The following is a 54630-nucleotide window of genomic DNA, read 5'->3' as shown; positions in this document are numbered from 1 at the left end:
TCCATGTGGACTTCGAGATCCCGTTCCAAAAGCGACAGGCCGGACAGGCAAGGCCGATCATAATTGCGCCGCCGGATGCACCGCGGCCAGACCGAGACCTCATCAACCTCGTCGCTGATGCGATACGGTGGTCAGCTGAACTTCTTGACGGCACGTCCGGCACCATCCGCCAGATCGAAAACCGCGAAGGGCTCCGAAGTGGATCGGTCAGTCGCGCCCTGCCACTGGCCTGGCTAGCACCGGATATCTCAACTGCCATTCTCGAAGGCCGTCAGCCAGAACATCTCACAGCAAAGAAATTGCGTAGTCTTCCGGAGCTACCGCTTGACTGGTATGAACAGCGGAGGATTCTGGGCTTTCCGCATCAATAGAGCATCTGGGCTTGCCCCAAGACCTCAAGCGCGAATGCCCCAGTGAGACTTCTGTCGAAATCGAGCCAAAATGGACCGGATCAGAGGCAATAAGTGAGGACTCGATCGTCACCGTCCATCGTAACTCACGGAAATATAGACACTATCCGGGAGGCGCGCGTATGCTAAGGTTTTGTGGAGACTAAGTGGTGGGCGACCCTGGAATCGAACCAGGCGTGCGTCTCCGCGAGGGAGTTACAGTCCCCTACCACGTCAGGCGAAAATCTTGAAAAGAAACCCTTTTTTCATTTCGCGGAAATCAGGACCACAGGATATTTCCCGAATTACGGATTTATTGCACCTTTCGCCGCAAGCATTGCTTCTCGTTCGGCGCGCGCTTCAAGGCGCCTGCGATATGCGCGCATTCGGCATTTGGTGCTGCAATACTTCTGTTTCGGCGTGGTGTGGGGAATGGTCGATCCACATTCAACGCAGTCTCTGACCACGCTGAGGGGCAAGCCAGCTTTCATCCGGTTGCGGCCATTTCGCCAACAATTATAGCTGCACGTGAGAACCCGGTTTGCCTTTCGGTGCAGCTTTATCCCTTCGGCGGTGCGCCGTGTGTGAAACGGAATATCGGTGCGCCACATGAAACCAGGATAACGCGGCAACAGCGACAGCATTTCAGAGGGGCCGTCCTTCGCAATCATTTGGCCACAGACCACGCACGGCTCATCTTTACTGCGCAGTCTGCGGCATCGTCGCTTTCTTTGCTTCTTTGGCTCAGAGGTCAAAGGCGCTTTCCTGCCGATCGCACCAGGCGCGCATACCCGCAATCATCGCCCTTTGTTCATTGGTGTCTGCCGCGAAAAAAGAAGGGCCTGCCATCGCCGCGCACCTGTCATTCCGATCGGGGTCATATTGGAAACCAACAACAGTAGCGCCGGTTTGAATGCTGTGCGCGAGAACAACAGCGCTGACATTGTGTTCCGCATCTGTTTCCATCGCATCATGCTGCGCCATGAAGTGTTCATTCATCGGCGGCGGCCTTTTTGCGGGATGCGTTCAGCCATTTGGTAAAGCGGGCTTCGGCCTTGCCCCCGACCTTGGCGTATCCGTTCAGATAGTTCCAAAGCCCCTGGCGTGAGAGGCCTTGCTCTTTCGCGGCGTCTGCATTGCTCAGCCCGCGCCGGGCCATTTCCTCGCGCACGTGATCAATCAAGGTTGGGTCAGGCATGTTTTCAGCTGTGCCCATCTTGATTGTGGCTTGTTCGATCAGCTTTTGCGCTTCGGTCAGCATCCTGACGCTTTCGCGCAGTTTCTGGGCGGTCAGTCCGTCCCAGGTTTCGGGGTTCGCAATCTGTTCCATTAAAGTCCCAATCACGGCAATTCTGATTTTCAGCGTCTCAATCGGAAACGCGGCGTCATCGGGATCGGTGCTGTGCTTTTTCATGTCGCATTGGCTACCACGTGAACCGTGTACCGTACAACATACAACATCACTTGCGTTGATCCCGCCTTGATACACAACATATAAACGTACATAGCGCGTACAAGGGGTTTTTACGCGAGGTCCTTGCAATCAATGTACAGTGTACACACAATATATGATATATGAACAGGGGCCCAACCAACCCCGCAAGCGAAAGGAACCGAATATGAAATTCCCAACTGAAATTGGCCTGATAAAACCGGGGGGCCTTGTAGACCCGAAGCACATGAAGGTGATGACCCGCTTTCCCGATCATGAGGGTGTGTGCCACCACGGGGCCCTGGCGATCTGCCTGAACCTGCCCGGCTCAAAATGGGTCATTGCCGAATGCGCGAATGGCTTCACCAACGCCCCATACCTGCATTCGTGGGTGAAACATAACGGGGCCGCATTGACCGGGGGCCGCCTGAATGCCGATGGCCTGATTGGCTATTACCCCGACGCGACGGGGCTCTATCAAATGCTTGAGCCATCCAACCCTGCGGCGCTATCCAAAGTGGAATGCAAGCGCCTGATGCGGGCAAGCTCGGGCAGCCTGATGAAAGCCGTGATAAAGCACATGCTGACAACGGGATCTATTGAACAGAACGGGGTGGCGGCCTGACCGCCGCCGCACAACAAACCGCGAAAGGAACAAAGCAATGATCTGCAAAGACTGTGGAACCGAAATTGGCTGGCTGAACAGCAACAATGGATACTGCAAAAACTGCCACATCAAGCAAATGGGCCTGCAAGCCCGTGGCGAAACCGCACAACACGCTGAAAAGCGCCGGATTGAACAGAAAGCCCATAACGATGCTGTTGATGCCGTGATGGTCACAACAGAAACCGCGCACAATTTGCCGGTATCGGAACGGCTGGGCATCGTGGCGGGCGAAACCGTTCTTGGCCTGAACGCCTTCAAAGACCTGGCTGCTGATCTGCGCGGCCTGGTCGGGGGTAACTCAGCAACAATACAGAAGGCGATGCGAGACGCACGCGAAGAGGCAATCCAAGAGCTGAAAGCCCAGGCCCACAAACTGAACGCGGACGCCGTGGTTGGTATCAACATCGATTACCATGACATCGGCAGCACCGCCAAAATGATGATGGTGGCTGCTACTGGCACCGCCGTGAAACTGGAAGGAACAGCGTAAGGGGCCGGCCAGACAACCCCCAACCAGCCAACCGAAAGGAACAACACATGACAATTCCGCTGGAATGGACCGCATACGCCACACAGGCCACGACCACAAAGTCCGTACTTTGTGTTCGTGAAGGCACGACCATCGCAGGGCAATCCCTGCACCTGCGCGTCCAAACAGGTGAACAAAGGGGGCATGAAACGTTCATTAAATTGCCCGTTGAAACGCTATTGGAAGCGGCTGCGCAAATCTTGGAAAAGGATGACTGCCCGATTGCTGCCGGAGCTGCCCGCAGCCTTTGTGACGTGGTGCGCCTGCGCAATGAGGCCCGTCTTGCCGATGCGGAAGCCTTTGTCAAAGCTAGTCGCGCCGCCAGGGATGCGTCCAAGTCTGAACGGGATGAGACAGGCCGATGACCGTTGGCGATAATATCGTTCAGCTGTTGGTCATTGGCCTGGTGCTCGCGCTGTATGTGCTGCCGTTCACGATGGCTATTGCCCGCCGCCGCAGCGTGATCATATGGGGATGCGTGACAATCTTCCTTTCCCCCTTCGCGGCAATCATCCTTTTGTTGATCCTGGGTGATGCGCCTGGAAGTTTCGCGAAAGGAACAAGGCGATAACGATGCGCAGATTTAAACTAGACTCCACCGCCGCCAATCTTGGTTTGCCCGGCAATATCTGTGCTGGCCTCGCCTGGCTTGGGTTCTGTTGGTCCTGATCATGGCCTTGTCACAGGGAAGCTCATAGACAGAGTTTCGCCGCCCGGGGCGTTCGGTTCCTTTCCGAGCGGGTGGCAGGGCGTGATCGGGGGTGGTTTCCCGAGACGCGCCCAGGCCCCGAATGCGTTGAAATGCGTGTTCGGGGCTTTTTCTTTTCGCGGTGCCCAACCAAATGACCCGCGAAGGCACCAAACACCCCGAAAACAGCTTGCTGAGGCCGCCGAATGGATGTGCGCAGGGGGGTTCGGGCAGGGGGGTAAACGTCGCTGTACGGGGCAAAAAATCGGGTACGCCCATTTTACGATCTATTTTTGGTCAAAGGTGCCTTTGTGCATTCAGATCCTCATGCCGCGTGCTTGCGATCCCGGCCTGACATGCGTTTGACGTTTGTTCCTGGTGGAAGGGTCCAGTTCTGGGCGGCCCGCTGTTGGGCCCAGCTCCGCAGACGGCGCCAATCAATCCCGGCAAGGGTGGCCACCTCAACCATTCCCAGCGAATGCAACAGCCACCATTGCGCAGCTTCCTGGGTGTGTGAGCGCTCAGCTGGGCGGATGTTGCCAAGATCGATACCACAGGCAAGCTTGATCTGGGTCAGCAAGACCGATGACCACAGGCGATGCTCAGGGGTTCCCATCATGACCAACCTGCCTTTCGGTTTGCGCGAGGCGTGAGGCCATACGGGTTTTTCATCCCTTCGCGCACCAGGGCGTCAGATCCGTGCTTGCGGCCATACTCTGCCAATGGCGCCCCCGAGTTCACAGGGCGGGCACGGGCGGCCTGGTTCGCATATTCGGTGATCGCAGCTGCCAGCTCAGCGCGTTCTGTGCCCCTGAGGGTACGCAACCGGCGCTTGGCGGCCATCCATTCGGCATGTGTGGTGATTTCGGGCATGGACAGGGCCTTTCGCGTTACGTGGTGTGCAGTATTCGTCGGAAAACGGGCGTTTTGGGGGGTAGTTAACAAAGCAACAAACTGGCTGTAACTGTGCTGAAAACATTGAAATATTGCCTGGGTAGTGAGGGTTTATCGCTTGTTTTTCTGGCGTTACGATAACCAAAAGTTTTCAAAAGTTGGTCAGATAATAGGAAAACTGATGAAATTTGACCCATTTCCGAGCCAGCGCCACTGCTCCAGCGTCCGCGGCGACATGTGCCTCCGCTCCGCCAACTGATCTTGTGTCAACTTGGTCATATCAACCTCAATTGCTCACTGCGGCACGAGGAAGTTCGGTCCGATTCTGTTGAATAAAGTGAGGATTCGGATCTCAGAAATCTGTGGCCACCGCCAATAAAGGCGTGACACATGCCAGGGCTAAATCATTGATATTATGAGATTTTAATCAGAAAGATGTGACCCATCCGCAAAATGCGTGACCTTGCCATCCAAATCGCTGGGAATCAGCGGCTGCAAATGACCTGAAAGCTGACGTTAATCAAAAATGCTTGGAAGACGGCTTCGAGCCCAAACCCATCAAGTTGCTGCGAAGCTGCGAAAGTCAGGTATCCGATGTTGGACCCGGTTATGAGAGATGGCTTTGGTGAAGATGTGCTGCCGTACCTGCAATCGACTTCGGCGGCTCACCAAGTGTTTGCGCAGCATCGGATTTAGGCGGCCCGCAGCTACTGGAGCCGCCCTGATTGTTAGACTCAAGCCGGGTGGTATAGCCGACGCGTAAACACACCGCTTTGCTTGCTGTCACGAAGAAGCTTCGCGCCAGCCAACACTGCCAGGTCAGCAATGGGTTCAACCAGAACCACCAACAGGTAAGCTGCGCCGAAGCTTCCAACGGCGGCCATGTTCTCGGCTCCGAAGCCTTGGCCATAAAACGCCCAGAATGCCACCCAAGCAATCACACCACCTTGGTAAGCAAGTGAAAGCTTGAATACTTCGCCGTAGCTACAATCGACGTAGGCTTTTTGCTCAGGGATGATGCGTTTTGCCAAGGCGTCGATGAGGAACAGCGGGAACAACAGCGTTGTCACGTTCACGAAGTACATGGGCATGTCGCTCGGCGCAAACAAAGCACCTTGGACAAAAAGCCCACCCGCAAGACCAATTGCTGCGGGTCCCGCACCAAGCAGCAGCAGTATCGTGGTTCCCAATATGAAGTGCACCTCAGAGATGCCAACCGCAAAGTGCGGGAACACCTCGAAGAACAAAAACACCGTAGCCACAGCCAGCACACTGCGTACCCCGAATGAAATCACCGAGTGCGACTTCAAATCGTCGGCCACCAGCTTGAGGGAATAACCAGCGGCGGCGGCGGCCGTTCCGTAGGCAAACACCATTTTCGCGCCGTCTACGACGCCCGGTTCAATATGCATATTCAGTCTCCTTGCCGTCCTTCCTGACGACATTTGATGCCGAGAAACTCGGCGGTTGCTCTAGCGGCAGGTCTCCTGGCTTGCGACTCAACGCGCTCCCGAGCCTTCCCAACACAGTGTGTCAGTGGTGCAATTCCGGGTTTGCTCACCGCTTACAGTTGCAGGGGCAGCCGAGGATTCTCACCTCGTTCCCTTTTCAGTCGGAACGAACCATCCCGACCACCGCATCGCATCCTATTCACGCGCTTTCCCGACGAGTCAATCAAAACGCTGACGCCTGACAAAACAATATCCTTGCTCTGGCTCAATTTGGCGTCAGGAGTTTCATTCCGTTAGGCACTAACCTGTTGATGGAGCTTGCTATCACGCCGCTCCGCCAGAGCTTGGCGCACGATTTGTACAGATGATGACAAAAACAAACCCGCCATGATCGTCGCTACGATTAGGTCAGGCCATCCTGTGGCTGTGCCCCAAACGCCGAGAGCGGCAAACATCACTGCCACGTTCCCGATGGCATCATTGCGGGAACAAAGCCAGACGGAGCGGACATTCGCGTCTCCATCTTTGTACCTGACGAGCAGAAGAACACTGGCAAGGTTTGTAAGCAGTGCAAGGAACCCCACCATTCCCATGATTTCAGCCTCAGGAACGCCGACGTAGAACACCCGATATACGGTCGACCCGAATACCCATGAACCCATCAGAAAAAGGCTGAGGCCTTTGGCTAGGGCAGCATTTGTTCGCGCTCGGATTGAAGCGCCTATTACAGCCAGAGAAATGCCATAGGTGAGGGCATCCCCCAAGAAGTCGAGTGCGTCGGCCTGTAGTGCCTGAGACTTCGCATAATGCCCGGCGGTCATCTCGACCACAAACATCGTGGCATTGAGTGCAATGACGATCCACAATCGCCTTTTGTAATCATCTGAAACGCCGTCAAACTTCGCGTCGTGTCCGCAACATCCTGACATAAGGAAACCTCTTTGAATCTGTCTTTAGCATAGTGTAGTTTCTCTAGTGGCTAGAGGTTCAAGAGGTAATTTGATGTTTTCGATTGGTGACCTGTCCAAGCGCACAGCGGTCAAGATTCCGACCATCCGCTATTACGAAGAGATGGGCCTGCTTTCCGCACCAGAACGCACTGAAGGCAACCAACGGCGCTATGATGCGGCTGGGTTGGAACGCCTTAGCTTCATCAAGCATGCGCGTGACCTTGGCTTCTCGATTGAGGCGATTTCGGAACTGATCGAGCTTCAATGCCACCCAGATCGTTCATGCCAAGCCGCGACGGATATCGCCATCTCACAGCTTTCCGAAGTCAGGGCCAAGATCAAACGGCTAAGGTCACTTGAAAAAGAGCTGGTTCGGATTTCCAAGGGTTGTGACGGCGATGGCGTGTCGGAAGACTGCTATGTTCTGGCTTCTCTAGCGGATCACAAGCTTTGCAATCACGAGCATTAACCCGAAATCAGACTTTGGCGTTGACGTAGCGAATTGGAGCTTTGCCCGCCCCGCAGACCTTGATGAGTCATGCGGCGAAGGTCCTGAGCGAGCCCAGAGTGCTTAAATGCTGCGTTCACTCCAACGTCCGGTTTTCCAGCGTGTGAATTTTTGGTGTAGTCCAATGGCAAAATAAACAGTTTGCAGCTGACTTCGCATGAACGAACTGCGTTGACGCTTAAGCATCTCACCGTCAGTCTGCACTTGTTTTTAAATTACGGTGGTGATGTGGAATTAATCGAAATTCTTGCTTTGATCGCTGGCCTTGTCGGCGAACCTCAAATTCCGGATCGTTTTGCGGCATACACGAACGGCGGCAATAACTCAGACTACCCAGTCACGGTCGCAAAATGCCCGACGCCGCTGGGGCGGAATGAAATCGAGGGCGAGACAATCGTCTGCGGCACAGTGAATGTGCCTGAACGCCATGACGCTCCAAGCGGTCAGAGGATCGACCTGTTTTTTACAGTGATGCGGGCGCAGTCGACCTATCCTGAACCCGATCCCGTGCTACATCTGCACGGCGGGCCCGGAGGCGGCATCGTATCCCGCATCGAGATGTTCGCCGAGATTTTCGAGCCGATACGGCAAACTCGCGATGTCGTCATGTTCGACCAGCGCGCTTCGGTTCTGTCAGCGACATCGACAACCTGCAGGGGCGCGCTAGACCGGTCCTTGGGTGACGTCATTGCGGGTACGTTCTCGTTCACTGAGACATCACCAGAAGGCGACCGAACGACGCCAGCGGCGCTGTTACGCGATTGCGTTGCGGAAATGGAGGCAGCAGGGACCGACCTTGCAGCTTACAATACCGAAGAGAATGCCAACGATACCGCCGCACTGATGGAAGCGCTGGGTTATGACAGCTACAACATCCATGGCATTTCCTATGGCACACGCTTGGCTTTGGAAATCCTGCGGTCCCATCCAGAAAACGTCCGCTCTGCCGTTATCGACGGTGTGGCCCCTCTGCAGGTTCCGCTTTATGATACGCTGGCGGTTCCCGGTTCGGAGGTCATCGAGATAACGCTGGCGGAGTGCGCCGCGGACGCAGCGTGCAATGCCGCCTTCCCGGATTTTCGGGACGTGTTGCGCGACACGCTGGACCGCGCCACGGCGGGCGAGCTTTTGAGCAATTCGGGCGACCCGCTGCCGGTCATTGCCGTTTTGACACCATTTCTTGCGCGCAACGGGACTTACGCGGACCCAAGCGCCGCGACTGCCCTCATCCCTGCGTTTGTCTATGAGATTGCGCGGATGGCGGATGGCGAACCCACGCCTATCGTCGACAAAATCATCGCAACCGATGGATACCCCCGCCGAACGTCGCCCTTGGAAGGCGTGCGCGAAGGACTATTGGATGTCGAAATCGCGGCACTGGATGAAGCGCAGAGCAGCGCCGAGGTCGCCGTGCAATCGGATGACGCTCTCGACGGCGCGATTGACGCCCTACGCGAACGACTGCTTGAAACCGAAGTGCCCTTGGCACGCGTTTTTGATGATGAAATGGTCCGTGGCGCCGGAGATATATTGGAAAACGATGATCGTCGCCGCGCCGCCCTTCTCGGGTATGCGCAACTTCGTGAAGGTGAACCCGATCCGGAGGCTTTGCGGAACTACGTGCGGGATACTTTCCCTGAAGAAAGCCAGCGCCGTCTTCTGGCCTTAATAGATGCGATGTCGGATGCCGAAGTCGATGCCATTTTTGCCAACGTCCAGCGCGGCGTCAGCCGGACTTTGAAGGAAACTGCGGGAAACCTGCACACCTGGATTTACGCCTGTCAGGAGAGCATCCCATTCAATAGCCTTGAGGGGTTCCGCGAGACATCGGCCGCGCTGCCATGGCCCGAAGTCGGGCTGATTTACGAGCCGGTTGCAACGGAATTTTTTGCTGCGTGTAGCGCGTTCACTCCGGTAGAGCGGCCCGGATTTCACGATCCGGTTGTTTCGGATATTCCGGTACTGTCTATCGGCGGGACATGGGACATGCAGACTGCTCCAAGTTGGCCTGCCCTTGCTGCAAAAACGTTGCCCAACGCGCAAACCTTTCTAATCCCCGAAGCAGGCCATGGCGCGATAGCCTATCAAGACTGCGTCGTCGACATGACACAAGCGTTCCTGACAAACCCCATGCGGACTTTGCCGGACACCTGCATTGAGCAAACGCGGCCAAGTTTTCACATTCCCTGAGGGCAAACAGCACACCGATTAGGTCGCCTGACCTTTTTGGAACAAGACGGGCAAATCGACAAAGCGGTCATTGGGAATGATTTTTTTACGGCGGCTTCGTCCGCAAAGCGGATGCTCGGCAGGTCGGATTGAACGACAGCTTCGAGCCCAAAGCAGACCTCAATCTCACTCACGGCATTCTAAGGTAAACAGTTTCTGGACATTTTCTTTATGTGCGTACTCTCATGGTGCCAACGTAAGAAGCTAACAGTTTGGCAATCATAATTGCTCGGCCTTTTTTGTGCCGCTGCTAGGCAGAAATGAGGATATTGCAGAAACTGATCGCTTACTGTGTATTAGTATTTTCAGAATTGGGCAGCCTATATGAGTTTCACCAAAACAAAGGACCGCATATTTCTCGCCTATGAAACGTTTTCCGGCTGGCTTGCCCGACGTTCCAGACCTGTCAGAAAGCTCTTCTATGCCGTTGTCGGTTGGGTTCTTAGATTGATCTACGTGCTTCCGGGAAATCATGTCCGATATACCGCAATCGCACTATCGGCGCATGTGGACCACCCCTCACCTAGGCGATTGTTTAAGGAATACGTGCGGAAGCTTTTGCTGGGTTTTGATCGTGCAGAAAGGATACGGCATGGCTTCGGTGAAGAAATCGACGAAACTTTAATTGTCGAGGATCGTGAAAGATTTGAACGGCTCTTTGAGAATGGGAGTTTTATCCTCGTCTTACCTCACGCCCACGGCGCGATACCGATGGCCCGATGCCTATCGAACTCGTACCCCATATTATCGATTGTTCGGGTGTCAAAAGACAAAAACCGTGCCGAAGCTCAACATAGACTTTATCATAGCGTTGGATGCGAGTTTGTAGATGTGCGGGAAACGGATCCAACTTCCGTTGCAAGGATCATTTTGAGAACATTAAAACGAGGTGGGATCGTGGTCGCGATGGTTGATCGCATTGATGAGCCGCCCACGCAAGTCTTGAGCCCAGCACGTGATCTCGCCGCTGTGTCGGCGTTCGGTGAGATCGTTGGTGTTCAAACCTGGCCAGCAAGATATGCCCACAAGGCAGGGGTCCCGATACTACCTGCGACTGTAGTACAGACCGAAACGGAATTGCATTTGGTTTTGGGCCAAAGTGTTATGGCTGGAGGGGATCTAGTATCCACAACTCAAAACTGGGTTAGTGAACTTGAACATCTCCTGCGACTATATCCTCAGGAGTGGATATTCTGGCTAGACAAACACTGGTCGCGTGTTTTGCGCCGCAATCCACCTGTATCCAGAAAGCTATAGGTTTTATGATGCCTATGAATAAACGATCGAGTACGCGCATGCAAAGTTAAGAGATAGGAAAAAACATGTCATAAGTTAGGAGATTGACTCTGACCAAAGGCTGCGATGACTGCGTCGCGGTCGTGGCTGAATTCTAACGCAGTGTCCGCAATCGAGCGAAGATGTTATTCACGGCGGAAAGATCGGCTTCACATTACAAAGTACAGCTCAGCGGCACTTACAGGACATCTAAGAAAATTGGTAAGATGGCCGAATTGAACTCAAAGTAGAGGCTAAAACCCAAATATCTGCTACTTCAAAATTTAGTTTACTAACGTCGCTGCTATCATAATGCTGGAATGAAAAACGGCGGTATCTACTGGCATAAAGCTCATTGCTCCAGTCACAAAACTGTCATATGCATGACGAAATCGCAAATCGATGAGATGAGTGATGCTGGAACTTATTGATAAGCCTGTGATAGCCAAAGGCAATCGTCAGCATGTCTATGCGCACCCCTACGACTCAACTCTTCTGGTCAAAGTGCCGCAGCCGGGCACATTTGACGCTCGAGGCCATCTCCCAAACACAGGTTGGATCGAACGAAAAATTCGTCGAGCGACCATGTACAGTGGCTTCCTGAGAGAGTTCCGCGAGTACCTTGAACTGAAAGCTCGGCTACAAGAACCTGGAGCACTTTTACCGATCTGCGAAGTGCATGGTACGACGCCAACTGATCTGGGTTTAGGGCTGGTTTATGGTCGTATTTCTGATTCCGACGGCAATTTACCACCAACACTTCATGAAATGATCCAATCAGGCCGTCTGGAACCTCTGCACTTGAAATTGCTGAATGAGTTTTTCGATACGTTGATCAAAAACCATGTCGTGCTTAGTAACAAGAACCTAAGCAATATAGTGTTCCAAAAGCAAAAAGATGGCTTTGGTAGATTTGTTTGGATAGACAGTTTTGGCTGCAAACAGCTTGTACCTCTGCGCAAATGGTCGAAATGGTTGAACACCCGCGGATTGAACAAAGTGCGGAAGCAAGTAGTCGGTCATGCGGAACGAGCTTTGACAAAAAGGCCATAAAGAAGGTGGATCGGCGGACTCATAATGACTTCGGCTTGCATCCGCTCACGACGCCTAGGATGTCTTCAATATTTGTGACCTGCTCCCCTTGGAGCCCGCGTTGCTTAGTTAGCACTGTTCAGTGTTTGGTCCTCTCTTGACCGTTGGTGATACTCCCTCGGTGTGAGCCCGTCGAGGCTCAAGTGTGGGCGGTGGTGATTGTAGTCGGCGCGCCATGCCGCAATTGTGCGGCAGGCATGGCGCAATGACAGGAACAGGTGTTCGTTGAGGCATTCCTCGCGCATCCGTCTGTTGAAGTTCTCGACCAGACCGTTTTGCATGGGTTTGCCTTGTGCGATGTAGTGCCAATCGACTTTGCGCTCCTCTTGCCACTTGAGCATCGCGTTACTGGTCAGTTCGGTCCCGTTGTCGCTGACGACGAGGCAGGGGTATGGGCCTTTCAACATATCTCGTGCGTCATTCAGCAAGGGCAGGGCCTTTCGCTGTTGCGCTGTCATCCGTTTGGTCATGTGTCTTTGCTTTCGTCCATAGTGTGTACCGTGTACATATAAAGGCGCGAAATGAAAACCACAAGGAACGCCACAGGATGACGCAGACTTTTACGGATAAACGCGGATTTTTGCGGACAGTGGGCATCCCCGGTCAGCTCGGATGAGAGGAAACTGCCCAGACCGAAAAAATGTGTGATTTCAGTGTGTTGGGGGAATGGTGGGCGACCCTGGAATCGAACCAGGCGTGCGTCTCCGCGAGGGAGTTACAGTCCCCTGCCACACCTTGCGGCCTGTCGCCCACTGTCAGGCGTTGCACCTGACGTGGACGCGTGATTACAAGCGTGTCTAAGGAGCGTCAACAGGAAAATACGACCTTGGCGCAGAAACGTATTCCACGGCCCGGAGGCCCATGAAATGAAGAAACCCAAGTGGGTTGTCGCAAAGGAACAGGCGCGCAAGGCTGCCGCCTCGGAAACGGTTTGGCTGTTTGGCCTTCATGCGGTCCGTGACGCGCTGATGAACCCAAAACGACACAAAATCCGACTGATCGTGACCCGCAACGCCAAAGACAAGTTGGACGAAGCCATTGCGACAGCCGGGATCGAGGCGGAAATCGTTGATCCGCGGAAGTTCAACGCGCCAATTGATCCAAGCTCTGTGCACCAGGGTGCTGCGCTTGAAGTCAAACCACTGGAATGGGGAGGTCTGGCGGAAAACTGCATTGGTCAGGAAAGTCCGCGTGTGTTGATGCTGGACCGCGTCACCGACCCGCATAACGTGGGTGCAATTCTGCGTTCAGCCGAAGTGTTGGGCGCCAGTGCTGTGATTGGCACACGCCACAACTCGGCCCCAGAAACCGGCGCTTTGGCAAAGACCGCCAGCGGTGCGTTGGAGCGGCAACCCTATCTCCGCGTTCGAAATCTTGCGGACGCCATTGTCGAGTTACAAAACATGGGCTTTGTGGTTCTTGGACTCGATGGCGAGGCGGAGGAGACAATTGAAACCGCCCTGCAAGGCCGGTTGGACAGACCGGTTGCACTGGTTCTGGGGGCCGAGGGGCCAGGGCTGCGGCAGAAAACCAAAGAAACGGTGGATCAATTGGTGAAAATTGATGCTGCAGGTGGGTTTGGATCGCTCAACGTCTCAAATGCTGCCGCAATTGCCCTATATGCATCACAACAAAGATGACAGGAGGCTAACATTTCAATTCCATCCAAAATTGCCACCTGCTGCTATTGCGGGACGCGCGCCGCATTGGTGCTGAAGGGCAAAGAGCAGCATGAACTCAGCTGTTCCAGTTGTGGCGCGCCCTTGCACAATCTCAAGATGGTGCCGAAAGAAAAGCTGAAGAAAAAACCCGAGAAGTTACAGAAATACGGTGGAAATCCGAACGTGAAGCGCAAGAAAAAGAAGAAAAGCATGTTTTCACGGTTCATCGATGAGGCCTGGGATATCGTCGAGGACGTGTTTGACTGACAGCCGGAAACATTGGTTCACATCCCTGTCAACAGGGTTTCTAATGGTGATATAAACATGCATGTTTGGGCCCTCAAACCGAAACACTGCTGAATCGCCCATGTTGACACGACGTTCATTTCTGACCGGCCTCTCTTGTTCTGTCTTCGTGACAGCTGCGCAAGCACGCACTGCGCCGTTGTATTTCTCTGCAGATGGTGCAGCCCTGACCGGGTATGACGCCGTGTCCTATTTCCAATTGGGCAGGCCGCAAATCGGCCGTGAGGACATTTCACTGAGGTGGAAAGAGGCAACCTGGCGTTTTGCATCGGTTGAAAACCGCGACCGTTTCGAGCGTAACCCACGCGCGTTTGCCCCGGCATTTGGCGGTTACTGCGCCTATGCCATGGTCACCGGTCAGCTAAGCGCCACAGACCCTCTGGCATGGCAGATCGTTGAAGGAAGCCTGTATCTGACAAGCAGCCTTGAGATTGAAAAAGTCTGGCGGCAGAACACGAAGGTGAACATTATCAGAGCAGAGCGCTACTGGCCCAAGGTGCTCTACGGATAACCATCCGATTCCACGTTTTTGTGAGCTGTCATCACAAAAAAGCGCGCCGCCTCTTTTTTTTCGAAAATCCATGCCTAAATGTCACAGTGACCGCGGAACGGAACTGCCGCGGGTCATTTCACTGTCCCTCGTTCCAACAACTGGCGCTCAGGTAAGACCTGGGCGCTTTTTTCTTTTGCAGACTATGACTAGGGTGTGGGCATGGCAGACTACACCGACACGTACCTGAAAAGCATCCTGCAGCGGACCAAGACAGTTGCCGTCGTCGGCGTATCAATGAACCCGGTGCGGCCCAGCTATTACGTCGCGCGGTATTTGTCGCTGAAAGGCTATACGGTGATACCGGTCAATCCGGGCCATGCTGGCAAGGATCTGTTTGGCCAGACAGTGCGGGGCGCATTGGACGAGATTTCTGAGCCGGTAGACATGGTCGACATCTTCCGCAGGTCAGAAGCCGTGCCACCGATTGTCGATGCAGCGTTAGCGGCCTTTCCGGATCTGGCCACGATCTGGATGCAGATCGGTGTGGAACATGCCCAAGCTGCGGCCAAAGCCGAAGCCCAAGGTGTGGACGTCGTGATGAACCGCTGTCCCAAGATCGAATATCAACGCTTGTTCGGAGAACTGCGTATGGGTGGTTTTTCAACCGGAATCATTTCGTCCAAGCTTTAGTTGCCTTTGGTCGATAACCTTGCAGCCTGGTCTTGCTGCCGCTTTTCCAGAACGATCTCGCGCGGCACCCAGTCATAGCGCGTGTCGTCTTGCAAAGGGGCCCAAAACAATACGCCGCCATAGCGCCAGGGGTCCAGAACCACACCGTCTTGCATCGGCGCGCCGCGTCGGCTGATGATAGCGGTGCTGTGGTCGATCCTGAACCGGTTATCTGCGTTGGCGATGGCACGGTGCAGGTCCAGAGTTTGGAAGTTTTCCTGTGCCAGTCGACGTTCAATATCTTCAGCCCAGTGCCAGCACAGTCCGCGCGGACGCAGGCCCGCGTTGACCTTGGCGTTGTGGATCAAGGGCGGGTCTGTGATCTGATAGTCCTGCACCAGTTGCGCAGTATAGGAATAGGTAACCTGAGCGGCGCGTTGTGCCTCTTCCGGGTCGATATCGGGGCCGAGGCTTTGGATTTGGGTTGCAAGGCGCTGAACCTCATCGCCTGTCTGCGGTGGTGCCGAGGCGCAGGCGGCCAAAACGCCCAACGCAGCTGCAAACAGCAATGCTCTGATCATGCAGGTGTCCCAAATCCGAAGTCCAATAGCTTTGAAGTATATCGGGCAGGGCGCTTGGGTGGAAGTCAGGCTTACCCTTTGGGTCGCGCGGCCTTTTCCGCGATGCCGCTGGTGCCCTGACGGCGGGCCAACTCGGTCAGCACATCCTCGAACGCCACATCACGCGCGGCCAGCATAACCAGCAGGTGATAGAGCACATCTGCCGCTTCAGCCGTCAACCCGGGTTTGTCGCCTTTGACAGCTTCGATGATTGCTTCAACAGCCTCTTCGCCAAATTTCTCGGCACATTTCTCGGGGCCTTTCGCCAACAGCTTGGCTGTCCAACTGCTGTCGGGATCAGCGCTTTTGCGCGCCTCGATCGTTGCGGCGAGGTCTTGCAGAATGTTCATGTCAGCCTCATCGGTATGCCGGCAGCGGCCATGTGCTCTTTGGCCTCGCGAATGGTGTATTCGCCGAAATGAAAGATCGAGGCCGCCAGCACGGCGCTGGCACCGCCCTTGGTCACGCCTTCGACCAGGTGATCCAGATTTCCGACCCCTCCGCTGGCGATCACCGGCACGTCTACCGCGTCGCTGATCGCGCGGGTCAGGGGCAGGTTGAAGCCCGCTTTGGTGCCGTCACGATCCATCGAGGTTAACAGGATCTCACCGGCGCCTTTGGCCACGACGGTTTTGGCGAAGTCCACCGCATCAATCCCGGTCGGTTTGCGCCCGCCATGAGTAAAAATCTCCCATTTGCCAGGGCTCACGGTTTTGGCGTCTATGGCACAAACGATGCATTGGCTGCCGAACTGATCTGCGGCGTCGGAGATCACGTCCGGGTTGGCCACTGCGGCAGAGTTGAAACTGACCTTGTCTGCCCCCGCCAACAGCAATGCGCGCACGTCATCCTTGGTGCGAACACCGCCACCGACGGTCAGGGGGACAAAGCACTGTTCAGCCGTGCGCTGAACCACATCGAACATGGTGCCGCGATTTTCATGGGTGGCGTGAATGTCCAGAAAGCAAATCTCATCCGCCCCTGCTGCATCATAGGCCTTGGCCGATTCCACCGGGTCACCCGCATCTCGCAGGCCAACGAAGTTTACCCCTTTGACCACACGGCCATCAGCGACGTCCAGACAGGGTATGATGCGGGTTTTCAGCATAGACTTTCCTTTGTTGCCCGCACCTCTACCGGCAAAGCCCTGCCGATGCCAGACTTGTGATTGTCACGCCTCTCAAACCTGTGAAAACTGGTCTTAAATTCAAAAGGAGATCAATGTTATGCGAAACTTCATTCTCACCACCACATTCCTATTGGCAGGAGCAGGGGCTGCAATGGCAGACGAAATCATCAAAGTGGAAACCAACAAATCGGTGGCTGAAGCGCTGGACGCGCTCGAAGCCGCCGTGGGCAATGCGGGCGCGACCGTCTTTGCCCGCGTCGATCACGCCGCAGGGGCCGAGAAGGTTGGAACGCCCATCCCGCCCAATCAGGTTTTGATCTTCGGCAACCCCGCTCTGGGTACACCGGCGATGCAGATCGACGCGCGGGCCGGTCTGTTCCTGCCGCTGAAGGTGCAGGCCTATGAGGACGCAAACGGGCAGGTCTGGCTGGCCTATGAAGACCCCAAGGAAACGATGGACGATCTTGACGATGTCGAAAACGCGCCGGTCATCGAAAAAATGCGCGGCGCTTTGGCAAAACTGACCGCCGCGGCTGCGCAATAACTCAACTCAGGGCGCGAATGGCCTCTGCCAGGTCAATCGCGCCGTCATAAAGGGCCCGACCAGAGATGGCGCCGTTCAAGGACACCCCGCAATCGCGCAATGCGATAAGGTCGTCCAGTGAGCTAACGCCGCCCGAAGCAATCACCGGGATCGACACAGCACGGGCCAGATCTGCCGTCGCCTCGATATTCGGCCCCTGCATCGCACCATCGCGGTTGATGTCGGTATAGATGATGGCGGCCACACCGGCATCCTCGAAGCTGCGTGCCAGATCGGTGACCTGAACGTCAGTCTCTTCGGCCCAGCCCTTTGTCGCAACCATGCCGTTGCGCGCGTCGATGCCGACGGCGACCTTGCCGGGGAAAGCTTTGGCCGCTTCGCGCACCAGATCCGGGTTTTCGACGGCGACAGTGCCCAGAATCACGCGCGCGAGACCCTTTTCGACCCATGTTTCGATGGTGGCCATGTCTCGGATGCCACCGCCAAGCTGGGCCGGTACCTTGCATTCGCGCAGAATCGCCTCGACCGGGGCGGCATTCACAGGCTCGCCCGCAAAAGCTCCGTTCAAATCGACCAGATGCAACCACGCACAGCCTGCTTCGACAAAAGCTCGGGCCTGTGCGGCAGGATCCTCATTGAAAACGGTGGCCTTGTCCATTTCACCGCGCAGCAGGCGAACGGCGTTACCGTCTTTCAGATCAATGGCGGGGTAGAGGATCATGTCGAGAGGCCCTATATCACTGTTACACGCGGGGCGTATGGCACAGGCAGGGCAGGGGATCAACGCGACGCTAAGTCAATCTTGCCGGATCGATCATCACCGGTAAGACTCGGGCACAAATAGGGAGAAAAAGATGAGAAAAGCACTTTTGACGGCAGGTTTTGCGGTGTTCGCAACGTCAGCACTTGCTGAGGATTCGGTTGACGGCCTTTGGAAGACTGAGCCAGGCGAAACCGGCGGATACTTGCACGTTTCGATTTCGGAATGTGGCAGTGCGATTTGTGGGACGATCGACAGCGCTTTCAGCGCCGACGGAAACCAGAATTTGGAATATGCGAACCTTGGCAAGCAAATCATCTGGGATATGGTGCCCGAAGGCGACGGCAGCTACGACAGCGGCAAGATCTGGGATCCGGAAAGTGACAAGACCTATAAGTCGAAAATGTCGCTGGACGGCCAGAATGAGCTGACCGTCAAAGGATGCGTTGCAGGCGGGCTTGTGTGTCGCGGCCAGACCTGGACCCGTATCGAGTAAGCCTCAGGGCGCCCAGGTCAGAAAATTTCCAATCATGCGCAGTCCGACATCCTGACTTTTCTCAGGGTGAAACTGCATCCCAACCATAGTGTCGCGGCCAATCACGGCCGTGACCTCCTGCCCATAGTCGACATAGGCCAGACGTTGTGCCGGATCGGCCACCCGAAAGTGGTAGGAATGCACGAAATAGGCGTGATCACCCGCGCTGACTCCGTCAAAGACCGGGTGCTCACTTTCCAGAACCAGATCGTTCCACCCCATATGCGGCACTTTCAAAGCGCCGTCTGAAGGTTCGATCTTGACAACATCACCCGCAACCCAGCCCAAACCTTCCGTGTCGGTGTATTCGTGGCCTGTGGTCGCCATCAGCTGCATCCCCACACAGATACCCAGGAAGGGGCGGCCTTTCTGCTCAACCGCTTCAACCATGGCCTGATAGATGCCCTTATGCCCGCGCAGCTCTGCCGCGCAGGCAGGGAAGGCACCGTCGCCGGGTAATACTAACCTGTCGGCGCGCGCGACAACATCCGCGTCCGAGGTCACAACAACGTCACCCGCATCCACCTCACGCGCCATGCGCTGAAACGCCTTTTCCGCCGAGTGCAGATTGCCCGATTCATAATCAATGATCGCAGTCAGCATAGCGCAGTTCCACTCTTCTTCTTGTTCCAATTACGGCGGGGTGAATTGGCCGAAGGCCAAGAGGGGCAGCGCCCCTTATACCGATTGCCTATAGCGCGCCTTTGGTGGACGGAATCGCATCCGCCTTCCGCGGGTCGGTTTCAACCGCCTGCCGCAGTGCGCGCGCGACAGCCTTAAAGGCGGCCTCGGCGATGTGGTGGCTGTTGAACCCGTGGATCTGATCGATATGCAGCGTGATACCGCCATGGGTGCTGAACGCCTGAAAGAATTCGCGCACCAACTCGGTATCGAAAGTGCCGATCTTTGGTGTCGGCAGACCCACATTCCAGATCAGAAAGGGGCGGGCTGACAGATCCAGCGCGCAGCGCACCTGAGCGTCATCCATGGGCAGATGACACTCGCCATACCGACGGATGCCTTTCTTGTCGCCCAGAGCCTGCGTCAATGCCTGACCCAGCGCAATGCCGGTATCCTCGACCGTGTGATGGTCGTCGATGTGATAATCGCCCTTCGCCCGAACGGTCATGTCGATCAGCGAATGGCGCGCCAGTTGATCCAGCATATGATCGAAGAACCCGACACCTGTCTGGTTGTCATACTGGCCTGTCCCGTCAAGATTGACCTCAACCGAGATCTCGGTCTCGGCGGTCTGACGGCTGATCTGAGCGCTGCGCATGGGCGACTTCCTTTTGCTACAGGGCGCTTATAGACGCGGTCCCCCGGGTATATCCAGAGGTCTTGGTGCCTTCGACGCAAACTGTTGCAGGGGATTGCACCCCGGCGCGACCCGTGCCAGCGTGCAGGCAATTCAAACCGACGGGGTCAGATCATGTCCACCTGCGTTTTCATCCAGATCCGCTGCAAACCCGGCACCACCTATCTGGTCGCCGAAGATATCGCGCTGCGCGAAATACACTCCGAGCTGTTTTCCACGAGCGGAGAGTATGATTTGCTGCTCAAGCTCTACATTCCGCAAGATCAGGATGTGGGTCACTTCATCAATGAAAACCTGCTGGATATTCCGAATATCGAGCGGTCGCTGACCACCATGACCTTCAAGGCGTTCTAGCCCAGCTCGAACGTTGTCACACCGAAGATACGGCTCAGATCGATGTCCGGCTCATGATCGGAATACATCCGCGCCGTTTCAAACACCTTGTCCAGCCCCAGTTTTTCAGCCAGTGCAAAGGCCGATTCATTCGGCTGCGGCATGTCCACAAAGATCTCATGTGCATTGTGGTCCTCTGGGACCGAGGTCAAAAGTGCTGCCAGCAACGCTTCGGCGATGTCGGGCGTATCTGCAAATAGCGGCCCCACCTTATATCCGGTCAGGCAGGGTCGCAGGGTAGCGTATCCTCTGATCTCGCCGTCTTGGACATAGGCTTTGGACACATGGTGCTGCGCGCTCAGCCAACTATTCAAGAACAGATCACGCGGTGCCGGGAACAGGTCGCGATCATAGTCTTTCAAAGCGTCCGAGGCCTGCGTCAGGTCAACAATGGCGGCGTTTGAACCGGCGTCCAACTTGCCCAGCATTCTACTTTTCGTTCCTGCAAAACGGTAATTATTGTAGGCAAAGGTAAAGCCGGATTTGCGATAGTTGTCCTGCTGTTCAACCACGCCATCCAGCCCCATATTGCGCTCCTTGCAATGGGCCAGCGCGTGTTGGGCAATCTCAAGCCCATGGCCATGATGCCGGAACTCGGGTTTCACGATGTAAAAGCCCAGAAAGGCGAAACTGTCATCGTAATTCACGGCCGAGACCGAGGCGATCATCTCGCCATCCAGAAACCCGCCCAAAAACCCATCGGGGTCGGTTGGGCGAAAGCACTCTGCATCATGAACACCTGGGTTCCACCCCTCGCGCCCGGCCCAATCCACGGCATGTTGCACTTCATCGGCGGTAAGGGGGCGGATCTCATAATCAGACATAAGCAACGGTCCTGCGTTTCGTAATGCGGCCAGAATGGCGCATCGCTTGCGAAAGGACCAGTATGATCGAAAGGCTTGGTATCTGGAGCGGGCGAGGCGATTCGAACGCCCGACCCTAACCTTGGCAAGGTTATGCTCTACCCCTGAGCTACGCCCGCATCAGATACATATGTGGTCCAAAGACCTCTCAATGGAGCGGGCGAGGCGATTCGAACGCCCGACCCTAACCTTGGCAAGGTTATGCTCTACCCCTGAGCTACGCCCGCGCCGTTGAGTGAGGAGGGATGTATAAAGTCCCACGCAAGCCTGCAAGCGGAAAAGCACAAAAAAATGCAAAAATCTTTCGACGGAAAGATGCTCTGTGCCCGTTGAAGACAGGATGCAGCAACGTGACAAGACTGTGGAGGGGGACCTTATTGTGCGCATGCAAGACCTGAAACTGATTTTGCTGGCGGCAATGATCTCGTTGGCCGTCGCGGTGGCATGGCTTGAAGAGCGGTCTCAGGCATTGGCGCAGCCGGATCTGCTGTCTGCCCCACACATTTTCCCATCACCTTCGCAAATCCGAGACGTCGAACGGGCTTAAAGATTTTGCCAGATTGTCGCTTAACCGCAGAACAATTCGAAGAAAGCGGGCTGTATTGTCGACCTATTACCCCTTTGTTTACGGGTTTTTTGCCCAAGTTTTGCCTCTTTGACAAGATATCTATGCATTAACCTGAATTCGTCTGCTCAACCTGGTGCCCTTTGCCGTTCCAGTGAAAAAAGGAAGACAAAAAATGAAACGTTTTTCCCGCATTCTCGCCACATCATTGATGCTTGCCGGCACGGTCGGTTTTGTCGCTGTTCTGGCCGCTCCAGATGTCGCCATCGCCAAAAACGGCAACGGCGGCGGTAATGGCAACGGCGGCGGTAACGGTGGAGGAAACGGCGGCGATGGTGGCAAAGGCGGCGGAAAAGGCAACGGAAATAGCGGTGATAAGTCCGGTGGATCCAAAGCAAGTGGCAACAGCGGTGCCGACAAGAAATCTGCCTCGAAGGGGCGCGGGCTTTTTGGAAATCTGGGGAAAAAGAAAGCCGAGAAAAAGAACACCACCACGACCGCCAATTCAGGCAAGAAGAAGCCTGGCTTGATTGCGTCGCTCGAAAACCTGGTAAACGGTAAAAAGAAATCGAAAAAAGTTGCAGCAACGGCAGTGGTCGCACCCGCAATTGTCGAGGAAGAGCCGGTACATCCCAACAAGCACGGAAAGATCTCGTCCGAGTTGAAAGGGCTGAACGCGGCCCATGCCAACCCGAATGCTTTGAAAAACGCATCTCCGAACAGTATGCCGGGCAAGCTTTACTCGTACCAGCAGAGCATCCTGGATTACTCTGAAGCTTCAATGGATCTGAAAGACAAAGAGCAGGAATTGTCAGATCTTTTGGGCCTGACTGATGAGGAAATCGAAGACACGTTTGCGCCGACTGAGGAAGAGCTTGCCGAAGACCCGGATCTGACAGCACAAGACAAGTATGATGCTGCGCTGAAAGATGCCGAAGAGGCGGTGATCGAAGCGGAAATGGCGTTGGATGAATCCAACCCCGAAGAAGCGCTGGACACTCTGACCGGTGGGCGTGACCTGTCTGAAGACGCTCTGAACGAACTGCACGATCTTCTGGATTTGCCTGCACCCAAAGATTACGAGGCGTCCATTGACGACAGCGTCGAGCCCTTGGACGAAGACGAGACCGAAGAACTTGCCGAGGATGAAGATGGTACGCCTGTCGAGGAAGAACTGGAGGAGCTTGCCGAAGGGTAAGCCTCATCCAGGGCCCGACACCTCAGATCGCCAGTATCAAATTCGCGATTGCGGCCAGAATTATGGCCGCGAAAGTAAGTAACATACCGATCTGACGCAGTATGACGATTTGGGGTGTGCGACCAAAGCCATAAGCATGTGATAGCCGTCCCGCGAGCAACGCCAATCCCAACAGGTTCACAAGCAGCCCCCCGGCGCCCTGCAGTTCGACCATAGCGATCAACAACAGCCCGAAAGGCGCATATTCGGCGCAGTTCGAATGGGTGCGCATGGCCTTTCGTACCGCTTTGTTGTCGCCATCGCCGACCGAGACTTTCTCAGCCCGTCGACACTTGATCACATTGATGCTGAGCCAGACATAGGGCAATGCAATCAGCGCGGCGTATATCGGTGTGATGGTAAGCATTTGAACCTCTGGCAAAAAAGAAGGGCCACATGCTTTCGCACCCGGCCCCACGAAGTCTAATCAGATTTGGTTGCTATTCCAACTCGACCAGCAGGTCCTTGGCGTCGATCTGCCCGCCCGGTTGTACGTGAACGGCTTTGACAACTGCGTCGCGCTCGGCATGGATGCCGGTTTCCATCTTCATCGCTTCGATGGTCAGAAGCAAATCGCCTTCTTTGACCTCTTGCCCGACTGTAACCGCGACCGTGGCCACAACACCAGGCATCGGCGCTCCGATATGGTTGGGATTGCCCACCTCGGCTTTGGGGCGCTGTGCGGTGGCAGCGGTCACCATGCGGTTCGGAACACGGATCACACGCGGTTGACCGTTGAGTTCGAAGAAGACTTTGACCTCACCCTTTTCGTCGGTCTCACCGATGGCCTGACAGCGGATTTCCAGCGTCTTGCCCGGATCGATCTCGGCGGTGATCTCTTCGCCCGGTTCCATCCCGTAAAAGAAGGTGCGTGTCGGCAGGGTGCGGACAGGGCCATAGAGGCGGTGGCGGCCCATGTAATCCAAGAACACCTTGGGATACATCAGATATCCGTTCAGGTCCTCGTCATCGACCTCCATCCCTTCAAGTTGTGCGGACAGTTCGGCACGCGTGGCCTCAAGGTCGACGGCTGGAACGTCCTTGCCCGGACGCTCGGTGTTGGGGGTTTCATCCTTCAACACTTTATGAACGATAGTATCGGGGAACCCGCCCGGAGGCTGGCCCAGATTGCCGCGCATCATGTCGATGACCGAATCCGGGAAGGCGACCTCGGTTGACGGGTTTTCAACATCATCGCGTGTCAGGCCCTGGCTGACCATCATCAGCGCCATATCGCCCACCACTTTGGACGAGGGCGTTACTTTGACGATATCGCCAAACATCTGGTTCACATCCGCATACATCTGCGCCACTTCGTGCCAACGCTCCTCAAGCCCCAAGCTGCGAGCCTGTGCCTTGAGGTTGGTGAACTGACCCCCTGGCATTTCATGCAGATAGACCTCGGATGCCGGGGCCTGGAGGCTGGATTCAAAGGCGGCATACTGGCCGCGCACTGCCTCGAAATAGTCGCTGATCTCACGGATGGCCTTGATATCGAGCCCGGTGTCACGCTCGGTATGGCGCAGGGCCTCGACCACGGTGCCCAGCGTCGCTTGCGAGGTGTTGCCCGAGAAGCTGTCCATCGCGCAATCCACGGCGTCGACGCCTGCTTCAGAGGCCGCCAGAATGGTGGCGCTTGCGATACCGGCAGTGTCGTGCGTGTGGAAGTGGATCGGCAGGCCGACCTCTTCTTTCAGTGCGCGGATCAGGATCTTGGCCGAGGCTGGTTTCAACAGGCCCGCCATGTCTTTGAGGCCCAGAATATGCGCACCGGCATCGCGCAGTTCTTTCGCCATGCCGACGTAGTATTTCAGGTCATATTTGGCACGATCCGGGTCAAGGATGTCACCGGTGTAGCAAACCGTGCCTTCACAGATCTTGCCGCTTTCGACCACGGCATCCATGGCAACGCGCATGTTCTCGACCCAGTTGAGCGAGTCGAACACGCGGAACACATCGATATTCTGCGCGGCCTGACGCACAAATTCCTGCACCACGTTGTCAGGATAGTTGGTATAGCCAACCCCGTTTGCGCCGCGCAGCAGCATTTGCGTCATCAGGTTCGGCATCGCCTCGCGCAGGTCACGCAAACGCTGCCACGGGCATTCCTGCAAGAACCGATAAGCCACGTCAAAAGTGGCGCCGCCCCAGCATTCGACGCTGAAGAGTTGCGGCAGGTTGGCCGCATAGGTGGGTGCCACCTTGATCATGTCGATCGACCGCATCCTTGTGGCCAGCAGCGACTGATGCCCGTCGCGCATGGTGGTGTCGGTGATCAACAGCTGGCGCTGGGCCTTCATCCAGTCGGCAACAGCCTGCGGGCCTTTCTGCTCCAACAAGTTGCGCGTGCCCATTTGCGGCTCGGCCTTCAGCGCGGGCGGGCGGGCTTCTTTCAGATCGGGGCGGGGCGTCGGGCGGTCTTTGGTCTCGGGATGCCCGTTCACCGTGATGTCGGCGATATAGTTCAGAACCTTGGTGCCCCGGTCGCGGCGCTTTTTGAAATGGAACAGGTCCGGAGTCTCGTCGATGAACTTGGTGGTATATTCGTTCGACAGGAAGGTCGGGTGTTTCAGCAGGTTCTCGACAAAGGCAATATTGGTCGAAACACCGCGCACGCGGAATTCGCGCAAGGCGCGGTCCATCCGCGCGATAGCCTTTTCCGGTGTGGGCGCCCAGGCCGTGACCTTGGTCAGCAGCGAGTCGTAGTAGCGTGTGATTACGCCGCCCGCATAGGCGGTGCCGCCATCCAGACGAATGCCCATGCCGGTGGCCGAGCGATAGGCGGTGATCCGGCCATAATCGGGGATGAAGTTGTTCAGCGGATCTTCGGTTGTCACGCGGGTTTGCAGCGCATGACCGTTCAAACGGATCTCATCCTGGTTGGCTTTGCCCGTGGCTTCGGCCAGGGTTTTGCCTTCGGCAATCAGGATCTGGGCCTGCACGATGTCAATGCCAGTGACTTCCTCAGTCACCGTATGTTCGACCTGCACCCGCGGGTTCACTTCGATGAAGTAGAACTTGCTGGTGTTCATATCCATCAGGAACTCAACGGTGCCCGCGCATTCATAATTCACATGCGCGCAGATGCGGCGACCCAATTCGCACAGCTCAGCGCGTTGGTCTTCGGTCAGATAGGGGGCCGGTGCGCGTTCGACCACTTTCTGGTTGCGGCGCTGGACCGAGCAATCACGTTCATAAAGGTGATAGATCTCGCCATGCTTGTCGCCCAGAATCTGCACCTCGACATGGCGGGCGCGTGTGATCATCTTTTCAAGATAACCCTCACCATTGCCGAAAGCGGCTTCGGCTTCGCGGCGGCCTTCCAGCACTTTTTCTTCCAGCTCATCTTCGGACAGGATCGGACGCATGCCGCGCCCGCCACCGCCCCAGCTTGCCTTGAGCATCAGCGGGTAACCGATTTCGGCCGCCTCCGCCTTGATCGCCGTCATGTCATCGCCCAGCACTTCGGTTGCAGGGATGACTGGCACGTCGGCGGCAATAGCCACCTTTCGGGCGCTGGCCTTGTCGCCCAGGGCGCGCATGGTCTCGGCCTTAGGGCCAATGAAGGTGATACCATTCTGCACGCAGGCATCGACAAAATCCGGGTTCTCGGACAGAAGACCATAGCCGGGGTGGATCGCATCAGCGCCGCATTCTTTGGCCACGCGGATGATTTCGTCGATCGACAAATAGGCCGCAACCGGACCCAAGCCTTCACCTATGCGATAGGCTTCATCAGCTTTGAACCGGTGCAAGCCCAGCTTGTCCTCCTCGGCAAAGACCGCAACGGTGCGCTTGCCCATTTCGTTGGCGGCACGCATGACGCGGATGGCAATCTCGCCGCGATTGGCGATCAGAATTTTCTTGAAGTCGGTCATGTCTGGTCCCGGTCTTTTTTACGTTTGGCCGTTGCTCTAGCGCGTGAATACGCGCTGACATATCCGTTCTTTTGGGTAGAACCGGCATGTTAACGCTCGCAAACGCCAAGTGTTGGTGTCGACCTTTTACCCATGCGGCGGTGCAGCATCAACGTTTTGTAACGTTTTATTCCTATTTTTATGATTATTCCGGGCAATTGCCGATTGAAGCCGTCGAAAACTCGGGACCTTGGCGGTTATTTGACTGCGCAGCACCGTTTTCCTTTGGCGCGCCATGCGATGTTGACGGGCGCAAATACTGTTGAACAGCAAAGGCGCCAAGCCCGAATTTGTGGATCAAACGTTTCCCCGGCTCCGGATCATGCCGCAGATGCCGCGGGCGGCGATTTGATCTGTTTTGGGTTCTTGTCCTTTTGAGATGTCTCTTTTGAGCCAGCGACCTGAACCTGATTCCGCCCCTTATCCTTGGCCTGATAGAGCGCGTCATCCGCTGCGCGCATTAGATCTTGCGGCATGGTTCCGTGCGCAGGGTAATGGGAAACACCGACCGAGATCGTGATGCGCGGCAACGCCTTTTCACCATAGCGGACGGTCACCGCCTCGACCGCTTGGCGCAGCTGTTCGGCGCGCGATACTGCATCTTCAGGGCTGTTGTCCGGCAGGATCAGCATGAACTCTTCTCCACCGATCCGGCAGGCGACCTCATCCCGTTCGCAGCCTTGCTCCAAAGCGGCGCCGACGGCCCGCAGAACCATGTCACCGGCATCATGGCCATGGGTGTCGTTGAACTTTTTGAAATGGTCCACATCGACTGCGATCAGGCTGAGATATGCGCCGGTTTGCTGGCTGCGGCTGATCGATTTGCGCAGCGTTTCGGTCATGTGGCGGCGGTTGAACAAGCCAGTCAGAGGATCCCGCACCGATTGGTCATGCAATTGGTCGCGCATCCGTACATTGGCGATGGCCATGCTGATCTGTTCGGCGCAAAGCTGCGCCAGTTTGCGGCTGTCACGAAAACCTTCTTTCTGCCCCTCGATGGCACGCAAATGCAGCAGGCCGACCGTTTCGCCATGAGCCAAAATGGGAAAGCAGAAATAAGGTCGCCCGTCATGCGGTTCTGCATGTTCACAGACAAAATCAATCTCTGAGGCACCAAATTGATAGGTGCGTCCGCGGCGCAGGCCCCAGCAGCCTTCGGGGTGAATATGCGCCTTATGTGCCCCACCGTTCCAACTGGCACAGCCATCCAGCACGTCGCGCGAATTGGAATAGACATAAACGCTGCCTTCTGCCTGCGGCAGAATATGGGTCATGAACCGGCCAACCATATCGAACAGTTCATCCAAGCTGCGGCTCGATTGCAGCCGTTCGTTCAACTCGCCCAAAAACTGCACTTCTCGCGCCAGCTTAAGCTGATCGTCCAGTAGTTTGCGTTCAGCCCGAGACCGGTTGCGCATCGCGCGCAATTGCAGCCGGTTTCCGCGATACGACATGAAGAACACGATCGAAACTGCCGAAACCACAAGCGCGCCGATCAGCGCAAGCAGAGGCCGGACCTGCACCATGAAAGCGCGCCTGAGTTCTGTAACATCTGTAAAGAACTCCAAAGCGCCCAAATAGGCACCACCGTTGGTCACCGCGCTAACCACTTCGGCCACATCGCGCATCTGGTCGGACGCGTTGAGGTTCTCTGTCTCGCGATAGAGCACTTCAAGCGCAGATCTTTGCGACAAGGCATAATACATATCACCCAAAACAGTCGCATTGCGCCGCTCGGGCATAAGTGGGGCGGAGTGACTGTGCGGCCCCGCCGATGACCAGATCATCATGCCAGTCGCATCATATATCTGAAGGCGGTAGATTTCGGACGCGCCCAGCACACGGCGCAGCAACGCCGCGTCGGGGTGCGCGATCTGGCCTTCGCCGAAAGCTGTTTGAAGGTCAGGAATGAACGTCATGATCTGTTCGCTCCAGGCCTCGGATCGATACCGGACATCGGCTTCGACCATGCGGTTCACGATCGGGATGGCGCCATACATGGCGATCCAGCCAGCAAGGCCGATGGCACAAATGAGGCTGATGATAATCGCAGTCTGCGCCAGCAGGCCTCCTTTTCGGCCTGCAGTATGCTTGTGCTCCATCTTTGCCTCCTGCACTTCGACAAGGGCAGTTTTCAACTCAGCGACTTGACAGAGGGTTAACGCCCGCGCGGCGTGTTGGAAGAATAAGCGTCAAATTTTTTCGGACTGGGTGTGAACAAGCCGTGAACAAACTCTTTACCCTTGGCGCGTATCCAGCGTAGTTTGGAGCCATGAGCAGTTTTGACGATATGGACGCCTTTGAAGGCGCATCTTTGTCCGCGCAGGCGATGGCCGGAATAAGGCCGGTGAGTGAATACCTTGATGATTTAAATCCTGCGCAACACGCCGCGGTGATGCGATTGCAAGGGCCCGTTTTGATACTTGCTGGTGCCGGCACAGGAAAGACCAAGACGCTGATGGCGCGCGTAGCACATCTAATTTTGTCGGGAGCTGCGCGACCAAACCAAGTCCTAGCAGTAACTTTTACGAACAAGGCCGCAAAAGATATGAAAAGGCGGTTGGCGTTAAATCCATATCTTGTTCCCAATCCTATTCCTTGGATGGGTACTTTTCATTCGATAAGCGCTCACCTTTTGCGCCGCCACTCCGAGCTCGTGGATCTGAAGGCCAATTTTACAATTCTCGATAGCGATGACCAGTTACGCTTGCTCAAGCAATTGGTTCAGGCGGCTAATATTGACGAAAAGCGATGGCCGCCTCGGATGCTGGCCGGAATTATCGACGACTGGAAGAACCGAGCAATTACACCCGACAAAGTGCCCTCCGCTGATGCGGGCGCATACAATCACAAAGGCGTTGAGCTTTATGCCCAATACCAGACCCGTTTGCGTGAGCTGAATGCAGTAGACTTTGGTGATCTGTTGCTGCACATGATCACAATCTTTCGGAAACACCAAGATTTGCAAAAGCAGTATCAACGCTGGTTTAGGTATATCGTTGTAGACGAGTATCAAGATACCAATGTGGCTCAGTATCTTTGGCTCCGCCTCTTGATTAATGAGGATAGAAACATCTGCGTAGTTGGTGACGATGACCAATCGATTTATGGTTGGCGAGGAGCCGAAGTCGATAACATCCTGCGCTTTGAGAAGGATTTCCCCGGTGCCTTTGTCGTGCGTTTGGAGCAGAACTACCGCTCGACCCCGCATATTCTGGCCGCAGCCTCGAATGTGATCCGGGGCAATGAGAACCGATTGGGCAAAGAGCTTTGGACAGACGCCGAAGAGGGGCACAAAGTTCGGCTGATCGGCCATTGGGATGGCGAGGAAGAGGCGCGCTGGATCGGTGAAGAGATCGACGCGATGCAGGGCGGCACGCGCGGCATTCGTCCGATGAACCTGGATGAAATGGCCATCCTTGTGCGCGCATCACATCAGATGCGGGCCTTTGAGGATCGGTTCCTGACCATCGGGTTGCCCTATAAGGTGATCGGTGGCCCTCGGTTCTATGAGCGGATGGAGATTCGCGACGCCATGGCCTATTTCCGGCTGGTGGTCAGCCCCGAGGATGATCTGGCCTTTGAGCGGATCGTGAATACACCCAAACGTGGCCTTGGAGACAAGGCGCAGCAGACGATTCAGGTGGTGGCGCGCGAAAACGGAGTGTCTTTGGTCGACGGCGCGCGGATTGCGGTCGAAAACGGGTTGATCAAGGGCAAGGGCGGCAAGGCCCTGCGCGAGCTGATCGACGGGTTGGCGCGGTGGAATGCGATGACACGCGGGCCTCGGATCGAGGTTGACGATGATACGGTCATTGATGATGGGGTATCCCCCATCCGCTATGGCGCTCCTGAACATAACCATATCGAGTTGGCGCAGATTGTCCTGGACGAATCCGGCTATACCGCCCATTGGCAAAACGACAAAACCCCCGAAGCGCCGGGGCGGCTGGAAAACCTCAAGGAGTTGGTCAACCAGTTGGACAATTTCGAGAACCTGCAAGGGTTTTTGGAACATGTCAGCCTGGTCATGGACAATGAACAGGACGGGGACGGCGCGAAGGTTTCGATCATGACGTTGCACGCGGCCAAGGGGCTGGAGTTTCCCGTGGTCTTTCTACCCGGCTGGGAGGATGGGCTGTTCCCGTCACAACGCTCGATGGATGAGAGCGGGATCAAGGGGCTCGAGGAAGAGCGGCGTCTGGCTTATGTGGGGATTACGCGGGCCGAGGAGGTCTGTACCATCTCGTTTGCCGGTAATCGGCGGGTGTTCGGGCAGTGGCAGAATTCCATGCCGTCGCGGTTCATTGACGAGTTGCCCGAAGAGCATGTGGAGATTCTGACACCTCCGGGGCTTTATGGCGGTGGCCAGCAAGGTGCCGGGATCGAAACCCGCGCGGCCGAAGCCAATGTGTATAACTCTCCGGGCTGGAAACGGATGCAGGCGCGGCAAGGGCAATATGGCATGTCGCAGCCGCGCGAAAGCCGCAATACGGTGATTGATGCAACCGCTGTGGCCAGCTTTACGCTGGGTGAGCGCGTGTTTCACCAGAAATTCGGCTATGGCGCGGTGATCGGGATTGAAGGCGACAAGGTCGAGGTCGATTTTGACAAGGCCGGTGTCAAAAAGGTGGTCTCTCGCTTTCTGACCAATAAGGACGATGTTCCGTTCTGACGCTTACAGTCCTTCGACCAGTACCAGATTGGCAGTCGCCGTTTCCTGCCTGATTTTGGCGAGCTCAACATAGTCTGGATCATCTTTCCACGCCCGGGCCGAGGCGATGTCGGGGAACTCCATCAATACGATGCCGTCTTCAGCCCAGCTACCTTCAATGACTTCGACAGGCTTTGAGGAAACCGTCAGCAGGCGCCCACCATGCCGGTCGAAGATTGGCATGAAGCCTTCAAGATAACTCTGGTACCCGTCGGGGTCGTGAATGGAAATCTGGGCGATGAAATAGGCGGCCATGGCGTACTCCTGAAACGCGTTCACGACCCCAACGTACATCATGCTGTGACAAAACAAAAACGGCGGTTCCCAGGGAGGAGGAAGGGAACCGCCGTTCTTTTCAACTCCGAGGCAGGGAGGAGGAGAGCCCCGAAGTATCCTTTTCCGGGTTTGAGCCCGGTACGTGACAGACGCGGTGACGTCAGGGAGGAGGTAGACGTCACCGCGCACTTTCAACATCGAGACAGGGAGGAGGAGAGTCCCGATGTATCAGTTTCCGACATCTGAGGCCGGTATATGGTGCGGCAACGTCAGGGAGGAGGAGAGACGTTGCCGCTTAAGTACAGGCCCAAGGGAGGAGGATGGACCTGATCTCGTAATTCTCTGTGCGCTTACTTCGCGCAGTATTCTTCCGCGGCCTGCAGCGCCAAACGCCGGATCATGCTGCGGTTCAGACCCAGATCCGCCAGTTCGCGGTTCGACAGGGCGGCCAGAGCGTTATATGTCTGGCGGAAAGTCCGGTACCGGTTGAAACGCAGTTTCAGCCCGCCCAGAACAGTGTTCAGCCCGCTCGAAGATGCGCTTTTCAGCGATGTAGGATGTGTTGCGATTGCCATTTTGGTTACCCGCTTTTTCCGTATGACCGGAACTGTCCGGCCCTTGCTTGAGATTGAAGATAGGCAAATGCTGCGTTTGCACAATAGGGCGCAGGGGCAATGCTGCTATGCAGCAAGTGCATAGATTAAATGAAGATTTCCTGAAACGAAGAAAAGCGCCTTTAAAATATGGGTTTTTCGAGGCCGGGCTTTGCGGTACGATTTTTTGGGCGCTAACATCAGCTGTGAAACTGCCGCCTGATTGATCGGATTTGGCTGAAATTTGTGCGGAAAGAAATCGCGTGACCGCGATTCACCGCGCGAACGCACCTGCATGGGAAACCATGGGCGAGATGCGTTTTCACCCGGATCTGGCGCTGAACTGTGGGTGTTTGATTCGATCCATCTGGGCCAGTTTGGTGGGTTTCAGCGCCATTTTTCACATTTAATGAGAAAAAATTGGGAAATCGTGGGAAGCGCCAACTTGCTGCGTTGGCACTATATGTAGTGGCGTCTTTGTCTTGTATGTCAATTTAGGGTGTGTTTCGGCGCGCGTTCGTCGTTGCTGTCCTGCTGCAAACGGTAGCTGGGGCCATGTCGTGGTGTAATTTCCTATTGATTTCCATGAAATCCCGTGGCATCCCTTATTCATCCGATGAGGACGAGGCACATGGGGCGCTAAACGACCCCGAACCAAGAATACAAAATTAGGTTTCATACAGGCATCTCGCTTTCATCAGTCAACAGATCCGGCGCGCGAGCGAGCAGACATCCCCCCAGGTGGCGCGCGCAGCTGGACATCCCGCACAGCGGGTCAATGCGGCGGGTTGATCAGTGGCAGCAGATCAACCCGCCGTTTTTCTTGAAGGGGGGAGCGTTTTGAAGTGAGGCGCAAGCGAAAGGGACAGTCGTCTTGGCGCGCAGGTTTAGAGGTGAAAGCCACCATAAGGTGGACACGAAGGGCAGGGTCTCGATCCCGGCCCTGTTTCGCCGTGTGCTTGAGGCCTCTGATCCCAACTGGCAACCTGGCGGCAGCCCCGAGCTTGTGATTGTCTACGGCGGCCCCAACCGAAAATTCCTTGAATGCTATTCCATGGAGGCGATTGACGAGGTCGACGCCAAGATCGATGCATTGCCGCGCGGCTCGACTCAGCGAAAGATGTTGCAACGCATGTTCCATGGTCAGTCCTTCCCGACAACCGTGGATGAAACCGGGCGATTGGTTTTGCCGGCAAAGCTGCGCGACAAGATCGGGCTTGAGAAAGAGGCATTCTTTATCGCGGCAGGCGATACCTTCCAGATCTGGAAGCCCGAAGTCTATGAGGCAGAGGCTGAATCTGATGCGGAAGAGTGGGTCGAGGAATACTCGGAAGACTTCGATCCGATGCAATTCCTGGACGGCCCCGGAGCCTGACGGAATGGCTGCTGCGGAAACTCAAGTCGAAAAACCTCATATCCCCGTTCTGCTGCGCCCCCTGTTGGAGGCAGTCGCACCAGTTACGGGTGTCTGGCTGGATGGCACTTTTGGAGCTGGGGGGTACACACGCGGATTGCTGGAGGCCGGAGCCAGCAAAGTCATCGGCGTGGATCGTGATCCTCTGGCCTTTGAGATGGCCAAAGGCTGGGTCGCGCAATTTGGCGACAGGCTGGTTATGCAGCAGGGTGTGTTTTCGCGCATGGATGAATATGCCTCGGGTCTGGACGGTGTTGTTCTGGACCTTGGGGTGTCGTCGATGCAGCTGGATCAGGCTGAGCGCGGGTTTTCCTTCATGAAGGACGGTCCGTTGGATATGCGGATGAGTCAGGACGGACCAAGTGCTGCGGATCTGGTCAATGAAGCAGGCGAGGCCGAATTGGCAGATATCCTTTTCCACTACGGAGAGGAACGGGCCAGCCGCCGGATCGCGAAGGCTGTCATCAAGGCGCGGGCCGAAGCTCCGATCACAACCACGCTTGCCTTGGCCGAGATCATCGAATCCTGTCTGCCGCGCCCCAAACCGGGCCAGTCCCATCCCGCGACGCGCAGCTTTCAGGCGCTGCGGATTGCCGTGAACGCAGAATATGATGAGCTGTTTCAGGGGCTTATGGCGGCGGAACGTGCCTTGACGCCCGGTGGTCAATTGGCGGTGGTGACGTTCCATTCGATCGAAGATCGCATGGTCAAAAGGTTCTTTCAGGCGCGGGCAGGCAAGACTGGGCGGGCAAATCGCTATGCGCCCGAACTTGAGCAAGAGCAGCCGCAATTCACGCTCAAGACGCGCAAGGCCATTGGGCCGGATGCGCAGGAACTGCAGGATAATCCACGCGCGCGATCTGCAAAGCTGCGTGTGGCCATCAGAACTGAGGCTCCGGCGGGCGAAATTGATGCGCGCGCAATCGGCATGCCACAACTGGGGGGACGGGCAAAATGAAGAGCATTCTGTATGTATTGACCGCGTTGTCGGTGTTCGGCCTGGCGCTTTGGGCCTATCAAGAGAACTATCGTACGCAGCAAGTGGTCAAGGAGACCCAGGCGCTGCAACGGCAGATTGGGATGGCGCAGGCGCGGTTGGCGGTTTTGAACGCGGAATGGGCTTACCTGAACCGCCCCGACCGGCTGCGGGAACTGGCGGACCTGAATTTCGAACGTTTGGGACTGTTGCCTTTACGGGCCGAGCAATTCGGGCGTGCAGACAAGATCGCCTATGGTGAGGACCCTGATTTGCCTGTGGCGACCCCGGAAGAGCTGGAGGCCATCACGCGGACGCAGGCGTTAGTCGAGGTGCAAGTGCCATGACACGTACCCCGCTGCGCCCTCTGGCCCGCATTCTGGAAGCCCGTGCCAAGGGCGAAAACCCAAAGGCCATCGAGCGCGAGAATATTCGTCAGCGCCACGAAGATATGAAAGACCGCGCTCGCGCCCGGGCCGAGGGGCGTTTGCTGGTATTGGGGCTCTTTTTCTTTTGTGCTTTCAGTGTGGTTGGCGTGCGCATGGGCATGTTGGCCACGTCCGAGGCGCAAGAGCCTTTGGCCAGTGCGCAAGGGGCATCGATTGCAATGCAGCGGGCCAATATAGTCGACCGGGATGGGCGTATTCTGGCGACCAATCTGGAAACCTATTCGGTTTACGCGCAGCCGCCTTTGATGATTGATCCGGTGGCCGCAGCGGATCAGCTGGTTGCAATCTTCCCGGATCTGGAAAAAGAGCGTCTGGTCAAAGACTTCACCGGTGATCGTAAATTCCTTTGGATCAAAAAGCGGATCTCGCCCGAGCAAAAGCAGGCGGTGCATGACATCGGTGATCCCGGTATTCTGTTTGGCCCGCGCGAAATGCGGCTTTATCCCAACGGGCAATTGGCGGCGCATATTCTAGGCGGGTCCGGGTTTGGACGCGAAGGCGTCAGCGCGGCTGAGCTGATTGGCGTTGCGGGTGTAGAAAAACAGTTCGACGACTATCTGCGCGACCCGGCCAACGGCCACAAGCCGCTTCAGCTGTCGCTGGACCTGACCATTCAGGCTGCGGTCGAGCAGGTGCTCTATGGCGGCATGAAGATCATGAATGCCAAAGGCGCATCGGCCGTCCTGATGAATGCGCATACGGGCGAGGTCGTCTCGGCGGCCTCTTTGCCCTCGTTTGATCCCAACGACCGCCCGCGCCCACCGACCTCGGGCTATGATCCGTCAGACAGCCCTCTGTTCAATCGCTACGTGCAGGGCGTTTATGAGCTGGGATCGGTGTTCAAGATCTTTACCGCCGCTCAGGCGGTTGAACTGGGTCTGGTACATTCCGAAACCATCATCGATACCTCTGGCCCGATGAAGATCGGGCGCTTTCCAATTGGAGAGTTCAACGGCAAAAACTATGGCGAGATCAGCGTTGCGGATGTAATTGTCCACAGCTCGAACCGGGGAACCGGGCGGCTGGCTTTGATGATCGGGGCCAAGCGGCAGCAGAGCTTTCTGGAAACGTTGGGGATGTTTGAGCCGACACCGTTCGAGATTGTCGAAGCCAAGGGTGGAGCACCTTTGAAGCCCAAGAAATGGGGTGAGCTGAGCACCGTAACGATTTCCTATGGCCACGGGCTTTCGACCAGCCCTATGCATCTGGCGGCGGGTTATGCGGCGATTGCCAACGGGGGGCATTACGTCAGCCCGACGATCCTGCGCAAAAACGGCCCGCAATACGGCCCGCGCGTGATGTCGGCCAATGCAGCGCGGCAGTCGCAGAAGATGTTGCGCAAGGTGGTCACCGATGGCACCGCCAGTTTCGGCGATGTGCCGGGCTATGCGGTGGCGGGCAAAACCGGAACAGCGGACAAACCCAAGCCGCGCGGCGGGTACTATGATGACAAGGTGATCGCAACTTTCGCGACCTTCTTCCCGGCTTATGATCCGCAATATGTACTGGTCGTCACGTTGGACGAACCGTCGATTGTGGCGCATGGTGAAAAGCGTCGCACGGCGGGGTGGACTGCGGTGCCAGTGGCCTCGGAACTGATCGGGCGCATAGCGCCACTTTTGGGGCTGCGTCCCCGGCTTGAGCCTGAGGCGGGCGCTGCTATAACGCTGACCTCAAATTAGGCTGTCTGACACGAGGTGGGCATGGGCAAACAGTCAAAGAAACTCAGCCAACTGGCCCTGACCGCGCGCGCAGGGGCGAACCCGCAGATCACCGGTCTGGCCGTTGACAGCCGCGATGTGCAAGACGGCTTTTTGTTTGCGGCATTGCCTGGAACCCGCGTGCATGGTGGGGAGTTCATCCAATACGCCTTGCGCATGGGGGCTGCGGCGATTCTGACCGATGCGGAAGGGGCCGAAATCGCCGCTGCAGAGCTGGCCGGATCTGAGGCTGCGTTAGTTGTTGTCGAGGATCCTCGACAAGCTTTGGCGGGTGCGGCGGCCCTTTGGTTCGGGGCGCAACCGCAAACGATTGTGGCCGTGACCGGCACCAACGGAAAAACATCGGTGGCCAGTTTCGTGCGCCAGATCTGGGCCGAGTTGGATCACAAGGCCGTCAATCTGGGCACCACTGGTGTCGAAGGCGCCTGGACCGCACCTTTGGCCCACACGACGCCCGAGCCTATTACGCTGCATCGTTGCCTGGCTGAAGCCGCCCAAAACGGTGTCACCCATGCTGCGATGGAGGCATCTTCGCACGGGTTGGAACAGCGACGGTTGGACGGTGTGCATCTGACAGCCGCAGGGTTTTCGAACTTTACGCAGGATCATCTGGACTATCACGAAACGTTTGAGGCGTATTTCCAGGCCAAGGCGGGCCTGTTTGATCGGGTTCTGCCGCAAGAGGGCACGGCTGTGATCAACATGAGCGACCCGAAGGGCGCCCAAGTCCGCCGCATTGCCGAAGCGCGGGGTCAGCAGGTGTTGACGGTTGGGCTGGGTGAGGCGGACCTGTGTCTGCTCAATCAGCGCTTTGATGCAACCGGGCAAGATCTGAGGTTTTCCTGGCAAGGTAAGGTGTTTCAGACCCGTCTGAACTTGATCGGCGGGTTTCAGGCTGAAAACGTGCTGCTGGCCTGTGGACTGGTGATCGCCAGCGGTGATGAGCCTCAGCATGTCTTTGACACGCTCCCGCATCTGAAAACGGTGCGCGGTCGGATGCAGCTTGCCGCCACGCGGGAAAATGGCGCGGCAGTTTTTGTCGATTATGCCCATACGCCTGACGCGCTTGCCACTGCCTTGCGCGCCATGCGTCCGCATGTGATGGGCCGGTTGATTGCGATTGTGGGCGCGGGCGGCGACCGCGATGCCACCAAGCGGCCTTTGATGGGGCAGGCAGCTGCGGCGAATGCGGATGTGGTTTTTGTCACCGACGACAACCCACGCAGCGAAGATCCCGCAGCAATCCGCTCAGCAGTGATGTTGGGCGCGCCTGAAGCAACCGAAGTGGGCGACCGGGCCGAGGCGATCCTGCGCGGCGTAGACGCGCTGCAACCCGGTGACGCATTACTTATTGCGGGAAAAGGCCATGAGACCGGGCAGATTGTCGGCGATCAGGTTTTGCCCTTTGATGATGTCGAACAGGCCAGCATCGCCGTTGCAGCGCTGGACGGGAGGGTGGCATGACGCTTTGGACAGCGGCAGAGGCCGCCGCGGCAACCGGTGGGCGCGCTACCGGCAACTGGGTCGCCAACGGCGTGTCGATCGATACGCGCACATTACAACCCGGAGATATTTTTGTGGCGCTCAAGGCGGCCCGTGACGGGCATGATTTCGTGGCACAAGCGCTTGAGAAGGGCGCGGGTGCGGCCTTGGTTTCATATGTTCCTGATGGTGTTGATGAGACCGCGCCATTGCTGATCGTTGAGGATGTGCAGGCCGGGCTGGAGGCTTTGGGCCAAGCCGCGCGCGCGCGCTGTTCGGCACGCGTGGTCGGTGTGACTGGCAGCGTTGGCAAGACCTCAACCAAGGAAATGCTGGCCACCATTTTGGAAACGCAAGGCGCGACACATGCCAGCGTGGCCAGTTACAATAACCACTGGGGTGTGCCGCTGACATTGGCCCGGATGCCGCGCGAGACAGAGTTTGCGGTGATCGAGATCGGCATGAACCACCCCGGGGAAATCGCACCCCTCGCCAAACAGGCGCGCCCGCATGTGGCTTTGGTCACGACAGTGGCGGCGGTTCATCTTGAGGCGTTCGACTCGGTGGCCGGTATTGCCCGCGAAAAGGCAGCCATCTTTGATGGGTTGGTCGCAGGCGGAACGGCCGTTGTTAACGCAGATATAGAGCATGCCGGTATCGTGCGCGACCATGCCCTCGGTTGCGGCGCGAAGGTCGTGGAATTTGGGCGTAGTGCGGCTGACTATACGTTGCTGGACGTCGCGCAATCCGACACCGCTGTCGCTGCGGACGCTAGAGTAGGTGACACAGAGATCACCTTTGAAGTTCAGTCTGCGGGCACGCATTTCGCGATGAACGCCCTAGGCACGCTGGCCGCCTGTGTCGAACTGGGCGTAGATCTGGAGCAGGCCATAGAAGGTCTGCGGGCATGGGCTCCGGTCAAAGGGCGCGGCGTGCGCGAGGTTGTTTCGCTTTCAAACGGTGGATCCCTTGAGCTGTTGGATGACAGCTACAATGCCAACCCAACGTCGATGGCTGCTGCGTTGGATGTGCTGGCTGCGGCGAAAGGTGCGCGCAGGATTGCTTTCATCGGCGACATGAAAGAGCTCGGGCCGGATGAAATGCAAATGCACGCGGCGTTAGCCGATATTGATGCCATCGCGAGTGTCGATCAGGTGCATTGCATCGGGCCCTTGATGCAGGCGCTGCATCAGGCTTTGCCGGAAAACAAGCGCGGGAAGTGGTCTGAAACCAGCCAGGACATGGCTTGCCACCTTCCCGAACTGATCCGGGACGGCGATGTTGTGCTGGCCAAGGGCTCGCTCAGCATGGCGCTGGCGCATATTGTTGACGGTCTTCGGAAATTGGGGCAAGGGAGCGCGCCTGAGGCGTAGGCGCTTTGTGAGAGAGGTTTTGTAATGCTGTATTGGTTGACCGCCCTGTCGGACGGGGGCGATTTCTGGAACCTCTTTCGCTATATCACCTTCCGCGCTGGCGGAGCATTTCTGACGGCGCTGGTGTTTGGATTTATCTTTGGAAAACCTCTGATCAATGTGCTGCGCCGCAAACAGGGCAAAGGCCAGCCGATCCGGGATGACGGGCCAGAGGGCCATTTCTCCAAGGCTGGTACACCTACCATGGGCGGTTTGCTGATCGTTGGCGCGTTGGTCACGTCCACGCTGGTCTGGGCGCGATGGGATAACCCTTATGTCTGGATGGTTCTTTTTGTGACCCTGGCCTATGCGGGTATCGGTTTTGCCGATGACTATGCCAAAGTGTCGAAGCAAAACACCAAAGGTGTGTCCAGCCGGATGCGCCTGGCGCTGGGGGTAGTAATCGCGGTCTTGGCCTCGCTTTGGGCAACGTTTCATCACCCCGAAGCGCTGCAAAACCAGTTGGCTGTACCTGTGCTAAAGGACACGCTGGTCAATCTGGGACTGTTCTATATTCCGTTTGCGATTGTCGTAATCGTCGGAGCTGCGAATGCGGTGAACCTGACCGACGGCCTGGATGGGTTGGCCATCATGCCTGCGATGATCGCGGCCTCAACGCTAGGGGTCATCGCCTATGCTGTGGGGCGTGTGGACTTTACCGAATATCTAGATGTGCATTACGTGCCGGGGACGGGTGAGATCTTCATTTTCACCTCGGCCCTGTTTGGGGCAGGTCTGGGCTTTTTGTGGTACAATGCGCCACCGGCGGCGGTTTTCATGGGCGATACCGGATCTTTGGCGCTTGGAGGGGCATTGGGAGCGATCGCGGTCGCAACCAAACATGAGTTGGTTTTGGCCGTTGTCGGCGGGCTTTTTGTGGTCGAAGCGCTGAGCGTGATCATTCAAGTGCTCTATTTCAAGAGTACGGGAAAACGGGTGTTTTTGATGGCACCGATCCATCATCATTATGAAAAGAAGGGCTGGGCCGAACCCACAATCGTGATCCGTTTCTGGATTGTATCGCTGATCCTGGCGATGATCGGTTTGGCGACACTTAAAGTCAGGTAGCGCTCCCGCCAGGTTCGGCGAACCTTCGGTTCACCTGCCACCTGTTGGGCCCGGCTCGCGAAGATGCGCGAGCCTTTTTGTGCCTCTTGCCATTGTGGAATTCCTGAGTGCAGTGTGGCGCAACATCAAAGAAGCGATCGGGGTGAAGCAGAATGATCCCAGCGAAAGGGTATTCCGGACAGAAGGTTGCTGTACTGGGGTTGGGCCGTTCGGGCCTGGCGGCTGCGCGCGCGCTGCGGGCAGGCGGGGCAGAGCCCGTCTGTTGGGATGACAACCCTGCGGCCCGTGAAGCTGCGGAAGAGGATGGGCTGGTTTGTGTTGATCTGCGGCGCTCGGGCGCATTTGACGATGTCTCTGCTTTGATTGTGTCTCCCGGCATTCCGCATCTTTACCCGCAGCCCAATCCAATTGTCACCGCAGCCCTTGAGGCCGGGGTGCCAGTGGATAATGATATCGGGTTGTTTTTCCGGTCCTTCGCAGGCCCGGATTGGCATCAGTTCGATACACCCCCTAGGGTGATCGCGGTTACCGGCTCGAACGGGAAATCCACCACGGCGGCATTGATCCACCATATCCTGAACGAGGCTGGGCGTCCGGTCCAGTTGGCCGGCAATATCGGGCGCGGGGTGCTGGATATTGAGCCGGGTGAGGACGGGTCGGTCGTGGTGCTGGAACTGAGCAGTTACCAAACCGAGCTGGCGCGCGCCCTGACCCCGGATGTGGCGGTGTTCACCAACCTGTCGCCGGATCATCTGGATCGCCACGGCGGTATGGGTGGCTATTTCGCGGCCAAGAGGCGTTTGTTCGCCGAAGGTGGGCCGGACCGGGCCATCATTGGCGTCGATGAAAACGAAGGCGCATTTCTAGCCGGTCAACTGGCGGAGGGCCCTTCCGATGATCGGGTTATCCGTCTGTCAGTGACACGAAAGCTGACCGGTCCCGGGTGGCAGGTCTTTGCCCGTAAAGGGTTCTTGTCGGAATACCGCAAGGGGCGGCAGACCGGTGCGATTGACCTGCGCGAAATAAAGAGCCTGCCGGGCAGCCATAACCACCAGAATGCCTGCGCCGCCTATGCGGCCTGCCGCGCGCTTGGATTGGCACCGCGCGTGATCGAAGATGCGCTGCACAGTTATCCCGGCCTGCCGCATCGCAGCCAGATCATCGCCGAAGCTGGCGGTGTTACCTATGTCAACGACTCCAAAGCCACCAATGTGGACAGCGCGGTCAAAGCGTTGAGCGCGTTCAAGAAGATCCGCTGGATTTGCGGTGGGTTGGAGAAAGAAGGTGGGCTTGATGCTCTGCAAGACGCGACGGGCGCGGTCATCAAGGCCTATGTGATCGGCCGTGAAGCCGCAGGATTTGCGATGCAGCTGGGCGTTGAGAGCGCTGTTTGCACGACGATGGAGGCCGCTGTCGCACAAGCCATGGCCGATGCAGAACCGGGTGATGTTGTGCTGTTGGCCCCGGCGGCGGCAAGTTTTGACCAATATGACAACTTTGAGCAGCGCGGCGATGATTTCGTCTCGCGAGTGCAAGAGGGCCTAGAATAACGGGCAGGTTGCATTTGGTCACTGGTTCGGCAAGTCTGTAGACCAGATTGCTTGATGTCGTGCAGGCAGACATTACATACCTTTGGCTGAAGAAAGAGGTTCTGAAAATGCTTACCCGTAAATCTGCTTTGATCCTCCCGGTCTTGTTGATGGCTGCGGCCTGCACAAATGTGGGCGCCAATTATCAGCCGATTGTCGACGGCCCAGTTGGTCCGAACTACAACGCGGATCTCGCTCAATGTCAGGCGCTGGCACGGACGCAGCCCACCGTGGACGGCAATACCGCCGGAGCGGCGGCGATTGGTGCAGCAGGCGCTGCGGGAACCAAGGCCATCATTGACGACAGCGCAAGCGATCTGGGGCGTGCTGCTGTTGCCGGTGCCTTGGTGGGTGCAGGAGCCAGCGCTCTGCAAAACACCCAAAACCAGGAAGTCATCGTACGCAATTGCATGCGCGGTCGCGGTTATAACGTCGTCGGCTGACGGGCAGCAATTGCAGTTCCAGCGGCATAACCCGACGACCAAGCCCACTGGAAGTTGTAGCCTCCGAGCCAACCGGTAACATCCACCGCTTCGCCAATTGCAAAGAGGCCAGGGACTTCCTTGGCCTCCATTGTTTTGGACGACAGCCCATCGGTATCGATCCCGCCAAGCGTTACCTCGGCCGTGCGGTAGCCTTCGGTGCCAGAGGGCGTTAGCTGCCAATTCGACAACGTATCAGCAAGCGACCACAGGGCAGCGTCCGATTGATCAGCGAGATTGCCTTGCATTTTGATGCTTCGGCTGAGGTGTTCGACCAGACGCGCTGGTAGGTGTTTTGCCAATTCGGTGGTCAGCGCCTTGCGGCCCGAGGCCTGCCTGTCCCGACGTAGAATATCAACCAACGGAAGGTCGGCCAGCAGGTTGACGCATATGGGCTCGCCTTCCCGCCAATAGGACGAAAGCTGCAGCACGGCAGGGCCGCTGAGCCCGCGATGAGTAAAAAGCAATGCTTCGTCAAAGCTGGTGCGTTGATTGGATAAGCGGACGGGCAGGGACACGCCGGACAATTCTTTGAACCGACCGTCAGTGAAGGTAAACGGCACCAATGCCGCGCGTGTGTCCGTGACGTTCAAGCCAAACTGGCGCGCAATGTCATAAGCCAAACCGCTGGCGCCCATTTTCGGGATGGATTTGCCCCCGGTCGCCAGCACCAGGTTCCTGCAAATCAGGCTATGGGACTGGCCGTCTTTTTCGACGTCGAGCGCAAACCCCGTTTCGAGTTTGCGCAAGCCACGCACCGAAGTTTGTAGCCAGATTAGAGCGCCTGCGCGCTCCATCTCGGCCAAAAGCATCGAAATGATCTGTTTCGATGAGCCGTCACAGAACAACTGTCCCAGCGTCTTCTCATGCCATGCGATACCATGCTGATCGACCAGATCGATGAAATCCCATTGCGTATACCGCGCCAGTGCTGATTTGCAGAAATGCGGGTTCTTCGACAGAAAATTCGATGGCCCCGCGTAAAGGTTGGTGAAATTGCACCGCCCGCCTCCAGAAATACGGATCTTTTCACCTGGTGCTTTTGCGTGGTCGATCACCAGCGTGCGTCCACCGCTGTGTGCGCAGCACATTAGGCCGGCAGCACCGGCGCCAAGTATGATTGTGTCGAACATCATGAAAAGGCCCATGGCGCGGAATGACGGCGATGACAAGGGGTAGAACCTGCGCGAATACGCTTAGTCAGGATCCGGGCCATCTTGGCGACAGATCGAATACAGGCATCCATACGACAGTCATTGAAAAATCTGACGCCGTGCTTGACCTCGCACCCGAAGGCCAGCAAGTTGCAGCCCACGCTTGGGTGATATGCGCCAGAGTAAGAGGGTTTTCAGTTATGCCAACGCCTGTCTTCGGAGCTTTTCGCAGCGACACGACATTGTCCAACGCAGGCGCGTCGACAGCTGTGGTCGGGTCGACCTTCGAAATCTCGGCCTACAGCCAGATTGATATCGACACTGGTGTGGACCCGACGATTTTTGCCGGTGACAGCGTTTCGAACGAAACCGCCAACGACCCGACGCAGACTTACCTTGGCGAAACGATTTTCTGGGACTTCACCGTTACCGTGACGGATGGAACCAATACGTACGAGATCGGCTTTTTTGACTACGATATCGACGGGGACGGAAATTCGATCGGCGTAGATGCCGAAGACGCGTTCTTCATGGGTTTCATTGGTGGAACGGTGCCGCCGTTGAACACCACGTTGACGATCACGGCGATTATCGACAATGGCCCGAGCATCGACATCGATACCGTTGTCCCCTGTTTTACGGCGGGCACGCTGATCGAGACGGCAGAGGGTCCCAAACCGGTCGAAACGCTTTGCCCTGGTGACGCAGTCATGACGCTGGACAACGGCCCGCAAGTGATCCGCTGGATCGGGTCGCGGCAGTTGGACAGCATCGACCTGCACGCCAAGCCGAAGCTACGGCCTATTTGCATCGCACAGGGCGCGTTGGGCGGCGGTTTTCCCAAACGGGATCTTCGGGTCTCACCGCAGCACCGGATGCTGGTCCGTTCACCGATTGCAGTCAGAATGTTTGCGAAATCCGAAGTGCTGATCCCGGCGATCAAACTGATCGACATCCCCGGCGTCTCGATTGATGAACAGACCTCTGCAGTCAGCTATTTTCACATCCTGTTTGACCACCACGAGATCATCTTTGCCGAAGGTGCACCTTGCGAAAGCTTGTATCTGGGCAGCGAAGCCCGCAAAGCAGTCGGGGATGCGTCAATCTCGGAAATTGCGGAATTGTTCCCCGAGCTTTTGGCTGAAGATTTTTCACCTGAAACCGCGCGGCTGGTCCCTCATAAGGGGCGCGAGATGCGTGCGTTGGTCAACCGTCACGTGAAGAACAGCAAACCTATCCTCTCTTAGGGTCGAGGCCATGCGCTGAACGCGATAGAGCACTGCGTCGACCGGCGGAAATCCCCCCGGATGCCCCTTATTCTACTGGCCTGAACAAGATTTTCGCGATACACTTTCAGTCAGACCCCGAAAACGGGGCGTGAACGAGGCAGAAAGTGGCGGTATCTCATGACTGAGATGGTGTATGGCGCGGTCCAGAACCAGCGCGGCGAACCGATTCTACCAAAATGGTGGCGCACAATTGATCGCTGGACGATGACATGCGTCCTGATCCTGTTTGCCATCGGGCTGCTCTTGGGTCTGGCCTCATCTCCGCCGCTGGCAGGTCGCAACGGGTTTGATCCTTTCCACTATGTCGAGCGGCAGGCCTTCTTCGGCATTCTGGCTTTGATCGCGATGCTGTTGACCTCGATGATGTCGCCCACTTTGGTGCGGCGTCTGGCTGTGCTGGGCTTTCTCGCAGCCTTTGTTGCTTTGGCCTTTTTGCCCATTTTCGGGACGGATTTTGGCAAAGGCGCGGTGCGTTGGTATTCGCTGGGCTTTGCATCGTTGCAACCGTCTGAGTTTCTGAAACCGGGGTTCATTGTTGTTGCGGCGTGGCTTTTGGCTGCCTCGCAGGAAATCAACGGTCCACCGGGACGGTTGTGGTCGTTTGCGCTGTGTATGGCGATTGTTGGGATGCTGGTCATGCAACCGGATTTCGGTCAAGCCTGCCTGATCCTCTTTGGTTGGGGCGTGATGTATTTCGTCGCCGGTGCACCGATGCTGTTGCTGGTGGGTATGGCGGGCGTCGTGGTTTTGGCCGGGATGTTCGCTTATTCCAACTCGGAACACTTCGCCCGCCGCATCGACGGCTTTCTGAACCAGGAGGTCGATCCGACCACCCAGCTGGGATATGCCACCAACGCAATTCGTGAGGGCGGGCTGTTCGGTGTGGGTGTGGGCGAGGGGCAGGTGAAATGGTCGCTGCCTGACGCGCATACCGATTTCATCATCGCCGTTGCCGCCGAGGAATACGGTTTGATCCTCGTGCTGATTATCATCGCGCTTTATTCGATCATCGTGGTGCGCTCCTTGCTGCGCCTGATGCGTGAACGCGACATGTTCATCCGTCTGGCCGGGACCGGTCTGGCGTGTATGTTCGGCGTTCAGGCGATGATCAATATGGGGGTTGCCGTGCGCTTGTTGCCGGCCAAGGGTATGACGCTGCCCTTTGTCAGCTATGGCGGGTCCTCATTGATTGCGGGTGGAATCGCAGTGGGCATGTTGCTGGCGTTTACTCGTATCCGCCCGCAGGGCGAGCTGGGTGACATTTTGCGCGGACGAGGGTGATGGCGGCACCGTACCTTTTGATCGCAGCCGGAGGCACAGGCGGGCATATGTTCCCGGCCCAGGCGCTGGCCGAGGCGATGTTGCAAAAGGGATGGCGTGTGCGCCTGTCAACCGACGAGCGCGGCGCGCGCTATACTGGTGCATTCCCACCAGCGACCGAGATCGTCGAGGCATCCTCAGCCACATTCGCCCGGGGCGGAGTGGTGGCCAAGCTGATGGTCGGTCCCAAGATCGCAGCCGGGGCCAGTGGGATGGTAGCGCAGATGATGCGGGACAAGCCGGATGTGGTTGTGGGCTTTGGCGGCTATCCGTCCATTCCCGCTCTGGCCGCCGCGACTTTGCTCAAGATCCCGCGCATGATCCACGAACAGAACGGTGTACTGGGTCGGGTCAATCAGCTGTTCGCGTCACGTGTTGCCCAAGTGGCCTGTGGTGTCTGGCCCACCGATCTGCCCGACGGGGCCAAAGGCGTTCACACCGGCAACCCGGTGCGTGGCGCTGTTTTGGAACGCGCCGAGGCGGGCTATATCCCGCCCGGTGACTATCCGATGTCGGTTCTGGTCATGGGCGGCTCGCAAGGCGCGCGCATCCTCAGCGACATTGTGCCCGGCGCGATAGCAGCCCTGCCCGAAGGCTTGCGCAGCCACATTCGTGTGGCCCATCAGGCACGCGAGGAAGATGGTGCGCGGGTCACAGCTTTCTACAACGACCACAACATTCGAGCTGAGGTGAAGCCATTCTTTGACAACGTCCCGCGACGTATGTCCGATGCGCAGCTTGTCATCTCGCGCGCAGGGGCGTCCAGCGTCGCCGATATCTCTGTCATCGGGCGGCCCTCGATTTTGATTCCGTTTGCCGCTGCCGCAGGCGATCACCAAACCGCGAACGCGCGCGGGTTGGTTCAGGCAGGGGCTGCGATCATGATCCCTGAAAATGCACTTGACGTTCCCGCGTTGACCGCGCAAATCGCGCTGGTTCTGAATAACCCCAAAGCCGCGCAAAAAATGGCCCATGCTGCCCTGTCGGTTGGGGCGCCTGACGCAACCGAGCGCCTGGTCGCTCTTGTCGAACAGCTGGCGCAGAAGGAGAGCACATGAATCCTGCAACCAAACTGCCGCAAGATGTGGGGCCGATCCATTTTGTCGGGATCGGCGGGATCGGGATGTCCGGCATCGCGGAGGTTCTGCTCAACCTGGGCTATCAGGTCAGGGGCTCGGATCTGAAAGCGTCCAAGATTACAGACAGGCTTGCTGGTTTGGGGGCCGAGATATTCGTCGGTCAAAAGGCCGAGAATCTGGAAGGCGCAGCCGTCGTCGTCGTGTCGACCGCGATCAAGCCAGGAAACCCGGAACTGGACGAAGCGCGCAGGCAGGGCCTGCCGGTGGTGCGCCGCGCCGATATGCTGGCAGAGCTGATGCGCCTGAAATCGAATATCGCGATTGCGGGGACACACGGCAAAACCACCACCACCACCATGATGGCCGAGCTCATGGTCGCCGGAGACTTTGACCCTACTGTCATCAATGGCGGCATCATCCATGCTTATGGCTCGAACGCGCGCATGGGGCAGGGTGAATGGATGGTGGTCGAAGCCGATGAGAGCGACGGCTCGTTCAATCGCCTGCCCGCGACCATTGCCATCGTCACCAATATCGACCCCGAGCATATGGAGCATTGGGGCGATTTCGACAGGCTGCGCGACGGGTTTCACGAGTTTGTCTCGAACCTTCCATTCTATGGCCTGGCTGTCTGTTGCACGGATCATGCCGAGGTTCAGACGCTGGTGGGCCGGATCACCGACCGCCGCGTGCGCACCTATGGGTTCAATGCGCAGGCTGATGTGCGTGCCGAAAACCTGACCTATAAGGGGGGCGTCGCGCATTTCGACATCCATCTGCAATACGAAGACAAGGTAATTGAAGGCTGCACTCTGCCGATGCCCGGCGATCACAACGTCTCGAACGCACTGTCAGCGGTGGCTGTGGCCCGTCATCTAGGGATGAAAACGGCCGAGATCCGCGACGCGCTTGCCAATTTTGGGGGCGTCAACCGACGCTTTACCAAAGTCGGCGAGGTCGAGGGTGTCACCATCATCGACGATTACGGCCACCACCCGGTTGAGATTGCAGCGGTGCTGAAAGCCGCCCGTCAAGCGACCGAGGGTCGTGTGATCGCCGTGCATCAACCGCATCGATATTCGCGCCTGTCCAACCTGTTTGATGATTTCTGCACCTGTTTCAACGACGCCGATGTGGTCGCCATAGCCGAGGTTTTTGCCGCGGGCGAAGACCCAATCGACGGCGCCAGCCGGGACGGTCTGGTTCAGGGTCTAATTCGCCACGGCCACCGCCATGCGCGGGCCTTGCTGGACGAAAACGATCTGGAACGTTTGGTGCGCGAACAAGCACGTCCGGGCGACATGGTCGTGTGTCTGGGTGCTGGTACGATCAGCGCTTGGGCCAACGCTCTGCCTGATCGTTTGCTGCGTAAAGAGGCGGTCTGATCTGACCCGAATGTAGCGCAACTGCTTGAATTGTGTTAGTTTGCCGAAAAAATAACCTCTTAGTGGGGGATCGTATGGAATACTCGGTGGTTTTTGCCGCGCTTTGGGTGATCAGCGCGACGGTAGTGGCCTTGCTGCCGATGCGTATGCAGTTCCCTCCTGGGGTGCTATTGCTGATTTGTGCGCCTGTGCTGATCGTCTGGCTTGGATACGATTTTGGCGTGATCGTTGGGCTGCTGGCATTGGCGGGGTTTGTCTCGATGTTCCGCAACCCTTTGCGCTACTATTGGCGGAAATGGACAGGTCACGAGGTGTCGGAATGAACACTTCGCTTCTGTTGGCCTGTCTTTGGGGGCTGGCTGCAAATGTGCTGGCGATGATTCCCAGCAAAGACAATCATTGGACCCGGGCCTATTTCCTGATTGCCATAGGGATTCCGATACTGGGTTATGTCACCTATCAGAACGGCCCGTGGATCGGGCTGATCGTTCTGGCCGCAGGCATGTCGGTTCTGCGTTGGCCTGTGATCTATCTGGGACGTTGGCTGCGCAAGCGCATCTGAGAAAACGCCTTGCCTTGCCGGGCCAAATCTCCGATCTAGCGGGCATGACCAATCTCCCAACTCCTCGTGGCAAGCTCACTGAAAATCGTCCGCTGAACGATCTGACCTGGCTACGCGTGGGCGGACCGGCCGACTATCTGTTTCAACCTGCCGATCTTGAGGATTTGCGGAGCTTTCTACGCACCCTACCTGCGGATGTCCCAGTCTTCCCGATGGGCGTAGGTTCGAACCTGATTGTTCGGGACGGTGGCTTGCGTGCGGTGGTGATCCGGTTGGGGCGCGGGTTCAACAGCATCGAGACCGACGGCAACACCGTCACCGCGGGGGCCGCTGCGTTGGATGCGCATGTAGCGCGCAGGGCGGCGGATGCGGGTGTTGATCTGACGTTCCTGCGCACGATCCCCGGCTCGGTTGGCGGCGCGGTACGAATGAATGCGGGGTGTTATGGCAGTTACACCGCAGATGTGCTGCGCAAGGCAACCATTGTGACGCGCGCGGGCGAGCTGTTGGACCTGAGCGCGGAAGAGCTGAACTTTCGCTATCGCCAGTCTGACCTGCCAGATGGCGCCGTGCTGGTCTCGGCGGTTTTCGAAGGCCCCATGGGCACCCCAGAAGAGTTACACGCCCGGATGGAGTCGCAACTGAAAAAGCGCGACGAAACCCAACCCACCAAAGACCGCAGTGCGGGATCGACGTTCCGAAATCCGGCAGGGTTTTCGTCAACGGGGCAGGCGGACGACGTGCATGATCTGAAAGCCTGGAAGGTGATTGATGACGCCGGTATGCGCGGGGCCTCACGGGGCGGGGCGCAGATGAGCCCAAAGCATTCGAATTTCCTGATCAATACCGGCAGCGCCACAGCGGCAGACCTTGAAGGACTGGGCGAAGAGGTTCGAAAAAAGGTTTACGAAACAAGCGGCATCACGCTAGAGTGGGAAATCATGCGGGTCGGCGACCCGGTGACAAAATAAAGCCCCATCCGTCAGACCGTTCTCAGGCAAATTCAGGCGACGGATCAAAGGCATAAACGCAGTACGGGCCACCAGATAAGGTCCGGGGACATTGAGGCGCTAAGTGGGTAGGTCGAGCAGGACAACCCCGAAAGTGGCGGTATTGATGGGCGGCCCCTCGGCGGAACGCGAGGTGTCACTCAGCAGCGGGCGCGAGTGCGCAGCCGCCCTCAGGGGAGAAGGCTTTGAAGTGGTCGAGCTGGACGCAGGTCCCGACCTCTATGCGCGCCTTTTGGACATCAAGCCGGATGTGGTATTCAACGGGCTGCATGGTCGTTGGGGCGAAGACGGTTGCGTGCAGGGCCTGTTGGAATGGATGCGTATTCCCTACACCCATTCCGGCGTGCTGGCCTCGGCGCTTGCGATGGACAAGCAGCGCAGCAAAGAGGTCTACCAGGCCGAGGGGCTGCCGGTTGTTCCAAGCGTCATTGTACCCAAAATCGAAGTTGTCGAAGCGCATGTGATGCAGCCACCCTATGTGGCCAAGCCCAACAATGAAGGCTCGAGTGTCGGCATATATATTGTGCACGAAAGCGCGAATGGGCCCCCGCAACTGGACGAGACGATGCCCGACCATGTGATGGTCGAGAAATATGTTGCGGGTCGCGAGTTGACTGTGACGGTGATGGGCGACCGCCCGCTGACCGTGACCGAGATCATGACCGATGGCGGTTGGTACGATTATGATGCCAAATACAAACCCGGCGGCTCATGGCATGTGCTGCCGGCGGACATCCCGCAGCACATTTTTGACCGCTGTATGGAATATGCCGTTACGGCGCATAATGCGCTTGGGTGCCGGGGGGTAACGCGTACCGATTACCGCTGGGATGACAGCCAGGGGGCGGACGGGTTGTTCCTGCTCGAAACCAACACGCAGCCTGGCATGACACCGACCTCGCTTGTGCCCGAACAAGCCGTCCATTGCGGCATGACATTCGGTGAACTTTGCGCCTGGATGGTGGAGGACGCGTCATGCGACCGCTGAAAGCCACACGCAGTCTGACGATTCATCGGTCCAAACCTTTGGCGGGCCCCGATGCAGATTTTGCCTCAGGTGACGCCAGTGAAACGGACCGCCAGCCGGTTCTGCATTTGCGCGGGGTCAAGCTGTTTGGTCGCGCAACACAGGGAGGCGATCCGGCCCCATCACGGCTGAGCTATCGCTTGCAACGCTGGCTTTTGACGCGCGGTGTGCGTCGTGGCCTGAAAATTGGGCTGCCCATTGTGATTGTGGCCGCAGGAATTGGTGGTTTCTTTGCCTCGGAGGACAGGCGCGCCGAGGTGGTCAGCTATTTCGCGGATATCAAGACCTCGATCCAGGAGCGACCAGAATTCATGGTCAATCTGATGGCCATCGACGGGGCTGGTACCGGGTTGTCACAAGATATTCGTGAGGTTGTGCCGCTGGATTTCCCAATCAGTTCCTGGGATCTGGATGTCGAGCATATCCGCGACACGATTACCGGATTGGACCCGGTTAAATCTGCCACCGTGCGTATTCGGCCCGGGGGAATTCTTCAGGTCGATGTGATTGAACGCCAGCCCGTGATCCTGTGGCGCACGCGGCAGGGGATCGAATTGCTGGACGAAACCGGCGCCCATGTCGAAATGATTGCGACCCGCGCTGATCACCCCGACCTGCCTGTTATCGCGGGCAAAGGCGCGGATCGGCATGTCAGTGAAGCGCTTGAGATTTTGCGTACCGCCAGCAGCCTGGGCAGCCGGGTGCGCGGGCTGGTGCGGGTTGGTGAACGCCGCTGGGATCTGGTTCTGGACCGCGACCAGCGCATCATGCTGCCGACCGAACGCCCGGTGCGAGCGCTCGAACGGGTGCTGGCGGTGAACGAGGTTCAGGATCTGTTGGAGCGCGATGTGGCTGCCGTGGATATGCGTCTGGGGCAGCGCCCGACCATTCGGATGAACCAGGTCGCGAGTGACCTGTGGTGGAATACTAAAGTGACAGTGAGTGACGAGCAATAACGTGATGATGACCGACCTTTATCAGTCCCAACGGGCAATGCGGCAGATGCGCCGTCAGGCGATGCAGCGCGGTGTGATTGCGATCCTGGATGTCGGAAGCTCGAAGATTTCGTGTCTTGTCTTGCGGTTTGACGGTACCGCGCCGCAAAGCGAGGACAACACAATCGGCTCGATGGCAGGTCAGACCGGGTTTCGCGTCATCGGAGCAGCGACAACGCGGTCGCGCGGTGTGCGCTTTGGTGAAATCACCGAAATGCAAGAAACCGAGCGCGCCATTCGTACCGCCCTGCAGGCGGCGCAGAAGATGGCCGATATCCGGGTGGATCACGTGATTGCCTGTTTCTCGGGGGCAAATCCACGCTCTTACGGTCTGGACGCGCAGGTGGATATCGAGGGCCAATTGGTGACCGAGGCAGAAGTGGGTCGGGTTCTGAACGCCTGCGATGTGCCTGACTATGGGTCAGGGCGCGAAGTGCTGCACGCGCAGCCGGTGAACTTTGCGCTCGACAATCGCTCGGGCCTGATTGATCCGCGCGGGCAGTTGGGGCAATCACTTGCGGTGGATATGCACATGCTGACCGTTGATGCAGTCGCAATCCAGAATCTGGTGCGGTGCATCAAACGCTGTGACCTGGAATTGGCGGGCATTGCGAATTCGGCCTATGTCTCGGGCATATCGGCCCTGGTCGAGGACGAGCAGGAACTGGGCGCGGCCTGTATCGACATGGGTGGCGGCACCACCAGCGTTTCGATCTTTATGAAGAAACACATGATCTATGCCGACAGCGTCAGGATGGGCGGCGATCATGTGACATCCGATATCTCGATGGGCTTGGGTGTGCCCGCCAGCGTGGCCGAGCGGATCAAGACCTTCAACGGTGGCGTTCATGCCACCGGCGCGGATGACCGCGACATGATCGATATCGGAGGCGACACCGGCGATTGGGAGCATGACCGCCGCACCGTCAGTCGGGCCGAACTGATCGGCATCATGCGCCCGCGCGTGGAAGAGATTCTGGAAGAGGTGCGCCTCTGTCTGGATGCCGCAGGCTTTGACCATCTGCCAAGCCAGCAGATCGTGCTCACGGGCGGCGGCAGTCAGATCATGGGTCTGGACGGATTGGCCAGCCGGATCCTTGGCCAGCGTGTGCGTCTGGGCCGACCGCTGCGCGTGCACGGATTGCCGCAATCGGCTACTGGGCCGGGCTTTTCCTCTGCCGTGGGGCTCAGCCTGTTTGCAGCGCATCCGCAAGACGAATGGTGGGATTTCGAAATCCCGGTCGATACCTACTCGGCCCGACCCTTCAAGCGCGCCGTGCGCTGGTTCCGTGACAATTGGTAAGCGCCTTCAAGCGACAGCTTGCACCATCGCGGCCAGCTTGCCTTCGCTGGCCGCAGCGCAAACGATAATCTCTCCCGAGGCGTTTCTGGAGGCCGTTGTTGGTAAGACGATCCAGTTTTACGAGATACGGTCAGGGATTCTTGTCGGCACCGAAGAATTTCTAAACCCTTCGCTGTCCGTCTGGCGGGCGGAGGGCCGAGGCTGTGTTTATGGGCG

At 57.1% G+C, this 54630-nt stretch carries 58 protein-coding genes, 3 tRNA genes, 1 pseudogene and 1 riboswitch (2 of these 63 cut by a window edge); of the genes and pseudogenes, 39 read left to right on the top strand and 23 right to left on the bottom strand.

Going from position 1 to position 54630, the window contains the following annotated elements; translation table 11 throughout:
• A protein-coding gene (locus GOW40_RS05310; RefSeq protein WP_171133879.1) for a recombinase family protein crosses the window boundary here: on the top strand, positions 1-371 show its final stretch. The gene continues 823 nt to the left of window position 1, outside the view; 371 of the gene's 1194 nt are visible here — the last part of the coding sequence; the start codon falls outside the window, past its left edge; the stop codon is at positions 369-371.
• 762 nt (positions 372-1133) lie between these two features.
• Here the strand turns inward: GOW40_RS05310 and GOW40_RS05305 are convergent.
• A complete protein-coding gene (locus GOW40_RS05305; RefSeq protein WP_171133878.1) occupies positions 1134-1388 on the bottom strand; it encodes a hypothetical protein in 255 nt (84 codons plus the stop codon).
• On the bottom strand, positions 1381-1803 hold the full coding sequence (locus GOW40_RS05300; protein WP_171133877.1) for a hypothetical protein: 423 nt from the start codon (positions 1801-1803) through the stop codon (positions 1381-1383). Before GOW40_RS05300 ends, GOW40_RS05305 begins: the two co-directional genes overlap by 8 nt.
• A 205-nt stretch (positions 1804-2008) precedes the next feature.
• On the opposite strand from GOW40_RS05300, the gene GOW40_RS05295 reads away from it, so the two are divergent.
• From GOW40_RS05295 to GOW40_RS05280, 4 genes are read left to right on the top strand one after another with little or no spacing between them, the layout of a single operon-like run.
• The gene (locus GOW40_RS05295) at positions 2009-2446 is read left to right on the top strand and encodes a hypothetical protein (RefSeq protein ID WP_171230893.1); all 438 of its coding nucleotides are present in this window, start codon (positions 2009-2011) and stop codon (positions 2444-2446) included.
• Positions 2447-2483: 37 nt separating this feature from the next.
• Positions 2484-2978 carry a YbjQ family protein gene (locus tag GOW40_RS05290; protein WP_171230892.1) on the top strand — a complete coding sequence of 165 codons (495 nt, stop codon included), beginning with the start codon at positions 2484-2486 and terminating at the stop codon, positions 2976-2978.
• Between the two features lie 47 nt (positions 2979-3025).
• Positions 3026-3382: a hypothetical protein gene (locus GOW40_RS05285; RefSeq protein WP_171230891.1), complete on the top strand. Its 357-nt coding sequence runs from the start codon at positions 3026-3028 to the stop codon at positions 3380-3382.
• Positions 3379-3588 (top strand): hypothetical protein, encoded by a 210-nt coding sequence (locus GOW40_RS05280; protein WP_171230890.1) that lies wholly within the window; start codon positions 3379-3381, stop codon positions 3586-3588. The genes GOW40_RS05285 and GOW40_RS05280 overlap by 4 nt, the downstream gene beginning before the upstream one ends.
• 442 nt (positions 3589-4030) lie before the next feature.
• Here GOW40_RS05280 and GOW40_RS05275 read toward each other — a convergent pair whose 3' ends face one another.
• The 4 genes from GOW40_RS05275 to GOW40_RS05260 all read right to left on the bottom strand — a co-directional run bounded on the left by GOW40_RS05275 (position 4031) and on the right by GOW40_RS05260 (position 6979).
• Positions 4031-4324 carry a hypothetical protein gene (locus tag GOW40_RS05275; RefSeq protein WP_217352231.1) on the bottom strand — a complete coding sequence of 98 codons (294 nt, stop codon included), beginning with the start codon at positions 4322-4324 and terminating at the stop codon, positions 4031-4033.
• A complete protein-coding gene (locus GOW40_RS05270; RefSeq protein ID WP_171230888.1) occupies positions 4321-4578 on the bottom strand; it encodes a hypothetical protein in 258 nt (85 codons plus the stop codon). The genes GOW40_RS05275 and GOW40_RS05270 overlap by 4 nt, the downstream gene beginning before the upstream one ends.
• A gap of 755 nt (positions 4579-5333) precedes the next feature.
• On the bottom strand, positions 5334-6011 hold the full coding sequence (locus GOW40_RS05265) for an energy-coupling factor ABC transporter permease (RefSeq protein ID WP_171127985.1): 678 nt from the start codon (positions 6009-6011) through the stop codon (positions 5334-5336).
• A gap of 47 nt (positions 6012-6058) precedes the next feature.
• A riboswitch (cobalamin riboswitch) is annotated at positions 6059-6253 on the bottom strand.
• A 90-nt stretch (positions 6254-6343) separates the two neighbouring features.
• On the bottom strand, positions 6344-6979 hold the full coding sequence (locus GOW40_RS05260; RefSeq protein WP_171098184.1) for a cation transporter: 636 nt from the start codon (positions 6977-6979) through the stop codon (positions 6344-6346).
• A gap of 73 nt (positions 6980-7052) precedes the next feature.
• On the opposite strand from GOW40_RS05260, the gene GOW40_RS05255 reads away from it, so the two are divergent.
• The 4 genes from GOW40_RS05255 (at position 7053) to GOW40_RS05240 (ending at position 12065) form a co-directional block, all read left to right on the top strand.
• On the top strand, positions 7053-7469 hold the full coding sequence (locus GOW40_RS05255) for a helix-turn-helix domain-containing protein (RefSeq protein WP_171098186.1): 417 nt from the start codon (positions 7053-7055) through the stop codon (positions 7467-7469).
• A 267-nt stretch (positions 7470-7736) separates the two neighbouring features.
• The gene (locus tag GOW40_RS05250; RefSeq protein WP_171127988.1) at positions 7737-9698 is read left to right on the top strand and encodes an alpha/beta fold hydrolase; all 1962 of its coding nucleotides are present in this window, start codon (positions 7737-7739) and stop codon (positions 9696-9698) included.
• A 363-nt stretch (positions 9699-10061) separates the two neighbouring features.
• Positions 10062-10994, top strand: a complete 933-nt coding sequence (locus GOW40_RS05245) for a hypothetical protein (protein WP_171127990.1) — start codon at positions 10062-10064, stop codon at positions 10992-10994.
• A gap of 432 nt (positions 10995-11426) precedes the next feature.
• Positions 11427-12065: a YrbL family protein gene (locus GOW40_RS05240; RefSeq protein WP_171127995.1), complete on the top strand. Its 639-nt coding sequence runs from the start codon at positions 11427-11429 to the stop codon at positions 12063-12065.
• A gap of 104 nt (positions 12066-12169) precedes the next feature.
• Here the strand turns inward: GOW40_RS05240 and GOW40_RS05235 are convergent.
• Both GOW40_RS05235 and GOW40_RS05230 read right to left on the bottom strand, forming a co-directional pair.
• Positions 12170-12496, bottom strand: a pseudogene (locus GOW40_RS05235) (integrase core domain-containing protein); the annotation flags it as partial.
• Positions 12497-12771: 275 nt separating this feature from the next.
• Positions 12772-12855 (bottom strand) — tRNA-Tyr (locus GOW40_RS05230).
• Positions 12856-12970: 115 nt separating this feature from the next.
• On the opposite strand from GOW40_RS05230, the gene rlmB reads away from it, so the two are divergent.
• From rlmB to GOW40_RS05210, 4 genes are all read left to right on the top strand, one after another.
• Positions 12971-13744 (top strand): 23S rRNA (guanosine(2251)-2'-O)-methyltransferase RlmB, encoded by a 774-nt coding sequence (gene rlmB, locus GOW40_RS05225; protein WP_171127997.1) that lies wholly within the window; start codon positions 12971-12973, stop codon positions 13742-13744.
• A 12-nt stretch (positions 13745-13756) separates the two neighbouring features.
• Positions 13757-14032 carry a hypothetical protein gene (locus GOW40_RS05220; protein ID WP_371731816.1) on the top strand — a complete coding sequence of 92 codons (276 nt, stop codon included), beginning with the start codon at positions 13757-13759 and terminating at the stop codon, positions 14030-14032.
• Positions 14033-14132: 100 nt separating this feature from the next.
• Entirely contained in the window at positions 14133-14582 is a 450-nt protein-coding gene (locus GOW40_RS05215; RefSeq protein WP_171127999.1) for a YHS domain-containing (seleno)protein, read from the top strand.
• A 201-nt stretch (positions 14583-14783) separates the two neighbouring features.
• Positions 14784-15254 carry a CoA-binding protein gene (locus GOW40_RS05210; protein ID WP_171128001.1) on the top strand — a complete coding sequence of 157 codons (471 nt, stop codon included), beginning with the start codon at positions 14784-14786 and terminating at the stop codon, positions 15252-15254.
• Here GOW40_RS05210 and GOW40_RS05205 read toward each other — a convergent pair.
• The 3 genes from GOW40_RS05205 to hisF form a co-directional block, all read right to left on the bottom strand.
• Positions 15251-15814 (bottom strand): hypothetical protein, encoded by a 564-nt coding sequence (locus tag GOW40_RS05205; protein ID WP_171128003.1) that lies wholly within the window; start codon positions 15812-15814, stop codon positions 15251-15253. The two genes, GOW40_RS05210 and GOW40_RS05205, sit on opposite strands and share 4 nt — an antisense overlap.
• A gap of 71 nt (positions 15815-15885) precedes the next feature.
• The gene (locus tag GOW40_RS05200; RefSeq protein WP_171128006.1) at positions 15886-16203 is read right to left on the bottom strand and encodes a phosphoribosyl-ATP diphosphatase; all 318 of its coding nucleotides are present in this window, start codon (positions 16201-16203) and stop codon (positions 15886-15888) included.
• Positions 16200-16961 (bottom strand): imidazole glycerol phosphate synthase subunit HisF, encoded by a 762-nt coding sequence (gene hisF / locus GOW40_RS05195; protein ID WP_171128008.1) that lies wholly within the window; start codon positions 16959-16961, stop codon positions 16200-16202. Before hisF ends, GOW40_RS05200 begins: the two co-directional genes overlap by 4 nt.
• A 118-nt stretch (positions 16962-17079) precedes the next feature.
• Between hisF and GOW40_RS05190 the strand changes: the two genes are divergently transcribed.
• Complete coding sequence (locus tag GOW40_RS05190; protein WP_371731810.1) at positions 17080-17526, top strand: DUF302 domain-containing protein; 447 nt, start codon at positions 17080-17082, stop codon at positions 17524-17526.
• Between the two features lies 1 nt (position 17527).
• Here GOW40_RS05190 and hisA read toward each other — a convergent pair whose 3' ends face one another.
• Positions 17528-18247, bottom strand: a complete 720-nt coding sequence (hisA, locus tag GOW40_RS05185) for a 1-(5-phosphoribosyl)-5-[(5-phosphoribosylamino)methylideneamino]imidazole-4-carboxamide isomerase (RefSeq protein ID WP_171096809.1) — start codon at positions 18245-18247, stop codon at positions 17528-17530.
• Between the two features lie 133 nt (positions 18248-18380).
• On the opposite strand from hisA, the gene GOW40_RS05180 reads away from it, so the two are divergent.
• On the top strand, positions 18381-18782 hold the full coding sequence (locus GOW40_RS05180; RefSeq protein ID WP_171128010.1) for a DUF2147 domain-containing protein: 402 nt from the start codon (positions 18381-18383) through the stop codon (positions 18780-18782).
• A 3-nt stretch (positions 18783-18785) separates the two neighbouring features.
• Here GOW40_RS05180 and hisH read toward each other — a convergent pair whose 3' ends face one another.
• On the bottom strand, positions 18786-19424 hold the full coding sequence (hisH, locus tag GOW40_RS05175) for an imidazole glycerol phosphate synthase subunit HisH (protein WP_171128012.1): 639 nt from the start codon (positions 19422-19424) through the stop codon (positions 18786-18788).
• 88 nt (positions 19425-19512) lie between these two features.
• The gene (hisB, locus tag GOW40_RS05170; RefSeq protein ID WP_171128014.1) at positions 19513-20100 is read right to left on the bottom strand and encodes an imidazoleglycerol-phosphate dehydratase HisB; all 588 of its coding nucleotides are present in this window, start codon (positions 20098-20100) and stop codon (positions 19513-19515) included.
• A gap of 153 nt (positions 20101-20253) precedes the next feature.
• Here hisB and GOW40_RS05165 point away from each other — a divergent pair, with 153 nt between their 5' ends.
• A complete protein-coding gene (locus tag GOW40_RS05165; RefSeq protein ID WP_171128016.1) occupies positions 20254-20493 on the top strand; it encodes an Lrp/AsnC ligand binding domain-containing protein in 240 nt (79 codons plus the stop codon).
• On the opposite strand, the gene GOW40_RS05160 is transcribed toward GOW40_RS05165, so the two are convergent.
• The 3 genes from GOW40_RS05160 to GOW40_RS05150 form a co-directional block, all read right to left on the bottom strand.
• Positions 20490-21356, bottom strand: a complete 867-nt coding sequence (locus tag GOW40_RS05160) for a GNAT family N-acetyltransferase (RefSeq protein ID WP_171128018.1) — start codon at positions 21354-21356, stop codon at positions 20490-20492. The genes GOW40_RS05165 and GOW40_RS05160 overlap by 4 nt on opposite strands.
• Before the next feature lie 83 nt (positions 21357-21439).
• Positions 21440-21514: transfer RNA gene (locus tag GOW40_RS05155), tRNA-Gly, on the bottom strand.
• Between the two features lie 33 nt (positions 21515-21547).
• Positions 21548-21622 (bottom strand) — tRNA-Gly (locus tag GOW40_RS05150).
• A gap of 158 nt (positions 21623-21780) precedes the next feature.
• Between GOW40_RS05150 and GOW40_RS05145 the strand changes: the two genes are divergently transcribed.
• The gene (locus GOW40_RS05145; RefSeq protein WP_171096815.1) at positions 21781-21942 is read left to right on the top strand and encodes a hypothetical protein; all 162 of its coding nucleotides are present in this window, start codon (positions 21781-21783) and stop codon (positions 21940-21942) included.
• 193 nt (positions 21943-22135) lie between these two features.
• Positions 22136-23158, top strand: a complete 1023-nt coding sequence (locus tag GOW40_RS05140) for a hypothetical protein (RefSeq protein ID WP_171136561.1) — start codon at positions 22136-22138, stop codon at positions 23156-23158.
• A gap of 22 nt (positions 23159-23180) precedes the next feature.
• Here the strand turns inward: GOW40_RS05140 and GOW40_RS05135 are convergent, their stop codons facing one another.
• The 3 genes from GOW40_RS05135 to GOW40_RS05125 all read right to left on the bottom strand — a co-directional run bounded on the left by GOW40_RS05135 (position 23181) and on the right by GOW40_RS05125 (position 29216).
• Positions 23181-23564: an MAPEG family protein gene (locus GOW40_RS05135; protein ID WP_171230887.1), complete on the bottom strand. Its 384-nt coding sequence runs from the start codon at positions 23562-23564 to the stop codon at positions 23181-23183.
• Positions 23565-23637: 73 nt separating this feature from the next.
• Complete coding sequence (locus GOW40_RS05130) at positions 23638-27075, bottom strand: pyruvate carboxylase (protein ID WP_171128027.1); 3438 nt, start codon at positions 27073-27075, stop codon at positions 23638-23640.
• A gap of 359 nt (positions 27076-27434) precedes the next feature.
• Positions 27435-29216, bottom strand: coding sequence for a sensor domain-containing diguanylate cyclase (locus GOW40_RS05125; protein ID WP_254444266.1), 1782 nt, complete (start codon positions 29214-29216; stop codon positions 27435-27437).
• 170 nt (positions 29217-29386) lie between these two features.
• Here GOW40_RS05125 and GOW40_RS05120 point away from each other — a divergent pair, with 170 nt between their 5' ends.
• Entirely contained in the window at positions 29387-31789 is a 2403-nt protein-coding gene (locus tag GOW40_RS05120) for an ATP-dependent helicase (protein ID WP_171128029.1), read from the top strand.
• Positions 31790-31792: 3 nt separating this feature from the next.
• Here GOW40_RS05120 and GOW40_RS05115 read toward each other — a convergent pair whose 3' ends face one another.
• Positions 31793-32083 (bottom strand): DUF1330 domain-containing protein, encoded by a 291-nt coding sequence (locus GOW40_RS05115; protein WP_171096820.1) that lies wholly within the window; start codon positions 32081-32083, stop codon positions 31793-31795.
• A gap of 371 nt (positions 32084-32454) precedes the next feature.
• A complete protein-coding gene (locus GOW40_RS05110; RefSeq protein WP_171128031.1) occupies positions 32455-32679 on the bottom strand; it encodes a DUF1127 domain-containing protein in 225 nt (74 codons plus the stop codon).
• Positions 32680-33607: 928 nt separating this feature from the next.
• On the opposite strand from GOW40_RS05110, the gene mraZ reads away from it, so the two are divergent.
• The 9 genes from mraZ to GOW40_RS05065 all read left to right on the top strand — a co-directional run bounded on the left by mraZ (position 33608) and on the right by GOW40_RS05065 (position 43251).
• Positions 33608-34072, top strand: coding sequence for a division/cell wall cluster transcriptional repressor MraZ (mraZ, locus tag GOW40_RS05105; RefSeq protein ID WP_371731809.1), 465 nt, complete (start codon positions 33608-33610; stop codon positions 34070-34072).
• Positions 34073-34076: 4 nt separating this feature from the next.
• Positions 34077-35069: a 16S rRNA (cytosine(1402)-N(4))-methyltransferase RsmH gene (gene rsmH, locus GOW40_RS05100; protein ID WP_171128033.1), complete on the top strand. Its 993-nt coding sequence runs from the start codon at positions 34077-34079 to the stop codon at positions 35067-35069.
• The gene (locus GOW40_RS05095) at positions 35066-35434 is read left to right on the top strand and encodes a cell division protein FtsL (RefSeq protein ID WP_171096824.1); all 369 of its coding nucleotides are present in this window, start codon (positions 35066-35068) and stop codon (positions 35432-35434) included. The genes rsmH and GOW40_RS05095 overlap by 4 nt, the downstream gene beginning before the upstream one ends.
• On the top strand, positions 35431-37218 hold the full coding sequence (locus tag GOW40_RS05090; RefSeq protein ID WP_171136559.1) for a penicillin-binding protein 2: 1788 nt from the start codon (positions 35431-35433) through the stop codon (positions 37216-37218). Before GOW40_RS05095 ends, GOW40_RS05090 begins: the two co-directional genes overlap by 4 nt.
• 21 nt (positions 37219-37239) lie before the next feature.
• The gene (locus GOW40_RS05085; protein WP_171128036.1) at positions 37240-38721 is read left to right on the top strand and encodes a UDP-N-acetylmuramoyl-L-alanyl-D-glutamate--2,6-diaminopimelate ligase; all 1482 of its coding nucleotides are present in this window, start codon (positions 37240-37242) and stop codon (positions 38719-38721) included.
• Positions 38718-40112, top strand: a complete 1395-nt coding sequence (gene murF / locus GOW40_RS05080; RefSeq protein WP_171128038.1) for a UDP-N-acetylmuramoyl-tripeptide--D-alanyl-D-alanine ligase — start codon at positions 38718-38720, stop codon at positions 40110-40112. Before GOW40_RS05085 ends, murF begins: the two co-directional genes overlap by 4 nt.
• Positions 40113-40136: 24 nt before the next feature.
• Complete coding sequence (gene mraY / locus GOW40_RS05075; RefSeq protein ID WP_171128041.1) at positions 40137-41219, top strand: phospho-N-acetylmuramoyl-pentapeptide-transferase; 1083 nt, start codon at positions 40137-40139, stop codon at positions 41217-41219.
• 152 nt (positions 41220-41371) lie between these two features.
• The gene (gene murD / locus GOW40_RS05070) at positions 41372-42769 is read left to right on the top strand and encodes a UDP-N-acetylmuramoyl-L-alanine--D-glutamate ligase (RefSeq protein WP_171128042.1); all 1398 of its coding nucleotides are present in this window, start codon (positions 41372-41374) and stop codon (positions 42767-42769) included.
• Between the two features lie 107 nt (positions 42770-42876).
• Positions 42877-43251, top strand: coding sequence for a glycine zipper family protein (locus GOW40_RS05065; RefSeq protein WP_254444265.1), 375 nt, complete (start codon positions 42877-42879; stop codon positions 43249-43251).
• Here GOW40_RS05065 and GOW40_RS05060 read toward each other — a convergent pair.
• On the bottom strand, positions 43233-44426 hold the full coding sequence (locus GOW40_RS05060; RefSeq protein ID WP_171130391.1) for an NAD(P)/FAD-dependent oxidoreductase: 1194 nt from the start codon (positions 44424-44426) through the stop codon (positions 43233-43235). The genes GOW40_RS05065 and GOW40_RS05060 overlap by 19 nt on opposite strands.
• A gap of 218 nt (positions 44427-44644) precedes the next feature.
• On the opposite strand from GOW40_RS05060, the gene GOW40_RS05055 reads away from it, so the two are divergent.
• The 11 genes from GOW40_RS05055 to GOW40_RS05005 form a co-directional block, all read left to right on the top strand.
• The gene (locus tag GOW40_RS05055) at positions 44645-45691 is read left to right on the top strand and encodes a Hint domain-containing protein (protein WP_171128044.1); all 1047 of its coding nucleotides are present in this window, start codon (positions 44645-44647) and stop codon (positions 45689-45691) included.
• A 159-nt stretch (positions 45692-45850) separates the two neighbouring features.
• Entirely contained in the window at positions 45851-47014 is a 1164-nt protein-coding gene (ftsW, locus tag GOW40_RS05050; protein ID WP_171128046.1) for a putative lipid II flippase FtsW, read from the top strand.
• Positions 47014-48111, top strand: coding sequence for a UDP-N-acetylglucosamine--N-acetylmuramyl-(pentapeptide) pyrophosphoryl-undecaprenol N-acetylglucosamine transferase (locus GOW40_RS05045; RefSeq protein ID WP_171128048.1), 1098 nt, complete (start codon positions 47014-47016; stop codon positions 48109-48111). The genes ftsW and GOW40_RS05045 overlap by 1 nt, the downstream gene beginning before the upstream one ends.
• Entirely contained in the window at positions 48108-49517 is a 1410-nt protein-coding gene (murC, locus tag GOW40_RS05040) for a UDP-N-acetylmuramate--L-alanine ligase (protein ID WP_171128050.1), read from the top strand. The genes GOW40_RS05045 and murC overlap by 4 nt, the downstream gene beginning before the upstream one ends.
• 74 nt (positions 49518-49591) lie before the next feature.
• Positions 49592-49840, top strand: a complete 249-nt coding sequence (locus GOW40_RS05035) for a DUF2484 family protein (protein WP_171128052.1) — start codon at positions 49592-49594, stop codon at positions 49838-49840.
• Entirely contained in the window at positions 49837-50079 is a 243-nt protein-coding gene (locus GOW40_RS05030; protein ID WP_171096835.1) for a DUF2484 family protein, read from the top strand. The genes GOW40_RS05035 and GOW40_RS05030 overlap by 4 nt, the downstream gene beginning before the upstream one ends.
• 44 nt (positions 50080-50123) lie before the next feature.
• Positions 50124-51050, top strand: coding sequence for a UDP-N-acetylmuramate dehydrogenase (murB, locus tag GOW40_RS05025; RefSeq protein ID WP_171128054.1), 927 nt, complete (start codon positions 50124-50126; stop codon positions 51048-51050).
• Between the two features lie 103 nt (positions 51051-51153).
• On the top strand, positions 51154-52077 hold the full coding sequence (locus GOW40_RS05020) for a D-alanine--D-alanine ligase (protein ID WP_171128056.1): 924 nt from the start codon (positions 51154-51156) through the stop codon (positions 52075-52077).
• A complete protein-coding gene (locus tag GOW40_RS05015; RefSeq protein ID WP_171128058.1) occupies positions 52065-53072 on the top strand; it encodes a cell division protein FtsQ/DivIB in 1008 nt (335 codons plus the stop codon). The genes GOW40_RS05020 and GOW40_RS05015 overlap by 13 nt, the downstream gene beginning before the upstream one ends.
• Positions 53073-53079: 7 nt before the next feature.
• The gene (gene ftsA / locus GOW40_RS05010; protein ID WP_171130396.1) at positions 53080-54414 is read left to right on the top strand and encodes a cell division protein FtsA; all 1335 of its coding nucleotides are present in this window, start codon (positions 53080-53082) and stop codon (positions 54412-54414) included.
• Positions 54401-54630, top strand: partial view of a hypothetical protein gene (locus tag GOW40_RS05005; protein WP_171128060.1) — the 5' portion only. 193 nt of this gene lie beyond the right edge of the window; 230 of the gene's 423 nt are visible here — the first part of the coding sequence; the start codon lies at positions 54401-54403; its stop codon lies beyond the right edge, outside the window. Before ftsA ends, GOW40_RS05005 begins: the two co-directional genes overlap by 14 nt.

Origin of the sequence: Ruegeria sp. HKCCA6707 (assembly GCF_013033515.1) — a bacterium.
Taxonomy (GTDB): Bacteria; Pseudomonadota; Alphaproteobacteria; order Rhodobacterales; family Rhodobacteraceae; genus Ruegeria.
This window is presented reverse-complemented; position numbering and strand designations above follow the sequence as displayed.

Bases quoted from the DNA above. Each gene is read 5' to 3' on its own strand.
- ftsA (WP_171130396.1), top strand. From the start codon at position 53,080: ATGACCGACCTTTATCAGTCCCAACGGGCAATGCGGCAGATGCGCCGT.
- GOW40_RS05160 (WP_171128018.1), bottom strand. From the start codon at position 21,356: ATGTCTGATTATGAGATCCGCCCCCTTACCGCCGATGAAGTGCAACAT.
- murD (WP_171128042.1), top strand. From the start codon at position 41,372: ATGATCCCAGCGAAAGGGTATTCCGGACAGAAGGTTGCTGTACTGGGG.
- GOW40_RS05270 (WP_171230888.1), bottom strand. From the start codon at position 4,578: ATGCCCGAAATCACCACACATGCCGAATGGATGGCCGCCAAGCGCCGG.
- mraY (WP_171128041.1), top strand. From the start codon at position 40,137: ATGCTGTATTGGTTGACCGCCCTGTCGGACGGGGGCGATTTCTGGAAC.
- GOW40_RS05120 (WP_171128029.1), top strand. From the start codon at position 29,387: ATGAGCAGTTTTGACGATATGGACGCCTTTGAAGGCGCATCTTTGTCC.
- hisA (WP_171096809.1), bottom strand. From the start codon at position 18,247: ATGATCCTCTACCCCGCCATTGATCTGAAAGACGGTAACGCCGTTCGC.
- GOW40_RS05180 (WP_171128010.1), top strand. From the start codon at position 18,381: ATGAGAAAAGCACTTTTGACGGCAGGTTTTGCGGTGTTCGCAACGTCA.
- GOW40_RS05055 (WP_171128044.1), top strand. From the start codon at position 44,645: ATGCCAACGCCTGTCTTCGGAGCTTTTCGCAGCGACACGACATTGTCC.
- hisB (WP_171128014.1), bottom strand. From the start codon at position 20,100: ATGCGCAGCGCTCAGATCAGCCGTCAGACCGCCGAGACCGAGATCTCG.
- GOW40_RS05215 (WP_171127999.1), top strand. From the start codon at position 14,133: ATGTTGACACGACGTTCATTTCTGACCGGCCTCTCTTGTTCTGTCTTC.
- GOW40_RS05190 (WP_371731810.1), top strand. From the start codon at position 17,080: ATGCGAAACTTCATTCTCACCACCACATTCCTATTGGCAGGAGCAGGG.
- GOW40_RS05140 (WP_171136561.1), top strand. From the start codon at position 22,136: ATGAAACGTTTTTCCCGCATTCTCGCCACATCATTGATGCTTGCCGGC.
- GOW40_RS05125 (WP_254444266.1), bottom strand. From the start codon at position 29,216: ATGGAGCACAAGCATACTGCAGGCCGAAAAGGAGGCCTGCTGGCGCAG.
- GOW40_RS05165 (WP_171128016.1), top strand. From the start codon at position 20,254: ATGTCCACCTGCGTTTTCATCCAGATCCGCTGCAAACCCGGCACCACC.
- GOW40_RS05095 (WP_171096824.1), top strand. From the start codon at position 35,066: ATGAAGAGCATTCTGTATGTATTGACCGCGTTGTCGGTGTTCGGCCTG.
- GOW40_RS05035 (WP_171128052.1), top strand. From the start codon at position 49,592: ATGGAATACTCGGTGGTTTTTGCCGCGCTTTGGGTGATCAGCGCGACG.
- hisH (WP_171128012.1), bottom strand. From the start codon at position 19,424: ATGCTGACTGCGATCATTGATTATGAATCGGGCAATCTGCACTCGGCG.
- GOW40_RS05245 (WP_171127990.1), top strand. From the start codon at position 10,062: ATGAGTTTCACCAAAACAAAGGACCGCATATTTCTCGCCTATGAAACG.
- GOW40_RS05145 (WP_171096815.1), top strand. From the start codon at position 21,781: ATGCAAGACCTGAAACTGATTTTGCTGGCGGCAATGATCTCGTTGGCC.
- GOW40_RS05115 (WP_171096820.1), bottom strand. From the start codon at position 32,083: ATGGCCGCCTATTTCATCGCCCAGATTTCCATTCACGACCCCGACGGG.
- GOW40_RS05255 (WP_171098186.1), top strand. From the start codon at position 7,053: ATGTTTTCGATTGGTGACCTGTCCAAGCGCACAGCGGTCAAGATTCCG.
- GOW40_RS05130 (WP_171128027.1), bottom strand. From the start codon at position 27,075: ATGACCGACTTCAAGAAAATTCTGATCGCCAATCGCGGCGAGATTGCC.
- GOW40_RS05285 (WP_171230891.1), top strand. From the start codon at position 3,026: ATGACAATTCCGCTGGAATGGACCGCATACGCCACACAGGCCACGACC.
- GOW40_RS05260 (WP_171098184.1), bottom strand. From the start codon at position 6,979: ATGTCAGGATGTTGCGGACACGACGCGAAGTTTGACGGCGTTTCAGAT.
- GOW40_RS05205 (WP_171128003.1), bottom strand. From the start codon at position 15,814: ATGATCAGAGCATTGCTGTTTGCAGCTGCGTTGGGCGTTTTGGCCGCC.
- GOW40_RS05110 (WP_171128031.1), bottom strand. From the start codon at position 32,679: ATGGCAATCGCAACACATCCTACATCGCTGAAAAGCGCATCTTCGAGC.
- GOW40_RS05290 (WP_171230892.1), top strand. From the start codon at position 2,484: ATGATCTGCAAAGACTGTGGAACCGAAATTGGCTGGCTGAACAGCAAC.
- GOW40_RS05265 (WP_171127985.1), bottom strand. From the start codon at position 6,011: ATGCATATTGAACCGGGCGTCGTAGACGGCGCGAAAATGGTGTTTGCC.
- GOW40_RS05030 (WP_171096835.1), top strand. From the start codon at position 49,837: ATGAACACTTCGCTTCTGTTGGCCTGTCTTTGGGGGCTGGCTGCAAAT.
- hisF (WP_171128008.1), bottom strand. From the start codon at position 16,961: ATGCTGAAAACCCGCATCATACCCTGTCTGGACGTCGCTGATGGCCGT.
- GOW40_RS05085 (WP_171128036.1), top strand. From the start codon at position 37,240: ATGGGCAAACAGTCAAAGAAACTCAGCCAACTGGCCCTGACCGCGCGC.
- ftsW (WP_171128046.1), top strand. From the start codon at position 45,851: ATGACTGAGATGGTGTATGGCGCGGTCCAGAACCAGCGCGGCGAACCG.
- GOW40_RS05275 (WP_217352231.1), bottom strand. From the start codon at position 4,324: ATGATGGGAACCCCTGAGCATCGCCTGTGGTCATCGGTCTTGCTGACC.
- GOW40_RS05300 (WP_171133877.1), bottom strand. From the start codon at position 1,803: ATGAAAAAGCACAGCACCGATCCCGATGACGCCGCGTTTCCGATTGAG.
- rsmH (WP_171128033.1), top strand. From the start codon at position 34,077: ATGGCTGCTGCGGAAACTCAAGTCGAAAAACCTCATATCCCCGTTCTG.
- GOW40_RS05295 (WP_171230893.1), top strand. From the start codon at position 2,009: ATGAAATTCCCAACTGAAATTGGCCTGATAAAACCGGGGGGCCTTGTA.
- murB (WP_171128054.1), top strand. From the start codon at position 50,124: ATGACCAATCTCCCAACTCCTCGTGGCAAGCTCACTGAAAATCGTCCG.
- GOW40_RS05060 (WP_171130391.1), bottom strand. From the start codon at position 44,426: ATGATGTTCGACACAATCATACTTGGCGCCGGTGCTGCCGGCCTAATG.
- GOW40_RS05210 (WP_171128001.1), top strand. From the start codon at position 14,784: ATGGCAGACTACACCGACACGTACCTGAAAAGCATCCTGCAGCGGACC.
- GOW40_RS05240 (WP_171127995.1), top strand. From the start codon at position 11,427: ATGCTGGAACTTATTGATAAGCCTGTGATAGCCAAAGGCAATCGTCAG.
- murC (WP_171128050.1), top strand. From the start codon at position 48,108: ATGAATCCTGCAACCAAACTGCCGCAAGATGTGGGGCCGATCCATTTT.
- GOW40_RS05015 (WP_171128058.1), top strand. From the start codon at position 52,065: ATGCGACCGCTGAAAGCCACACGCAGTCTGACGATTCATCGGTCCAAA.
- rlmB (WP_171127997.1), top strand. From the start codon at position 12,971: ATGAAGAAACCCAAGTGGGTTGTCGCAAAGGAACAGGCGCGCAAGGCT.
- GOW40_RS05200 (WP_171128006.1), bottom strand. From the start codon at position 16,203: ATGAACATTCTGCAAGACCTCGCCGCAACGATCGAGGCGCGCAAAAGC.
- GOW40_RS05305 (WP_171133878.1), bottom strand. From the start codon at position 1,388: ATGAATGAACACTTCATGGCGCAGCATGATGCGATGGAAACAGATGCG.
- GOW40_RS05280 (WP_171230890.1), top strand. From the start codon at position 3,379: ATGACCGTTGGCGATAATATCGTTCAGCTGTTGGTCATTGGCCTGGTG.
- GOW40_RS05135 (WP_171230887.1), bottom strand. From the start codon at position 23,564: ATGCTTACCATCACACCGATATACGCCGCGCTGATTGCATTGCCCTAT.
- GOW40_RS05090 (WP_171136559.1), top strand. From the start codon at position 35,431: ATGACACGTACCCCGCTGCGCCCTCTGGCCCGCATTCTGGAAGCCCGT.
- GOW40_RS05045 (WP_171128048.1), top strand. From the start codon at position 47,014: ATGGCGGCACCGTACCTTTTGATCGCAGCCGGAGGCACAGGCGGGCAT.
- murF (WP_171128038.1), top strand. From the start codon at position 38,718: ATGACGCTTTGGACAGCGGCAGAGGCCGCCGCGGCAACCGGTGGGCGC.
- GOW40_RS05065 (WP_254444265.1), top strand. From the start codon at position 42,877: ATGCTTACCCGTAAATCTGCTTTGATCCTCCCGGTCTTGTTGATGGCT.